Here is a 54,887-nt window from a genome sequence, read left to right on the forward strand (position 1 = left end):
TCACCGAGCTGAACGCGGGGAAGCTCGGGCCCGCCGAGGCGTCGATGGCCAAGTACTGGGCCTCGGAGACCGCCAAGGAGGTCATCGACCGGTGCCTGCAGCTGCACGGCGGCTACGGCTACATGCGTGAGTACCCCGTGGCCAGGGCGTTCCTGGACAACCGGGTCCAGACCATCTACGGCGGCACCACCGAGATCATGAAGGAGATCATCGGGCGGATCACGCTCGCCTGATCAGTCACGCCTGACCGCTCCGAGACGCCCCGGGAGGGCCGCAGTGAAGATCGGGATGAGCCTCGCCTACAGCGGCGAGGGCTTCCGCGAGACCGTCGACCAGCTCGTCGAGCTGGAGAAGGCGGGACTGGACGCCGTCGCCGTCCGGGAGGCGTACACGTTCGACGCGATCAGTCAGCTCGGCTACATCGCGGCGCGCACCGACTGCCTGGAGCTGGCGAGCGGCATCATCCAGATCTACACGCGCACCCCCTCCCTGACGGCGATGACGGCGGCCGGGCTGGACTACGTCTCGGACGGCCGGTTCACCCTGGGCATCGGCGCGTCCGGGCCGCAGGTGATCGAGGGCTTCCACGGCATCAAGTACGACGCCCCGCTCGGACGCACCCGCGAGATCGTCGACATCTGCCGGCAGGTGTGGCGCCGCGAGAAGGTCCAGTACTCCGGGAAGTACTACGAGGTGCCGCTGGCCCCCGAGAAGGGCACCGGCCTGGGCAAGCCGCTCAAGCTGATCAACCACCCGGTGCGCGAGGACGTCCCGATCCTGCTCGCCGCGCTCGGGCCGAAGAACGTCCAGCTCGCCGCCGAGCTCGTGCAGGTGTGGGAGCCGCTGTTCTTCCACCCCGGCAAGGCGCACGAGATCTGGGGGGAGTCCCTGGAGGCCGGCAAGGCGAAGCGTGCCCCCGAGCTCGGGCCGCTCGGCATCTCCACGGCGGTCGGCCTGGCGATCGGGCCGGGTGCCGGGGAGATGCTGCAGTACGTCAAGCCGACCATGGCGCTCTACATCGGCGGCATGGGGGCGAAGGACAAGAACTTCTACAACCAGCTCATGCAGCGCTACGGCTACGTCGACGAGGCGGAGGAGATCCAGAACCTCTACCTCGCCGGCCGCAAGGACGAGGCGGCGGCGGTGGTGCCCGACGAGCTCGCCCACGCGGTCTCCCTGGTGGGCAGCGAGGACGAGGTCCGCGCGCAGGTGAAGCAGTTCGCCGAGGCCGGGGTCACGCAGCTCAACATCATGCCGCTGAACCCCGACCACGAGACCACGAAGGCGCAGCTGGAGACGCTGAAGTCGCTGGTCTGACGAGCTACGACCAGCGGGGGTCGCGGCCGGAGACCGCCACGAGCCGGTCCATCGCCGACGCGTCGTCGGCGACCGGGACGCGCGGCGCGAACGGCTTGCCCTCGCCCTGGTAGTCGTCGGTGAGCATCATCGGCGCGAACGCGAGGGACTCCTCCAGGCCCGCCTCGTCCGGGGACCACGGCCGGCCGAGCGCGGTCGCGAGGTCCCAGCCGTGCACCTGGTACTCCCAGAGGATCATCGACAGCGCCATCTCGCCCGGCATCGCGGCGCCGCCGAGGGACAGCGGGCGCTGGGCGGCCCCGGCCGCGAGGGCCTCGTCCATGCGGTCCGCCGCGTCCCGGATCGCGTCCGCGCGGTCGCCCCCGACCTCGGTCGGACCGCCGGGCGCGCGGCCCTCGGGGTCGGCGTAGCCGGCCGCGAAGGTAGTCGACCAGCCGACGACGTGATCGGCCAGCGCCGCGACGTCGAACTCCGAGCAGGGGGTGCGCGCCCGCCACTGGTCGTCGCGGATGCCCCCGACGACGTCGGCGAGGTCGGTCAGGACGGCGTGCAGCCGGGTCCGGGTGTCGGTCATGGCGAGCAGCCTGGCGCAGGGACCCGTCGTCGGGATTGAACTTCCGCGACACTCTCCCGGGGCGAGCGGAGCGACGGGAGGATGCGGCGGTGGCGAGCGGAGCGACGTAAGGATGCGGCGGTGCCCGAACCCGTGGAGCGCGACAGCCGCGGCATCCTCGATCCGTGGCTGCTGCAGCAGCGAGTCTCGTTCACCCGCCACGCCGCGGGCCCGGCCCTCGCCGGCCTGGTGGACTTCGTCTGGGCCGTGCGCTGGGACCTGCCGCCCGGCGGCGACCACCGCCAGGAGGTCCTCCCCCACCCCTCGATGAACGTCTCCGTGGGGACGCCCGACGCGCGATCCGGACGGACGGCGTCGGAGGCGGTGCTCAACGGCGTGTACCTCGACCTCGTCGACCGGGAGATGGCGGGCACCGGGTGGACCGTCGCCGCGAAGTCGACCGTCGGCGGGTTCGGGGCGTTCCTCGACGACGTCTCCGTGTACAACGGGTCCGTCGTCGACGTCGGGGTGGTCCCCGGGCTCGACGCGTCGGCGCTGCTCTCCGCCATGGGCCCGGACGCCGCGGACGCGCGGGCGGCCGAACCGGCGCGGGTCGGGGTGCTCGTGTCGGCCCTCGAGGACGCACTGGCGGTGGCCGACGCGGCGCGGGTGGAGCAGGCCCGCACGGTGGCGGCCGTCGCAAGGATCGCGGAGACCGACCGCGAGGTGCGCCGCCTGGACGACCTGGCCGCGCGCGCCGGCGTCGGCGCCCGGGCCCTGCAGCGTGCCTTCGCACGGTGCGCGGGGGTGTCGCCGACGTGGGTGCTGCGTCGCTACCGGCTGCTCGAGGCCGCCGAGGCCGTGCGGGACGGCACCCGGGTCAGCTGGTCGGAGGTGGCGGGCGCGCTCGGCTACGCCGACCAGGCCCACCTCGTGCGCGACTTCCGCGCGGCCCTCGGCCGCACCCCGGAGGCGTATGCCCGGGCCGTGCGGGCACGCGGGAGGTGAGCACTCAGTCGAGCAGCACCCGGGTCATCCGTTTCCACTGCGCGACGTGCGGGTCCGTGGCGGCGTCGCGGGGGTCGAACCCGTAGGTGAGCGCGACGCCGCGCATCCCGGTCAGGAGCGTCTCGCGCACCATCGGGTAGAGCTCGTGGGAGGTCAGCGGCTCGAACACCGCGTCGAGCGTCTGGCGGATCGCCGCCCCCAGCCGCCGCTCGGCGGGCAGCAGCGCCGCCGCGAGCGCGGGGTCGGTCCGGGCGGCCGTCCAGAGCTCGATCGAGGCCCAGAAGTAGGGCTGCTGGTAGGTGGTCCACATCTCCTCGACGATGCGGTCGAGCCGCCCGCCGGGGTCGGAGGCGGCGTCCGGCAGGTCCGCGCTGGCCAGCCCGTCGGAGGCGAACCGGGTGGCCGCGAGGTGCTGGGCTGCCGCGACCAGCAGGGTCTCCTTCGAGGGGAAGTGGTGCAGCAGCCGCCCGCGGGAGACCCCGGCCCGCGCCTGGATCGTCAACGTCGTCGTGCCGGCGTAACCGGACTCCACCAGGCACGCGACCGCGGCGTCGAGGATGCGGACGCGGCTGTCGGACGTGCGCTGCTCGCGCGATCGACGGACGGGCACACCGCGACGGGCGCCGACCTCGGCGCCGACCCGCTCGGCGGGCCCGGCGGGGTCCACGGGGGCGTTCGCCCCGCTCTCTGCGGTCATGCGGCCCTCCCCTCCCGGTCCCGGCGGCGCCTGATCGTCGCCGACCGTACGCCTGACGGTCAACGTTGACCGTCACTGCGGCGCCCGCGGGGAGCCGCCCTGCCGACAAGGACCTACCCGTCGGTAAGTTCACCGCCGACCCCGTTGACAGCCGCCACAAACAGTCCATCATGACTGTCAGGAGCACGAGTACGCCCGGTGCTCGACGTGTCGTACCGAAGGGACACCACCCGTGACCGAGGCATTCATCTACGACGCCATCCGCACCCCGCGCGGGCGGGGCAAGGCGACCGGGTCCCTGCACTCGGTCAAGCCGGTCTCCCTCGTCGTCGGCCTGCTCGACGAGCTGCGCGCGCGCAACCCGGAGATGAAGGTGGACCAGATCGAGGACGTCGTCCTCGGCTGCGTCTCCCCCGTCGGCGACCAGGGCGGCGACATCGCGCGGACCGCCACGATCGCCGCCGGCTACCCCGACACCACCGGCGGCGTCCAGCTCAACCGGTTCTGCGCCTCCGGCCTCGAGGCCGTCAACCAGGTCGCGCAGCGGGTCGCCTCCGGCTGGGAGGACCTGCTCGTCGGCGGCGGCGTCGAGTCGATGTCCCGCGTCCCGATGGCCTCCGACGGCGGCCCCTGGGCCATGGACCCGGAGACCAACTTCAAGACCGGCTTCGCCCCGCAGGGCATCGGCGCCGACCTGATCGCGACCCTCGAGGGCTTCTCCCGCGAGGACGTGGACGCGTACGCCGTGGAGTCGCAGACCCGCGCCGCGAAGGCGTGGGCCGACGGCGCCTTCGACAAGTCGATCGTCCCGGTCAAGGACCGCAACGGCCTGACGATCCTCGACCACGACGAGCACATGCGGGAGACGACGCTGGAGGGCCTCGCGGGCCTGAAGCCGTCGTTCGCCGGCATCGGCGAGATGGGCGGCTTCGACGCCGTCGCGCTGCAGAAGTACCACTGGGTCGAGGCCATCGACCACGTGCACCACGGCGGCAACTCCTCGGGCATCGTCGACGGCGCCGCGCTGGTGCTGGTCGGCAGCGAGGAGGCGGGGAAGAAGAACGGCCTCACCCCGCGCGCCCGCATCGTCGCGACCGCCGTCTCCGGCGCCGACCCGACGATCATGCTCACCGGCCCGACGCCGGCCTGCCGCAAGGTGCTCGCGAAGGCCGGCCTGACGATCGACGACATCGACCTGCTGGAGATCAACGAGGCGTTCGCCGCGGTGCCGATGAAGCTGATGCGCGACCTGGGCTTCCCGCACGAGCGCACCAACGTCATGGGCGGCGCCATCGCCATGGGCCACCCGCTCGGCGCCACCGGCGCGATGATCATGGGCACGATGGTCGACGAGCTCGAGCGCCGCGACCTGCGCCGCGCGATCGTCACGCTCTGCATCGGCGGCGGCATGGGTGTCGCCACCATCATCGAGCGCGTCTGAATCCCCCCGGAACGATCAGCAGGAAGGACGAGCAGTTGAGCGACAACATGTTCCGGTGGGAGTCCGACGGTGACGGCATCGTCACGCTGACGATGGACGACCCGGACTCGTCGGCGAACACCATGAACGCCCGGTTCGGCACGGACCTGGAGGCGACGCTGGACCGCCTCGAGGCGGAGAAGGACTCGATCTCCGGCGTCGTGCTGACGAGCGCGAAGAAGACGTTCTTCGCCGGCGGCAACCTCGAGGACCTGCGCAGCTATGGACCGTCGGAGGCGCAGAAGGCCTACGACCAGTCCCAGGCCATCAAGACCGCGCTGCGCCGCCTCGAGACCTTCGGCAGGCCCGTCGTCTCCGCGATCAACGGCGCCGCGCTCGGCGGCGGCCTGGAGATCGCCCTGGCGACCCACCACCGCATCGCCCTGGACGCGAAGGGCTCGAAGATCGGGCTCCCCGAGGTCACCCTCGGCCTGCTGCCCGGCGGCGGCGGCGTGGTGCGCACCGTGCGCCTGCTCGGCATCGCGGACGCCCTGCTGCAGGTCCTGCTGCAGGGCCAGCAGCGCAACCCGCGGGCGGCGCAGGAGACCGGGCTCGTCGACGAGGTCGTGGACTCCCCCGAGGAGCTGATCTCGACGGCCAAGGAGTGGCTGAAGGCCAACCCCGAGGCCGTGCAGCCCTGGGACGTCAAGGGCTACAAGATCCCCGGCGGCACCCCGTCGGTGCCGAAGTTCGCGGCGAACCTGCCCGCGTTCCCGGCGAACCTGCGCAAGCAGCTCAAGAACGCCCCGATGCCGGCGCCGTACAACATCATGTGCGCCGCGGTGGAGGGCTCGCAGGTCGACATCGACAACGCCGCCAAGATCGAGTCGCGCTACTTCGCCGACCTCGTCGTCGGGCAGGTCTCGACGAACATGATCAACGCGTTCTTCTTCGACCTGCAGTCGATCAACAAGGGCGGGTCGCGCCCGGACGGCTACGAGAAGTACACCGCGCAGAAGGTGGTCGTGCTCGGGGCCGGGATGATGGGTGCGGGCATCGCCTACTCCTGCGCCGTGGCCGGCATCGAGGTCGTCCTCAAGGACGTCTCGCTCGCCAACGCCGAGAAGGGCAAGGACTACTCGAAGAAGATCCTCGACAAGGCGGTCTCCCGGGGGAAGCAGACCCAGGAGAAGGCGGACGCGATCCTCGCCCGGATCACGCCGTCGGAGAAGCCCGAGGACGCGCAGGGCGCCGACCTCGTCATCGAGGCCGTCTTCGAGAGCCCCGACCTGAAGAAGCAGGTCTTCGCCGAGATCTACCCGTACCTGTCGGCGGACGCGGTGCTGGGCTCGAACACCTCGACGCTGCCGATCACCGACCTCGCGACGGGGGTCGAGCGGCCCGAGGACTTCGTCGGCCTGCACTTCTTCTCGCCGGTCGACAAGATGCCGCTGCTGGAGATCATCGCCGGGGAGCGGACCTCCGACGCCACGCTGGCGAAGGCCGTCGACATCGCCCTGCAGATCCGCAAGACCCCGATCGTCGTATCGGACTCCCGCGGGTTCTTCACCAGCCGGGTGATCGGCACGTTCATCAACGAGGCCGTCGCCATGCTCGGCGAGGGCGCGGCGCCGGCGGCCATCGAACAGGCCGGCTCGCAGGCGGGTTACCCCGCGCCGCCGCTGCAGCTGATGGACGAGCTCACGCTCACGCTGCCGCAACACATCCGCGAGGAGACCCGCAAGGGCGTCGAGGCGGCCGGCGGGACGTGGGTGGGTCACCCGTCCGACGCGATCGTCGACCGGATGGTCGAGCTCGGCCGCAAGGGCCGGTCTTCGGGCGCCGGGTTCTACGAGTACGACGCCGAGGGCAAGCGGACCCACCTCTGGTCGGGCCTGCAGGAGCAGTTCCACGGCGCGACGGACTCCGACGGCCCGGTGCCGTTCGAGGACATGAAGGAGCGGATGCTCTTCGCCGAGGCCCTCGAGACCGTGAAGTGCTTCGACGAGGGTGTGCTGCACACCATCGCCGACGCCAACATCGGCTCGATCATGGGGATCGGCTTCCCGGCGTGGACCGGTGGCGTGGCCCAGTACATCGACGGCTACCCGGGCGGCCTGCCCGGCTTCGTCGAGCGCTCGCGCATCCTCGCCAAGGCCTACGGCGACCGGTTCGACCCGCCGGCGTCGCTGGTCGAGAAGGCGGAGAAGGGGCAGAACCTCCGCGACTCGCTCTGAGTCCACCCACCCCGAACGGCCCGTTCGTCACCTCCCGTGACGAGCGGGCCGTTCGTCGTTCCGTGGGTGCAGCACTACCGGTCAGGTCTGACTGTCAATTAGGGTGCGGGGCATGGGTGTCCTCTCCGGCGTGAAGGTGATCGAGGTGGCCGGCATCGGGCCCGGCCCGTTCGCGGCGATGGTGCTCGCCGACCTCGGCGCCGACGTCCTGCGCATCGACCGCACGAGGTCCGGGGGTCTGCAGCTCGGCGACCCGGCCAAGGACGTGCTGAACCGCAGCCGGCGCTCCGTCGCGCTGGACCTCAAGTCGCCCGAGGCCGTCGAGGTGCTCCTCGACCTCGTCGCCGACGCCGACGTGCTGCTCGAGGGCTTCCGCCCCGGCGTCGCGGAGCGGCTCGGGATCGGGCCCGACGTGTGCCGCGAGCGGAACCCGCGCCTGGTGTACGGGCGGATGACCGGGTGGGGCCAGGACGGCCCCCAGGCGTCGCGCGCGGGCCACGACCTCACCTACCTCGCGACGGCGGGCGTCGTCGGCCACGTCGAGGGCCCGGACGGGTCGCCCGGCATCCCGATGAACCTCGTCGGGGACTTCGGCGGTGGCGGGATGCTGCTCGCCGTCGGGGTCCTCGGCGCCCTCGTGGAGCGGGCGACGAGCGGGCAGGGCCAGGTCGTCGACGCAGCCATCGTCGACGGAGGCGCCCTGCAGATGGCGATGATCTACGGGATGCGCGCCCAGGGTCTCTGGCCCGGCGGCCGCGGGCGGAACCTGCTCGACGGCGGCGCCCCGTTCTACGAGACCTACCGCTGCTCCGACGGGAAGTACGTGGCCGTCGGCGCGATCGAGCCGCAGTTCTACGCCGCGCTGATGACCGGGCTCGGGCTTGAGGGCTCCGACATCGCGACGAACCAGTGGGACATCTCCCGCTGGCCGGAGTTCACCACGCAGCTGACCGAGGTGTTCGCGACCCGCACCCGCGACGAGTGGGCCGCCGACCTCGAGCCCACCGAGGCCTGCGTGGCCGCCGTCCTCGAGATGGAGGAGGCCGCCGAGCACCCGCACATCGCCGCGCGCGGCACCATCACCGAGGCCTTCGGGGTCCGCCAGCCCGCCCCCGCGCCGCGCTTCGACCGCACGCCCAGCGCCGCCCCGACGGCGCCGCCCGTCCCGGGGCAGCACACCGTGGAGGCCCTCACCGCGTGGGGCCTCGACGCGGACCGGGTGGAGAAGCTGCGGGCGGCGGGCGTCGTCGCGCAGGCCTGAGCACCCCGGCGGGCGTGACCGTCCGCGGTGATGCACGATCTCCGCGGACGCCGGGGAGGGGGTTCGGTGTGATCACTCCGAGGACGGTCGCGCGGGCGCTCACCAACGTGCGCGACCGCGTGATCGAGGGACCCCTGGCCGACCTGCGGCGGATGCCCCGGGTCGCGATCGACACCGGGCCCGCCGACCCGGAGGCCTGGGCGGTCGGCCGTGCGCACGGTCTCGCCCGTGCCGGGCAGGTCAGCACCTACCGCTACGCCGTGCACCCCACGGCCCGCCTGCGTGGGGCCCCGGTCCTGCTGGTGTCCCCGCTCGGGGCGTGCGGGGTGGCGTTCGACCTGCGCCGGGGGTGCAGCCTCGTCGAGCACCTCGTCGGGGAGGGCCGTCACGTCCACCAGGTCGACGACGAGGACGTCGTCGGCCACGACGCCCCGATCCCGGCCTCGCCGGCGGACCTCGCGCGCTGGGTGTCCGACATCCTCCCGCACGTCGTGCGCACGGTCTCGGCCCATCACGACGGTGCCCCGGTGCACGTCGTCGGCTGGTCGATCGGCGGGCTCGCGGCCCTGCTCGCCGCGGCCGACGAGCCCGGGCTGCCGATCGCGTCGGTGACCGCGATCGCCACCCCGTTCGCGCTCGACGTCGTCCCCGAGCGCGTCCCGGTCCGGCCCCTCGCGCTCGCCGCGGGCGGCCCGGTCCTCGCGACCACGCAGGCGCTCCTGGGACTGCTGCCGACCCCGCCGGGCGTCCCGGAGCTCCTGTCCGCGGGGTCGGTCGGGTCCTTGCTGACCACGCCCCTGACCGTGCTCGCGCACCTCGCCGACCGCGACTTCCTGGCCCAGCTCGAGGCGGTCGACGACCTGCGGGCCGTCGTGGGTGCCCAGGCGGGCCTGGTCGGAGCGTCCTTCCACGCCATGGTCGACGGGCGGGAGCTGGCCACCGGCCGCGTGCAGGTCGCGGGCCACGAGATCGACCTGGGCGGGCTCGAGCGGCCGGTCCTGCTCGTCGCAGGCGAGGACGACACCGTCGTGCCGCCGCGTGCGGTGCGCGCCGGCACCACGGTGCTGACCTCCGCCGACGCCTCCCTGATGACGGCGCCCGGCGGGCATCTCGGGGTGCTGTGCGGACGGGCCTCCCGCAGTCGCCTGTGGCCCGCCCTGTGTGCGTTCCTCGACCGGCACGACCCGCCCGCCCCCATCGACTCCGGCCTCCCGTCGCGGAGGCCGCGCCGGGCCGCCCGACGTCCGCTACCCGCCGTCGAGAAGGCGCCGGCGGAGCAGCCGAGCACGCCGGACGAGGGGCCGGCCGCGACCCGTGGCCGCCGTCCCCGGCCCGCGCCGAAGCGGGCCACGCGCACCCGCGGACGGGACTGAGGCCTCCTCGACTACCCTCGCCGAGGTGGCTTCCCTGCGCGAGGCGCGCCTCGACCGGGGGTGGTCACAGTCGGCGGCGGTGTCCCGCCTCCGCGAGCTCGCGGACGCCGGCCGGGTGGCGGTCGCGTCGGCGGCCAGCCTGAAGACCCAGCTCTCGCGCTGGGAGAACGGCACCGTCCCGGAGGAGCCCTACCGGACGCTGCTCGCCGAGCTCTACGGGCGCGACCTGGCCGACCTCGGGATCGACGTCACCCCGCACTGGGAGCGCGGGCACGAGATCCCGGCCCTACTGGTCGAGATCCGCGACGAGCTCCGGGCCATCCGGGAGCTCCTCCAGGAGCGTCCGGACGACCGCGCGCCCGCCCGGAACGGGTCCGGGCGGGCGCGGTGAGGGTGCGCGCGACTCAGGAGCGGGGACGCTCGACGGAGTGCAGCGGGGGGTAGTCGTCCGCCTCGGACGTGAGCAGCAGGCTCAAGGCGCCGACCGAGAGGGTGCCCAGGGCGACGACGGCCTCCGAGGTGAGGTCCAGGACGTCGGCGAGCGGTCGCAGTGGAGCGGTCAACAAGGTCACGCCTCGAGGCCTCCGGGACTGTGCTGGCGATCGGCGGACGGACGTCGTCCGCCGCTGGCTCCGCCATCCTGTCGGATCGGGCAGGTGTGAGACAAACCCGCCGGTAACAGTTCACACGCACTTCTTCGCACGCTGCGATGAACGGTGGAACCACTGCGACGATCGGCGGGTACACGGTGGTCACCGAGGCATACGGCGCCAGACGACGGCCGGGAGCACCCGCATCACCGCGGCGAGGAGACGCAGCCGACCGGGCACCCACACCACGTCCCGACGGCGCGCCAGCCCGTCCGCGACCGCGTCGGCCACCTGGTCCGACGTGGAGGACAGCGGCGCGGGCGACAGCCCGCTGTCGGCCGTCATCCGGCCGATGACGAAGCCCGGGCGGACGAGCGTCAGGTGCACCCCCGTCCCCCGCAGCGCGTCCGCCAGGCCCGTCGCGAAGCCGTCCAGCCCGGCCTTCGCGGAGCCGTAGACGTAGTTGGCCCGCCGCACGCGCCACCCCGCGATGGAGGAGAACACGACGATCTCCCCGCGGCCCCGCTCGCGCATCCGCGCCGCGACCCGCGTGAGGACCCCGACCTGCGCCACGAAGTCGGTGTGCACGACGGCGACGGCGTGCTCGGCGTCGACCTCGGCCCGGGCCTGCTCGCCGAGGATCCCGAAGGCCACCACCACGACGTCGGGCGGGCCGTACTCGCGCTCGACCCGGTCCAGCACCTCGGCGTGGCCCGCGACGTCGTCGGCGTCGAACGCGACCGTGCCCACGCGGGCCGGTACGAGGGCGGCCGTCTCGGCGGCGAGGTCGTCGGGGCGGCGGGCGGCCAGGACGACGGTGGACGCGCGGCCGTCGGCGACGAGGCGCCGCGCGAGCGCGACCCCGATCTCGCTGCGGCCGCCGAGGACGAGGACGGAACCGGACACGGCGCCAGAGCGTCGCAGGAGCGGGACCGCAGGGCCTAGCGTGGGTCCCCGCCGACCCCGAGGAGGACCGCGGTGAAGCTGGTGACGGCGCTGGTGCGGCCGCACGCCCTGGACGGGGTGCGCCGCGCCTGCGAGCGGCTCGCGGTGCTCGGGATGACGATCAGCGAGGTCCGCGTCCACGAGCCCGGCCACGTCGAGCTGCGCAAGGGGACGCGGATCGCGGTCGATCTCGTCCCGCGGTTGCGGGTGGAGACCGTGGTGGACGACGAGATCGTCGAGCGCCTGCTCGAGCAGATCCGGGCGAACCTCGGGGACGCGGACGGCCTGCTCTCGGTCCGCCCGGTCGACCTGGTGCTGCGGGTGCGCACGGGCGAGCGGGGCCACGACGCGATCTAGGTGGCCCCGGGACCGACAGGGGGGATGTGGTCCCGGGGCCGGGGCCGGCCGCGGGGGGCACGACCGACATGAGGGACGTTACGCCACGGCGTGCGACCTGGGCGGCACCGGATGCCACGTGTTCCCGACACGCTTGGCGACACGCCGGTCGGCTCCCGGGACGACGACGGCACCGTTCGGCGGCTCACGGATCGCCGACTTCACGGGAGACTCCTCCCCCACCGCCCCGTCGGGAGAAGGTTCGCGATGACATCGGCCGGCAGCTCGGACTCGACCGCCTACACGTCACCCTTCACGCCGCAGGAGGACGCCGAGGACCTCGGCCGCCTCGTGCGGGAGACCCGGGCGATGCAGGACGTCTCCGTGGCGGAACTGGCCAGGCGCGCGGGCACGACCCCGAGCGACGTCCTGGCGTTCGAGGCCGGAGGGGTCGTCCCGGCCAGGCCGGCGTTCGCGACCTACATGGCGGCCCTGGGGTTCGACATCTGACCGCCGACCTGAGAGATGACAGAGCCCCCGACCGTTCGTGCTGGTCAGGGGCCTCTGAGTGGCGGGTGAAGGATTCGAACCTTCGAAGCTTTCGCGACGGATTTACAGTCCGTGGCCGTCGGCGGTCTCTGGCCTACCCGTTAGACACCCTTCGCGACGACTTCGCGGGCCGCGTTGTTGCTGGTCAGCGCAACAGCCGGGTGCCCGCCGTCGCCCGGGGCCCGACCGGCGCCGCCCGCTGCGAACCGCGAGTTGTAGGGGGCGCGGATCTTGTTGGCCGGCGGGCTCGTGCGATAGGTGCAAATCGGGGCCCTCCCCAACATTGATTGAGGTTCCTACCGTCGCCCCGGTGATCAACTTCCTGCGGCGTGTCGGCCGGGCTCTCCTCGGCCGCCGATCGCCCACCGGGCGCCACCGCTCGACGGGTGCCGCGCGGGAGTGGTCGATGCGGCCCGGTCGTCGGCGCCGCTGAGGGAGGGGTGGGGTCATGCTGCGCGCATTGTTCGAAGGGATCGAGGCGGGGATGCGCTTCCTCGCGGTCCTGTACTCGCGGCTCCAGCTGACGGGCGCGGTCCTCGCCGTGCTCGTCCTCGTCGTGCTCGTCGTCCTCGTCCGCCGCTGGCGCCGGGCGCGTCGCTAGCGTCCCGCCCCGAACCGCACTGCTAGCGTGCGGAACGCGAGACCACAACTCCATCGCTCTACCGGACGCCAGACCCGGAGTCGCCACCTCCGACTGTCGTTCTTCCACCCTGCCGCCCGACGCCCGGACCCCGATGGGACTGGGCCTGCAGTGAAGAAGAACGACGACGAGATTGGTGGCGAGAAGTGAGCGAGGGCGTGTGCACCTGCGGGCGCCGTGTGACGAACCAAGGGCCCGGGGACAACTTCGCAGGTCGCAACTTGCGTTTGTGCTGCCATCCCGTCGTGGCGCGACACAGGCGGAATGACGAAGACCGGGACGACCGCAGCGAGCGGCGCCAACGGTGGTGGCGGACGGGCGCGAGCGTCGGCGCACTCCTCGTCGGGGTCGCGCGGTGGGTGGCCGTTCCTGTGGTCGTAGTGGACGCTCGCCAGGCGGAAGGACCGGGCCCGGGGTCGAGGTACCCCCACCCCTCCCCCGGCCGCGAGCGCCCACGAGAGGTCGCCCACCGCTGGTACTGTCGCCGCTGGAGGCATAGGGCCCTGATCGGCGAGGCAGCGCGACACCCCCGCGCTCGTCGTCGTACACCCACCCGATGCGCGACGAATCCGCATTCGTCGTGTTGTTCGGCTTGGCTGTACGAACTAGGGGCGGGCCTTGTCTGACATCGACGAGCAGCAGAACGAGCGCGACGAGAACGACCGTGAACCGCGCGATTGGAAGAAGTTGCGGAAGCGTCTGCGCACTGGCGCGGCGTTCTTCGTGATGGCGGCACCAGGCTGGTGGCCGATCGTCGAGCACTTCTTGCCGTGATCGGCAACGCGCGACAGGACCCGGGCTCCGCGGCATCGAGTTGTCGGACCCCTGGTCCACACTTCTCGACATGAAGCAGGCGTGCGGCAGGTGCGGGAAGTGGTTCGTGATGGAGCACGACGGCGAGGGGGACGGGGCGCCGGACGACATCGCCAGTCCTTGGGTGTTCCCGGCTCACCAGAGCCGGGGCACGGTGCGCGCGATCGGGCAAGACGTGACGACGTCGTCGGAGTGCGGCGGGAGCGGCCGGAACGAGTGGGAGACCCACAACGCCGTCTGACCCGCCGCTCCCCGCGAGGCTTGGACCGTCGGACCCCGTGCGTACGCTCCTCGCCATGCCTAGCGCGGTCTGCGGTTGGTGCGGTGTGCACTCGAACATGTCAGTGAAGATGGTCGAGGCCGGACCGTTCGACGAGGATGAAGTTGGTCAGCTATTTGGCCTCTATAAGTGCGACCACTGCACGGCATCTTCGCTTGGGTACGCGAGAGTCTCAATGAGGGATGTACGCGACCTTCTCGGCTACGGCGCGTCAGTCACCTTCGAGATCGCCCTAGAGATCGAGGACAACACTGCCGGACTAATGTGGCTTCCTCATAGCGGCGCCAATCTAGAGCTGAACCACACGCCGGAAGAGATCGCGGACGCCGCGAAGGAAGCCCGCGCGTGCCTCAATGCTGGCTACCGGCGGGCCTCCGTGCAGCTAGCGCGCTCCGTTGTGGAGGCGACGGCGAAGGACAAGGGGATCACGGTCCACAACATCGCACCGAAGATCAACGAGATGTTCAATCAGCGGCTGATCCGCGAGCACATCCGCGACGGTGCGCACGAAGTCCGGCACCTAGGAAACGACATGGCGCATGGCGACTTCACGGAGCCGGTCACGGACGAGGACGCGCAGATGGTGCTCACGCTGATGCATGAGGTGCTCGTCGAGGTGTACGAGAGTCCCGGGCGCGTACGAGAGGCGCAGAGCCGACGCGCAGCCCGAAGCGCCGGCCAACAGCCCTAGAGACGCACGACACCCCCGATCCCCGCAAGAAGGTGACGGGGAGTCGGGGGTGTCAGTAGGTCCGGCGCGCGGCCTGGCCAGCGGGCGCCGAACGAGAACTACAGCCGGGCGCGGGACCTCCGGGCCAGGACGGCCCGCGCCTCGATCGCGGCCGGGGTGTCGGTCCGCGCCACGACCGGGTCGAGGTCGAGCACCGTGGTGTCCTCGCCGTCCACCTCGATCGTCTTGGTGCGCACGGTGTGCGGCTCGAACTCCGCGAGCCGGTGCATCGGCGTCGGCGCACCCTTCAGCGAAACTGCGGGAATCGTCGCCATTGTCTTCCTCCTATTCCAAACCCTAGCGGTTCTTCGCCGACGATTCTATCGAGCCGCGAGAAGCGGAATGACATTGTCGTGATCGGACCGATTAGCAGCATTGCCACGCGCTAGCTGAGCGCTTGCTACGGAGGGGGTGGGGGCGCCGATGTCTAGCGTCGACTCCTCCTCGTCGTCCTCGATCCAGTGCGCGTAGACCGTCAGCGTCACGACGAACGACGCGTGCCCTAACCACTTCGAGACCTTCTGGTACGGCTCGCCGGCCATCAGCTGGAGCGTCGCGTACGTGTGCCGGAGGTCGTGGAGCCGCGTCCCTTCCGGCACCCCGGCGGCTCGGTACGCGGGCAGCACGATCGACCGGTAGAGCGACGAGGGGTTGACCGGCCGGGACCAGTCGAGGACGACCGGGGCGTGCGTCCCGCGCGGGCCCTTGCGCTTCGCTCCGCCCCGCGACTCCACGCGGCCGGGGAACAGCGGCGCGTCGGGGTCGGTCCCGGCGGGGTGTGCGTTCTCGAGGTACGCAACGAGGTCCCGCACGAGCCCGGCGGGGAGCGGGACCGTGCGCCGGGACTTCTTGCTCTTCGGGGTCCCCTCGATGCATTCGCCCGCCTTCCAGGTCCGCGTGCGGACGACTCGGACCGACCCGCGAACCCCACCCCCCGCTCGGGCCACCATCCGCACGTCCCCGACGTTGAGCCCTGCGAACTCCGCGGCACGCAGCCCCGTCGAGGCGAGGAACCGCACCGCGAGCGCGTAGACCTCCGACCGCTCCCCCACTGCGGCGACGACGGCTGCGACCTGCATCGACGACAGCGGCGTCCCTTCGAACGTGTAGCCGCTCGCCGCGTGCCCGCTCGTGTCGATCCCCTCTGCGACGTTCTCCCCGAGGGCGTTGCGGCGGGCCGCGTACTTCAACACCCACCGGAACACGTCGTAACCGTGCTTCACGGTCGAGGGCCGCAGTCCTCGGCGGACGAGGGCGGCGTGGAACTTCTCGGCGTCGTGCGCGGTGATCGAGCCGACCGGCCGGGCCGCGAACTCCGGCAGCACGTACCGCCGCAACAGGTCCGCGTAGTCGTCAGCCGTGCGCTCCTTCATCCGCCCGTTCGCGACGGCGCTGCGCTTCGCCTCGATCCAGTCCGCAGCGAACGTCCCGAACGTCTCGCGCCCGGCGGCTTGGTCGAGGGTGCGCCCCGTCGTGATCAACTCGCCGTCGACCTTCTTGCGGTGCTTCTCGGCCGCTGCCTTCTGGTCGGGCTTGAACGTCCCGTACAACACGTCCCGCATCTCGACGCGCCCCCTCGCGTCGCGCACCGGGTCGCCAGCGCGGTACGAACCGTCGTCCGCATCCTTCGCGTGGACCTTGGGGACCTTCCCGCGCACCTTGTAGGCGACGACACGGCCGTCCTTCTTCCGCTCCTGGACGTAGGCCACTACATCGCCCCTTCTCGCACGAGGACCGTCCGCACGGTCGCCGGGCTCCAGTTCCCGCCGTTCGGCGGCGGGGTCCGTCCCTTGTCGAGGGCGGCTGCGATCCGGGCGACCGACAGCCCCTCCCCCCGCAGCCGCTTCATCCGGGCGACGGTCTTGGGGTCGATCTGTCGTGGCCGGCCAAGCTGCGCACCCTTCGCCCGCGCCGCCTCCAGGCCCTCGCGAGTGCGGCGGGCGATCTTGCGGCGTTCCTCCTGGGCGACAGCGAGCCGGATGTTGATAAACATCTCCTGCTCCTCGTCGGCGCTGTCGAGCCCGTCCGTTCCGACCACGCGCCACCCGGCCGCCTTCGCCCGGCTCAGCAGCTCCGCCCCGTCGAGCGTCGAGCGGGAAGCACGGTCGAGGTCCCGCACGGCCATCGCGTCGGCGACCCCCGCCCGCAGCAGCGCTTCGACCGCGAGCCGCCCGTACATGCGCGCCGGGTCCCGCGTGCTGGCGACCTCCGGGACGACCGTCACGAGGGAGTGGCCGTTGAGCTCGCACCACTTCCGGAGGGCGTCCGTCTGCGCGTCGAGCCCGTGGCTGTTGTCGCCCGCCTGCTGCGCGGTCGAGACCCTGACGTAGCCGATCAGCCGGAGGGAGGTCCGGGGCGCGGGCGAGACGGCCCCGCGCTGTGGGCCCGTTCCACCGCTCCCGCGATGGCGGGCCTTCGGGGTCGCCCCGGAGGGGGTCACCCGGTCCATCGCCTCTCCGCCCACGCGCGCTGTGCGGCGGCGGGGGTTGGCCGGCGCGGTCACAGCGCCACCGCCCGCAGAATCGACTGCTCCGGGTAGCCAACAGCGCGCGACCCGTCCTCGAAGTGCACGACGACCCGGCACGACACGACCCGCCGCTCGACGCGCTCGACCCGGGACCACTCGTCGGTCGAGGCGTTCTCCTCGATCGACAGGGCCGGGTCGTGCTCGGCGACGATGTCGCCCGCGTCGAGCCACGCAACGGGCACGACCTCGATCCGGGATGGGCTGGTCGGGGCCGTCGACTCCGGGGAGGGGTGGGGGGCCACAGGGTTCTCCTCGCGGTTGCGATCTCCGGGAGGTGACGTGGTAACTGGACGTCAACTCCCATTTGCAACCGCGACGGTCCGCCAGCTCCTGTGCGCTGAACTCGTCCAGATGGGTCGTGTTGATCATCGAACGGCGCCCGGCGACCCGCGCGGCCCGTTCCACGCCCCCAACACGGCGAGGGCCGCCTTGCTCGGTCCCCCCACCCCCTCCCGGAGCCGGTCCTCCTCCCGGCACCCGCGACACCGCTCCGGGTACGCGAGCAGCCCGGCCGCCCGCAGTTCGTCGAAGCCCGGGAACACGAGCCCGCACCCCCGGCACCGCACGTCGCCGTCCTCGTCTGGCCCGTTGTCGCGGTAGGGGTCCACCGCCGTCACGAACCCGCGCCCGTAGCTACGCAACGGACACCCACCTTCGAGCAAGAACTGTGCTACAATTGTCAGAGCATCGTTCGTGCGCGAGCCTGCACAGCCGCGAAGGCATTAAGCCCTTCGCGGCTTTTTGTTGCCGTAAAGAAGTTGGCACTAGAAGGAAGTCCTTAAACTGAAAGTATTGGAGAGCAGTCCTATGGGAATCTTTGAAGCATTGCTAGTTAGCGTAGGTGTAATGACCTTCCTACTAACACCTGTTCTAATCTTCGCAGCCTGGCTGGTCAGAGAGACCGGCTCGGTCGAGGCCCTCCAGCAAGTATGGAGCGTCTTCAAGGTCGTGCCTATGCTGGTACGAACTCTTGGAGCTTTAGTAGCGATCATCCTCTTCCTGTAGTTCCTGAATAGCTGGATCGAGCAGGTTAGGGGCGGGGGCTTCGCGATCAACGCGCGTGGCCTCCGCCAGCACCCGCTCCCACGGCTTCATCGAGTGCTCCAGCTCGACCTTGTCCGACGACTTGGCCCCGGCGCGGTCGAGCAAGTCGCGCACAGCCGCGAGACGGACCGGCGAGGGCTGTTCGGGATCGAGCGCAATATCGATCTCCGCTTGCATCAACCGCACGGACGCGTTCCGTGCACGAGTCAGTGCGGCCTGCACGGTCTGTTCTGCCGCGCCGCCGTGGACGTAGCAAACCTCTGCGCCGGTCATCGGCAACCGCTGACAGGGCCTCCCGTCCTTCCGACGGCGACGACCGCAACGCCTCTCCTGGGGCACGTTGGCGTGCTTCGGGTTCCCCTCACCCGTCCCGCCATAGGGTCGACGCTTCCCGCTCTTTGGGTCTGGCTTCGTGTAGTCAACCCTCTTCACCGCCGCATTGACGACGGCTTCGCTTGACGACTTGTCCGTCTCGTTCTCGAACACGAGAGCCTTGTTCTTCTCTGCCTTGTTCCTAGCCATCTTTCCTCCTCGGTATCGGCCGGGTAGGGGCTACCGGTAGCGCCGCTGCAGGCTTCTGACCTGAGCGGTAACGGGGTAGCGGGGGCTTAGGGGTATCCGGCCGACTCGCCTCGAATCGCGACGACAACTCTCCCCTATATCTCTAGAAGTATACTTTTTTACGGTAGGACGTAGAGCGACGGAACTGTCGTTCTTCGAGGGAGCCACACAGATACCCCCGGAGGCCGCTACCCCGTTACCGCCCTGGTCGGGGGCGGTTTTCGGGGGCTACGGGTAGCGGCAGGGCGTCCGCTACCCCCGCGGAATAGCGACGCCATACCGGCTCAAACCACTCGCGCCGGTAACCGCGTCGGTTCACGCCGCCCATCTTGATCTGCCTGGGCTTGATCTCGTACGGCTGGAGAAGAGATGCGATCTCGTTCACCGTGATCGGTCTGCCGTAGGCGTACGTGTCCCAACCGGTATCCCGCATACCCGTCAGGAGTGCCTGCAACTTCTCGGAGTGCACTCCACTCTTACCCGCCGGCCAGACCTCCGCGATGTCCCGCAGCAGCTCAACGCCCTTCCCCTCGACCACCCGGGTCGCTTCCGTCTCGGTCATGTCCTTTGCGGCGATACGCGCCCGTTCCGGCCACTCGCCGCCCGCGACGTCCGCAATCCGCAGCAACGACTCCCACACGTCCGCTTCTCGATCGCTGAGCGTGTCGTCCTCGCGCGGCTCCGACAGCTCGTGCTGGACGGACTCAGTCCACTCGCCGATGCGCTTACCAAGGCTGCGGAGCCGCTTCGCGTCGCGCTGGCGGAAAGGCGACACCGACTCGTGAGGTTCTCTCCGCCGCATCCGCAGGACGACGCTGCGATCCATGATCGTGTCGGGGAGGTCTCCGATTGCTCCGAACATCGCCATAGAGAAGGTGCTGTATTGCTTCACGTCCCCGTTGGGCGCGACGCGATACGTGAACTGGTCGCGCTCGAATCCAGCGTTGTAGAAGCTGCGCAGGTCCTCCGCTCCAGCGTCGTTCTTCTTGCTGAAGATCGTGTCCATCTCGTCGTGAAGAATCGTGATGGGCGCGATGGCCGCGACGCGGTACAGCACAGCCGCAGTCGCATTAGCCGTCTGGAACGGGCGGGCGACGAGAGGGTGCGTCACCTCCAACACCCGACTTTTCCCACAGCGCTTTTCCGGAGACGTGACGACGATGCGGCTCGCGAACGTCCAAGCCTCGATCGCATGTGTCGCCGCAACCCAGAGTGCTACAGCCGTATATGCCCACTCGGAGGGCAGGACGACGTGCCGCCGGTACACCGCCTCCACCTCATCCAGCAGTGCTGCTCCGTCCGTCGGATCGGTAGACGTTCCCTCCTCCCGCAGGATCGCCGCTTCGTCCGACACACGCTCGTACTCCTCGGCCTCCCGACGCTCGTATTCGGCCAGCACCTGACGCCAATGCGGATAGACCTGTTCGGCGGGTCGGGTACGCTTCTTGCTAGGCACTAAGTCTCCTTTCCGATTCTGGTGCCGCCGCCCAGGACCGACATGGGGTGTCTTGCTTGGGTATCGGGGAACTGCCCTCTCCCTGGCTCCGACACCGGGGAGAGGGCGCCTCACTTCTCCGCGTCTCGCTGGTTCCGCTCGTTGTATTCGGCGATATGCCTCTGGAACTCGCCCCACAGCTTTTCGCCGGACATGCGAGCCAGCCGTCGCGCCGTGAACTCGTCCAGCTCCGGGCGCTCGCCCTCGTCGTCCGGCCGCCGCATCGCGATCACTTCTTGCTCCGCTTCTTCTTGGAGGGGGAGGGGGTGGCCTGCTCGTCCAGGTACTCGAAGAGGTCCGACACCGCGACCCGCACCACTCGGGACATCGAGACGCCGTGCTCCTCGGCGAGAAGGCGCAACCGCTCTGCATCCGCCTCAGTGAAGCGGATCAGCATTGGCTTGGAATGCTTCTTGCGCTTCTCTTCCTTCATGGCGGTAGGCATAGGTGTCCCCTTCGCGGAACTCTCGGTGAATCTCTATCGGACGCGGATAACGCTACCCGATAGCGATTCCTGCGATTACGCGCTCAACTTGCCGCGGCGCAATGCGGAGTTCTCGTACTGCTCCCATTCCTCGTCCGACAGGCTGAGCTGCCCGCCGTGATAGAACGCGCCGACCGGCCCCGCGAGACCGCTCGTTCCTGACCCGGAGGTGGACGCTCGCGCCCTGAACCGGTCGATCGCCTCCCGGAGGTCCCCCGCGCGCAGTACGGCCATCTCGTCCCACCCGTAGCCCGCTGCGAAGTGGTCTCGGAGGTCTGCGCCCCGCTTCTCGATCGAGGGGTGTGCGGCGATGATCTCGATGCGAGCCCGGCGGATGCCCGCCTCCTGGAGCTGGACGACACGGCGCGCGGCGCACGAGTACCCGGCGTCGTCCCGGTCCGCCGCGACGTACACCCGCCCCTTGTAGCGGCGGAGATGGCCGGCTTGCTCATAGGTGGAGCTCCCGGCCGCATTCGGGTGCGTGAACGCCCAGCAGTCCTCGTCGTTCGCGGTCCGCTTGTCCGTCTCGCCCTCGGTCCACACCAGCTCACCCCCCTTCCCCTCAGCGACCGCTTCTCGGATGTCGTCGAGCCCGTGGACACACCGGTCCCGGAGCGACTGCGGGATGTAGGTCCGGCCCTCGTCCTTGATCGAGCGCCGGGGGTCGGTGGGGTGGTCGGGGTGCGGAGCCGCGTACCAAATCACCCGGTCGCCGTTGTTCCGCGTCGCCCGCCGCTGCCAGAAGGCAATCCGCCGAGGGACGCACTCGTAGGCGAAGTTGAACCATGGGCCCTTCACCGCGCGACCACCGAACCGATTTGCACGTCTCGCCCGCGAGGGAATGTCGCGAAAGGGCCGTCTCCCACGCTTCGCACTCGGCGCCGGTCCTCCTCGCGCTCGATCGCCGACCGCATCGCCCGCAGCGACACCCGACGGAGGTCCGCGAGCCCGTAGCCCTCGGCGAAGTGGTCGGCGACGGTCGCCCCTTCCCACAGGTCCGACGACGGCGCCCGGAACTGGACCTGCCGCGCCGACAGGACCCCGTCGGTCAGCACGCGCCACCGATGTCGAGCCTCGAACGCACCGGCGTCGTCCACCGTCACCCCGACGAGCAACAGCCCCGAGAACCCGCGCAGCCGGTCGGCGTGTCGGGTCGAGAACTCGCCCCACGCCATGAACGCGTTCTGTCCCTCGGCCCGGAGGGCTCGCACGTCCTCCTCGTTCGGCACGAGCCACGCGACCGCGCCCGGCCCGGCGAGGACGGCGGCCTGGGTCGCGCCATTCGGCGTGATTCGCCAGTTCTTCATTCGCTTAACTGCCATAGGATATACTCAATTCTGGCTCTCTTCGCGAGAGCCCGTCGGGCGCCGGACCGGGGAAACAGAGTCGGCCAAAACTTGTTAGGCCCCGGTCCGGCGTCGTTCACGTAGGATTCCCGTTGCCCGCGCGGATGACGTGGGGCGACCGGGTCCCGAAGGGATCCAGCTGGGGTTGAAGTACCGAGAGGCCCGCACTGCTCACGTGGTGCGGGCCTTTCGCATGTCTACGTTCCAGCAGGGCGGAACGGCGGGGGCGCGGCCACGTCGAGCGGGTGGACGAGGAAGGTGTACTTGTCGTACAGCGCCTCTCCGACACCGATCGGGTCGGCCGCCCGGTTCTCGTTCCAGGCGTGCTGTTCCTCGATCCGGCTGATCATCGCCCGATCCGCGCGGCACTGCCTCTCCAGCTCATCGAGCTCATCGGCGACCTTGTCCACGTCCACGATCCGCGAGCCGCAGGCCTTCGTGATCTCCCGTGCGGCCTTCTGGACGTTGGCGGACGACGTGCTGACCCGATCGGCCATCCCGAAGATGCGCTCCCGCTCGCCCTCGATGTGCGCGGTGCCCTCGCTGCGGAGCTGGTTCTCCGCGCGCTGCACCGCCATCTCGCGCTGGTACTCCTCGGACTGCGGTCCGGGGTTCTGCGCGGCCCACTGCTTCCTGTAGTCAGCGAGTCGAGGCATCAGCCGTTCCCCCTCATCGGCCCGATCGGCGTGGTCTGCTGGACGCGCCGCTCGCGCCTCGCTTGTTTGCGGTCCGATCGGGCACGAGCGCGGTCCGCGCTGTCCTCCTGCTCGGCGAGCGCGCGTCGCGCCTCCAGAACCGCCTGCTCTGCGGCGTCGGCCCCCTTCGCTAGTGTGATCATCTTGCGCCGATTAGGCATCGCTGTTCTCCTCCTTCTGCATCGTGCTGTTCAGGCCCACTTCGATGTTCATTCGGACTGCTTCCGCGATCGGAACACGCATGATGATCGCTTCGAGGTCGAGCCTTTCCCACTGCTCTTCCGTCATTGCGATCTTGAGCGTGCGCTCGAACTTCTTGGGGCGACCCACTACCGACCTCCGTCCCGGATTACGGGGTACTTCTCTTCCAGGGCCCGCCGGTTCGGCGACATTCCGCTCATGACGCCTGGACCGGCGACCTGTTCGAGCATCGCCCGGTCGAATGCGGTCCGCCGCTGCATCGCGCCGCGCCCGGTTGGACCAACGCCCGACGAACCGTGCGGTCGTCGGTCCTCCGCGTCCTCCTCCGCGTCGTCCATCTCCGGACGGGCGCCTTCCTTCGCAGGCTCAACTCCATACGCGGCGAGAATGTCGCTGACCCCACCCCCACCCTCGACGGGCGGCGCACTCGTCGTTCCCGGTGGGGGCCCGTCACCGCTTCTCTGTCTCCACTCCACGATTCCTCCTCGATCCGTTTCCGGGGTCGATAAGAACCGTAACCGACTCGAATACGGAGCCGACGATTCCTCAAAGCCGAATGCAATAGAGCGGCGCGTTTCCGCTGGTTACTGCTCCCCGCACAGCGCGAACTCGATTCGTTCCCACATGGCAATTAGCGCCCGTGTTGCTTCGGGGTCCCGGTCCTCGGTCGCCCGCCGGATGAGCGCGTCGAGGCTGTCGCCTTGGCCAGCCAGGGGGCCGCTCGTGGCTTCCTCGCGTGTCGCCTTCACAAGCCGTCGGACCTCGAACAGGTCCACGAGGCACGGCCCCGTCGGGCCGGACGGGCGGATGCGGGAGAGGCGCCCTTCACTCTGTGCTCGACGGACGGAGCGGGCGCTGTAGCCGTAGCGCTCCAATATCGGGTCGTGACGGCGGACGTACCGGGGAGGGGTGGGTTCGTGCTGCATGGAGAACTCCTCGTCTGCGAAAGGGAGGGCCGCCCGCAGCACGACGCCACGGGCGGCCCGGTACGTCACTCGGGCAGGCCGTACCGCACGCGCTCGCCGCAGTACTCGCCCATCAACGTCCCGCGCTCCACGAGCCAGTCCAGGACGGTTCGCAGCGCTGCCGCGGAGCACTCCTCGTCGTGCAACGCCTCGAACTCCGACCAGTCGTGCCAGCCGTCGTCGAGCGTGAGCATCAGCTCCAAGATGCGAACGGCCGCGTCCATGTGTTCATCGAGCCGGGGGCTCGCGAACGGGAGCTTGTTGCTCTGCGCGTGCTCCTCCGCCTCAGCCAGGAGGGTTTCCCGTAGTGAAGTGGTCGCCATCGTCGGTCCTCTCGGGATGCGTCACCGAGAGGTCCGCGCGCGAGGCGACACCCCCGGCGACGCGTGGTCGTCGGTGAGTGCTGCTCGGCTGCGCATGATGGACATGGCGGGCATCTAGTCCACGCCTAGGACGCCGAAGCGTCCCTCCTCCACCAACAGCGCCGGTTACCTCTCCGGAGGTGGATCACCCACTGCCCGGAGAAGCAGCGACGGGGAGACCTTGGCCGACCGGCGTAGACCGGCGCAAGGCCCTCGGTCAGCGGCGGGCAAGTGGCCCCCGTCACGCCGTTCTCGCCCGCCGTCGACCGGCCCCGACCGGGGGCTGTAGGGGGCGCGTAGGGGGCAACGATCTTGGTGTCGACCCCGTGAACGACAAAGCCCCCGGCCAGACATGCTGGTCAGGGGCTCTGTGGCGGGTGAAGGATTCGAACCTTCGAAGCTTTCGCGACGGATTTACAGTCCGCTCCCATTGGCCGCTCGGGCAACCCGCCGGGATTCCGCCTCGGTGGACGGCGGAGGAAAGCCTACAAGCCACCGTCCCGCTGGGACGCACCCGGGGGGTGGGTGTAGACCGGTGCCACCCGCCGTCACCGCAGCCCGAGGAGGAGCCCCGGCATGGCGAACCCGTCGTTCGACGTCGTGAGCAAGGTGGACCGCCAGGAGGTGGACAACGCGCTCAACCAGGCCGCCAAGGAGCTCTCGCAGCGCTACGACTTCCGGGGCACCGGGGCGTCGATCGCGTGGGCCGGCGAAGAGGCCGTCACGATCGGCGCGGAGACCGAGGAGCGCTGCCAGGCCGCGATCGAGGTGTTCAAGGAGAAGCTGATCCGCCGGGACATCTCGCTCAAGGCCTTCGACGTGGGCGACCCGGCGGTCTCGGGTAAGACCTGGAAGGTCACCGGGACCCTGGTGCAGGGCATCTCCAAGGAGAAGGGCAAGGAGATCTCCAAGGTGATCCGCGACGAGGGCCCCAAGGGTGTCCAGGCCCAGATCCAGGACGACCAGCTCCGGGTCACCGGCAAGAAGAAGGACGACCTCCAGGCGGTCATCTCGCTGCTCAAGGGGCAGGACTTCGGCATCGCGCTGCAGTTCACGAACTACCGCTGACGCCGAGGTGGCCCGTCGACGTTGTGGCGATCGTGACGTCCAGTGTCAGCATGGCCGCACTGCTGACACCGGGCGGAGCTGCCACCCGCGGTCGTAGGGTCCCCCGCCGTGGCCTGGTGGGAGATCGCGCTCATCGCCGTCGCCGGGGTGTGGGCGGGGACGATCAACACCGTCGTGGGGTCGGGGACCCTGGTGACATTCCCGGTGCTGGTGGCGCTGGGCTTCCCCCCGGTGACGGCGACGACGTCGAACGCGATCGGGCTGATCACCGGCACGATCACCGGGGCCTACGGCTACCGGTCGGAGCTGCGGGGTCACGGGCCCCGGCTCGTGCGCTACGGCGTCGCGTCGCTGTTCGGCGCGATCGGCGGCACCGTCCTGCTGCTGTCGTTGCCCGCCGACGCGTTCGAGACGATCGTCCCGGTGCTGGTCGGGGCGGCCGTCGTGCTCGTCGCGGTGCAGCCCCTGCTCACGAGACGACTGCGGGACCGGGACACCGGCTCGACCGGCCGGCCGTGGCTGCTCTACCCGCTGATCTTCCTGGTCGGGGTCTACGGCGGCTACTTCACCGCGGCGCAGGGCATCATGCTGGTCGGAATCATGGGGCTCCTCCTCGACGACCCGCTGCAGCGGCTGAACGCCTTCAAGAACGCGCTGGCCGCCGTCGTGAACCTCGTCGCGGGCGCGATCTACGCGTTCGTCGCCCCGATCGACTGGACCGTGGTGCTGATCCTCGCGATCTCCTCGACCGTCGGTGGTCTGCTCGGCGCGCGCATCGGCCGGCGCCTCTCCCCGGTGGTGCTGCGGGTGGTGATCGTGGTGATCGGCGTCGCCGCGATCGTCGACCTGGTGCTCAGCGCCTGACCAGCAGCGGCGTCGGCGCCGCGACGTCCGCGCCCGCCCGGACCCACAGGTGCCCGGCGTCGAGCCCGAGGCGCTCGAGCACCCCGACCGCCGACGACGACGGGTAGCCCAGCACCGCCGCGAGCAGGTGGGCGACGTCGACCGCCCCGCCGCGCGCGCGACGGGCCGCCGCCGCGAGCGACGCGGCGGCGCACGGACTCAGGGGCGGGGCGCCCGCTCGGCGCCGCAGCGGGAGGAGCCCCCGGACCCGGTCCGGGTCGACGTCGGCGAGCAGCGGGTCCCCGGACTCCCGCCCCTCCTCCGCGAGGCCGAGCAGCAGGTGGGCGGTGCCGATCTCGGCCGCGCCCAGCCCGAGGGCCTCCCGTCGGGCGAGATCGAGAGACCGCGAGGAGCGAGGTGTCAGGCGCATGGGGACCACCCTCGCCGTCGGGAACCACCCCGGGCCTCCGGTGGAACCCTGATTCCCACCAGGGTGAACGGCATGTACCTCTTACCGGGGGTAGCCCTTACATGGTGTTTGCTGTTACCTTCGGTCGCACTAACCAGCGATGGAGGTGGGGACGCGGTGGGTGTGCGGCGCCAGCAGGACTACGGCTTCTTCGGACCGGACTCGGTGACCTGGCGGGTCTGGAGCTATCCGACCTCGCTCGTGCTCGGCTTCCTGCGTGCCGTGGTCATCGAGGAGCTGGATCCGCACCTGGTGGCCTCCGTGGACCAGTCCGGCCAGGTCAAGCAACGCCCCCGGCTGCGCTACGACCGCACGATGCAGTACTTCGCCACCGTGAAGTTCGGCGACGCGGAGTCGGTGCTGCGCGCCTCGGACACGTTGATGAAGATTCACGCCCGGGCGGTCGGCCACGACCCGGTCACCGGCGGGACCTACGACGCGAACGACCCGGCGTCCCAGCTGTGGATCCACCTCACCGCCTGGCACTCGATCCTCTACACCTACGAGGTCTTCGGCCCCGGGAAGCTGACCCCCGCCGAGGAGGACCGGTACTGGGAGGAGTGCGCCCTCGCGGCCGAGTTCCAGACGATCGACCCGGCCGACGTGCCCCGCACCCGCGACGGCATCCGCGCCTACTTCGCGGCGTACCGGCCGAAGCTGGTCGGCTCCGAGGTCGCGCAGGACATGATGGACTTCCTGCTGGACGCGAACACGATCGTGCTGCCCGAGCGGATGCCGGGGCCGCTGAGGTTCGTCTTCAACGCGGTCGTCCGCCGGGCGGTCATCGCGACGATGCCGCGGTGGATGCGCAAGCTCGGGGCCACGAGGCAGTCCGGGCCCACCGACCGGGTCGCGATCGCCCTGACCCGCCCGGTGGTCCGTCTGGTCGCCGCGAGCAAGCACGTGCAGCTGTGGGCGCTCAAGCTGGCGAGCCCGCGCACGGTCCCGCTGATCGAGCCGCTGGTGCGCGGTCTCGCCCCGGTGAACCCGGTAGTCCGCGAGCCCGCGGAGGCCCGGGCGCAGTACGGCGTCGTGGACCCGCGCACGCAGTACGCCGAGCTCCAGGCGGCGCGTGCCGCGCAGGCGGGGCCCGCGCCCTACCCCTTCCACCACCGCGAGGACCTGGTCGCCTTCCCGGCGTGAGCCCGCGGCGGGCGGTTCCCCGGGCCCGCGCCGCCCGGGGAACCGCCCGGCATCAGGCGCGGCGCGGCCGGCCGACGAGCTGGTGCGCGCCGGCCGCGCCCGCGAGCGCGGCGGCCGAGAGCAGGCCGTACCAGAGGACGTCGTCCTGGCCGGGCGCCGCGGCGAACGGGGCGGGCGCGGCGGCGGGTGCCGCCGCCACGTCCAGGGGTGCCGACACCGCGACCGTGCCGGGAGCGGCCGACAGACCGGCGAGCGCGACACCCGCGAGGGCGATGCGCCCGACGACGGGGCGGGCGTGGCGGGTGCGACGGTGGCTGGGCACAGGTGTCCCCCCGGGAGGTGCGGCGGGTGATGGAGGAGAGCGATGCGCTCGTGCCCGGGATGTCGCCGGCGGCGACCGGATCGTTATCGCTCCTTGACCCGGGGCACTCGAAGGAGTGACGCGCACTGCGCCATCTAGAGTCCCCCGGCGTGAAGGGAATCGTGCTCGCCGGGGGAAGCGGGACCCGACTGCACCCGGTCACCCGGGCGGTCTCGAAACAGCTCCTGCCGGTCTACGACAAGCCGATGATCTACTACCCGATCTCGGTGCTCATGATCGCCGGCGTCCGGGACATCCTGATCATCTCCACCCCGGTCGACCTGCCCGCCTTCCAGCGGCTGCTCGGCGACGGCTCCGACCTGGGCGTCCGCTTCTCCTACGCCGAGCAGGCCGAGCCCAACGGCCTGGCCGAGGCCTTCCTCATCGGCGCCGACCACATCGGCGACGACTCCGCCGCCCTCGTGCTCGGCGACAACATCTTCCACGGCCAGGGCTTCTCGACGATCCTGCAGCGCGCGGTCGCCCAGGTGGAGTCCGACAAGGGCGCCACCCTGTTCGGCTACCCCGTCGGCGACCCCGAGCGCTACGGCGTCGGCGAGGCCGACGAGGCGGGCCGGCTGATCTCCATCGAGGAGAAACCGGCGAAGCCCCGGTCCAACCGCGCCATCACCGGGCTCTACCTCTACGACAACGACGTCGTCTCCCTGGCCCGCACCCTGACCCCCTCCCCGCGCGGCGAGCTGGAGATCACCGACCTCAACCTCGCCTACATGCACCGCGGCGACGCCCGCCTGATCGACCTCGGCCGCGGCTTCGCCTGGCTCGACACCGGCACCCACGACTCCCTGGTCGAGGCCGGCCAGTACATCTCCGTGCTCGAGCACCGCCAGGGCGTGCGCATCGCCTGCCTCGAGGAACTCGCCCTGCGCGAAGGATGGATCACCCCGCAGGCCTGCCTCGACCTCGGCCGGGCCCAGGGCAAGTCCGGCTACGGCGAGTACGTCATGGACGTGGCCCGCCGGGCGGGGGCGGCGTCGTAGCCGGGCCGGAGCGCGACTTCGTCGGCCACGGGCCGACGGCGCCGCTGCCGCGCTGGCCGGACGGCTCGCTCGTCGCGGTCAACGTCGTCGTCAACGTCGAGGAGGGCGCGGAGGCGTCCTGGCCCGACGGCGAGGGCAACGACGGCTGGGGCGAGTACGCGCTGCCGATCGATCCGGCGGTGCGCGACCTCGGCACCGAGGGGCACTACGAGTTCGGCTCCCGCGTCGGCATCTGGCGCCTCGTGCGGCTGTTCGAGCGGTACGACGCACCGGTCACCTTCGGGGTCTGCGCGCGGGCCCTCGAACGCAACCCGCCGTTCGCGGCGTGGCTGCGCGCGAGCGGGCACGACGTGCTCGGGCACGGCTACCGGTGGGCCGAGGTCACCCAGATGACCGAGGACGAGGAGCGCGCCGACCTCGAGCACGCGATGCGGGTGCTGCCGGAGCTCGTGGGCCGTCCGGTGCGCGGCTGGTACGTGCGGTCATTCCCGTCGGAGCGCACCCGGCGGCTGGCGGCGGCGCACCCGGAGCTGCGCTACGACAGCGACGCCGTCAACGACGAGCTGCCCTACCGGACCGAGGTCGACGGACGCCCGTGGCTCGTGGTGCCGTACTCCAAGGTGCACAACGACACCCGGTACTTCCTCCCGCCGACCTACGCGACGCCCCGCCACTTCGCGGAGTCGCTGATCGGTGCGGTCGACCTCCTGCTCGAGGAGGCGCGGCACGGCGCCGGCGCACGGCTCCTGACCGTCGGGCTGCACCCGCGCTGGAGCGGCCAGGCTGCCCGCGCCGTCGCCGTGCGGGACTTCCTGGCCTGGGCGACACAGCAGCCGGAGGTCTCCCTGGTGCACCGGCAGCAGGTCGCCGACTGGTGGGACGAGCAGGTCCCGGCTCAGTCCTGACGGCGGGTGAGCAACCCCGGCGGCACCTCGTCGGCGAGCCACGTGTCGTCGTTGCCGTGCCGGAAGACCACCCCGCTCGCGGCGGCGCCGGCGGCGTCGACCTCGAACACGACGGGCCGCCCGCCGTGGCGCGCCCCGACCGACCGCGCCGTCTCCTCGTCGCCGGACAGGTGCACGAACTGCCGGCCCATTGCCCGCAGACCCTCGGCCGCGACGGCGTCCGCGGTGCGGGGGCCCGTGCCGTGGAAGAGCACCGCGGGCGGGACGGCGGCCGGCAGCTCGACCCGGCCCGCGACCGAGTGCCCGTACCGGGCGCGGATGCGGTCGCCGTCGAGCTCGTAGCGCTGCTTCGAGCCGTTCCGGACGACGTCCTCGACGTCGGCTCTCGTCACGCCGAGGGCCGTGATCAGGACGTCGACCGAGGTCCAGCCCTCGCCGTCGAGCTCGATCCCGATCCGGGCCGGGTCGTGGCGCAGCGCCCGCGACATGCGCTTGGACAGCCGCACCCGATCGGTCACGGGGCCATCTCCATGAGCCGTGCCCACACGTCCTCGGGGACCGGGGCGCCGGTCCGCACGAACGACGCCCGCAGTGCCGGCCACGTCGCCGTCACGGGGTCGGCCCGCAGGTCGGCGAGCGGGATCGGCGGATCGAGTCGCCGGACGACCTCGGCCGCGCAGTTCCAGGGCCGCGCCCCGGCCTCGTACGCCGGTTCCGAGGTGGCCCGCAGCAGGTAGGCGAGGTCCTTGGCGCGCTGCGAGCGGTAGAGGACGGCGAGGTCGCCGGGCCGGGTGTCGCGGTGGCAGGCCCAGCGCATCGCCGGGGCGCCGGGGGCGAGCTTCGGGTGCTCGCGCCCGTCGTCGTCGAGATAGCAGTCCGGGCCGACGACCCACACCCAGTGCCCGGTCACGGCAGCCGCTCCGCGAGCGGCGGGAGCTCGAACGGCACGTGCGGCTCGGCCTGGTACCAGTAGGCCACCGAGGACCAGTCGTCGCTGCGCCGGTTCGCGTGCCCGTGCTCGATCGTCACGCGGATGCTGCGCTCGAAGACGACGGGGTCCTCGACGTGGAAACGGTACAGCGAGACCGGCCCGCGCCAGTTGCGTCCGCCGGGGAGCGTGAGCCCGTGGTACGGCGCGGAGTAGGCCTGCGTCGGGCACCAGGCGGTGTTCACGTAGTCCTCGGTCCCGGTGCCGTGCAGGGTCGGGGGCCAGTCGCCGGGCTCCTGGTCGACGAAGATCATGTCGTCGCCCTCGCCGTACCAGTTCCAGCGCCGACGCCGCCGGGGCCGGACGTTCAGCACGCAGCCCACGTAGTGCCCGTGGCCGCGCGCCTCGAGGATCGTGTAGTTGCCGTCTCCTGTCAGGTTCTTCCCGCCGAACTGGTACCGGCCGTTGGAGAGGCCGGGCCGGATCCCCGTCGTGCGTTCGCGGCGGAACTGCGCATGGAACCGCCCGACCTCGGCATCGAGGGTGTCGAGCTCCTCGTGGTCGACGTAGGCGTAGAGCCAGACCTCGCCGGGGGCCTCGTTGCTCACCTCGATGCGGGCGCCGTCGGCGAACGGCATCGCGAACCAGCAGTTCAGCGCCCGTCCGTCCTGCGGGCTCATCTGCAGCGGCGCGGAGACGAAGTTCGTGGTGCGCCCGTGGCCGACGCCGAAGAAGTCCCCGAGGGGCGCCGCCACGCTCGGGGACTCCTCGCCGTCCCACCACATGCGGATCGTGAGCCGCCGGAGGAGCTCCGCGCGCCGCCGTCGGGGGCCGTTCACCGTGATCCAGAGGTGGGTCACCACGCCGGCCCCGTCGACATCGAGCAGGGTCACCGACTCCCCGGGCCGCACGTGCGCGCGGTCGTCGTTGCCGCCGGTGCGGTCCCAGGTCGATTCCCGACGACGGCGGGTGCGGCGCAGGCGGGGCAGGTCCCGCAGGCTCGAGCCGTGGGGGCCGTAGGCGGCGGTCACGGGCGGAGTCTTCCCGGCTCGCGGCACCACGAGACCTCGGGGCGCCTGTCGCGGGCTACTTCCGCGCGACGCTCACCCTGTCGTTGGGAGTCACCGCGACAAGGTGGCCGGAGCGAGGATGTTCGCCGCGACAAGGTGCAGGCAGACCGGGGCGAGCGGGCGCTCACCGCGCCCGGACCGTCTCGCCGGAGCGCTGAGCACTCGTTGGTCACCGGCAGCCCGCCGCCGAGAATCCCCCACGACGACTCGGCTCCAGAAAGTCGGAACCGATCGGCATGCGCCGCAGTCCAAGCCCGTGAGACGACGACACGGGAGGCGCGATGGGTACGCGACGCAGGACGAGACGCACCGTCCGGAGCACGGTCGTCCGGCCACGCACGCCCGGGGCGACGGCGGTGCAGCTGCTGCCGCACCTGCTGGCGGCCGGAGAGCTCGGCCGGCCGTCGGTCGGGGACACCCTGGACGTGGTGCCGGCGATCTACGCGGGGACGGTGCACCACGACGCCGTGCACCACGGCGTCAGCGGGCCGGACCACTGGGTCGTGGACGAGTTCGGGTGCGTCGACGCCCGCGGGGAGCTGACCACGATCCGGCTCGATCCCGACGGCGGGTGCACCTGCCGCATCGAGGTCCTGGGCGCCGGCGGCTGGCTCGCGCCGGTGAACTGGGCGGCGACGCAGCCGCCGGAGGGCGACGGCCCGGTCCACCTCGACGGGTCGCTCTACCTCGACCCGGTGCTCGAGCCGGGCACCGAGCACGGGGACGCGGTCGCGCTCTGCCGCCGCCCCTTCCGGCTCGCCGCCGTCCGGCGCTACCGGCGCACCCTCGACGTGCCGGTCGCCCCGGTACCCCTGTCCCGCTTCCCCGCGCCGGTCGAGGTCACCGAGGACGCGGTGTACATCGCCGACCTGGTCGCGGACCGGTCGTTCGACGCGCCCGAGGCCGCGAGCGGTGCGGCGACGACCAGCGGGGCGGAGGCATGACGACCGCCCGGCACCGGCGCGGGGGCTGGACCTCGCGCGCCGAGGCCCGCCGCAGCGAGGTGACCACCGCGCAGCTCCTGCCCCGCCACCTGCGGGAGGGCCTGCTGCCCGCGGCCGCCGTCGGGGACCTCCTGACGGCGACCCCGGTGATCTACGCGAGCGAGGTGGACCGCATCCGGTGCCGCCCGGAACGACTGTGGGATCTCGACGAGTACGGGACGGTGGTCGCCTGCGGCGTCCCGGGGGTCCTCACGACGGACGCGGGTGACCTCGACGCCCTCGAGATCGGCGACCGCGTGGTCCCGGTCAACCGCGCCGGGCTGGAGTCGGTGCCCGACCTCGACCCCGACCGACCGGTCTACGTCGAGGGCTCGGTGTACCTCGACACGGACCTCCCGCCGACGACGGGCCGCGTCCACCGCCTGGTCGCGGTGCGCCGCTACCGGCTCCGGGCGGGCGGCCGCCCGCCCCGCACCGAGCCCCTGCGTCGCATCCCCGGGCCGGTCGGGATCGACGACGACGTGTTCCTGCACGTCGCCGATCTCGTCGCGCCGGACGTGGGGCCCTGACGGCGCTCAAGACCGCGCGGCGCGGATCTGCTCCGCCGACACCCCGAGCGCCTCGAGATCCTCCGGGCGGCTGTTGCGCAGGAAGTGCTCCATGCCGACCTTGAGGAACAGCGCCTTCGCGGTCCCGACGACGGGCCCGTCCTCGGCGTCGAGACGCGCGGTACCCGTGACGTAGAGCTTGCGCCCGACGCGACCGTCGACCCGGGCGTGCAGCCACAGGGTGGACCCGATCGGCATCGGGCGCCGGAAGTCGGTCTCCAGGCGGGCGGTGACGCACGGCCGGGTCACCAGCGCGACGACCGAGCCGAGCACCTCGTCGAAGGCGGCGGTGAGCAGGCCGCCGTGCAGCAGGCCGGGTGCACCCTGCTGGTCGGGGCGCAGCACCATGCGCGCGGCGACCGCCGCCCCGCCCGCGGGGTCCTCGGCGACCCGGAACTCGAGGCGCAGCCCGTGCGGGACGTCCGCGCACCCGAAGCACACCGCCGAGTGCGGCGGGATCGGCTCGCCGGGCGCGGGTGCCTCCGGGTGCCGCTCGGGCAGCGTCGCGTCGGCGGGGAGCTCCAGGCTCGGGGAGGTGGTGGGGGACGCGGCCATGAGCGCACGCTAACCGTCTTCGGCAGGATGGCGGCCGTGTCAGACACCACGCCGGAGGTCCTGCTCGAGCGCATCACGCCGGACGACGCCCGGGAGGGCGGCGGCGTCATCGCCCTGCTGACCCTGCGCGACCCGAAGCGGCGCAACGCGATGAGCCGTGCCCTGTCCGATTCCCTGGTGGCCGTCCTGGACGAGGTGGAGGCCGACGACCGGATCCACGCGGTCGTCGTCACCGGCGCCGCCGACCGCGGCCCCGCATTCTGCGCGGGCGGTGACCTCGACGAGCTGGCCGCCGTGGGCGCGACGACCGGGCAGGAGGGCGAGGAGGCCATCCGCGGGGTGTACGCCGGCTTCCTGCGGCTCGCCGCGTGCCCGCTGCCCACGATCGCCGCCGTCGACGGGCCCGCCGTGGGCGCGGGCATCAACATGGCGCTCGCGGCCGACATCCGGCTCGCCGGTGACACCGCCCACTTCGAGCCCGGCTTCCTGCGCCTGGGCATCCACCCGGGCGGGGGCATGACGTGGATGACCCAGCGCCTGGTCGGGCCGCAGACCACCCTGGCCATGCTGCTCGGCGGCGAGGCGATGGACGCCGCCGCCGCGGAGCGGGCCGGGCTCGTCCTGCGCCGGGTGCCCGGGGAGGTGCCCGAGCAGGGGCACTCGCCCGTCGTCACGGAGGCGCTGCGGATGGCCGGGTTCTCGGCCCGCGCGCCCCGCGACCTGGTGCGTGCGACCAAGGCCTCGATCCGCACCACGGCGACCCTCACCGAGCACGCCGACGCCGTGTCGGTGGAGGTCGGCCCGCAGCTGACCTCGCTGCGCTCGTCCGCGTTCCGAGCGGGCCTCGAGCGTCTCCGCCGACGCTCCTGAGGCCGGCTTGCTCGGTCCAGCGCTGTGACCCGTGACGAACCCGACCACAGGGGCGATCACCACAGGGTTAGCGTGGACGTTCGACGTAGTGGTATCGCGCGTCGCGACGATCGATGAAGGGACTGGACCGCTCGATGAGCACTGACACCGAGGTCGGGGCCGGGCTTCCCGACCACCTGGTGGCCCACGGCGAGATCCGGCAGACCGAGGTGCGGCAGACCCACCGCGTCGTCATCCGCTTCGCCGGCGACTCCGGCGACGGCATGCAGCTGACCGGGGACCGGTTCACCTCGGAGGCCGCGGCGTTCGGCAACGACCTCGCGACGCTGCCGAACTTCCCCGCCGAGATCCGGGCTCCTGCCGGGACGCTGCCGGGGGTGTCGAGCTTCCAGCTCCACTTCGCCGACTACGACATCCTGACGCCGGGCGACCGTCCCGACGTCCTGGTCGCGATGAACCCGGCCGCGCTGAAGTCGAACCTGTCCGACCTGCCGCACGGCGGGGTCCTGATCGTCAACACCGACGAGTTCACCAAGCGGAACCTGACGAAGGTCGGCTACGAGGCGAACCCGCTCGAGGACGACTCGCTCGCGCCGTACCAGGTGCACCGGGTCGCGATGGCGACGATCACGCGCACCACGCTCGAGCCGACCGGCATGTCCAAGAAGGACGCCGAGCGGGCGAAGAACATGTTCGCGCTCGGGCTGCTGTCCTGGATGTACCACCGCGGCACCGAGGGCACCGAGCAGTTCCTGCGCGAGAAGTTCGCGAAGAAGCCGGAGCTCGCCGAGGCGAACATCCTGGCGTTCCGCACCGGCTGGAACTACGGCGAGACGACCGAGTCGTTCGCGGTCACCTACGAGGTCGCCCCGGCGGCGCTGCCGACGGGCACCTACCGCCAGATCACCGGCAACCTCGCGCTGGCCTACGGCGTCGTCGCCGCCGGGCAGCTCTCGAAGCTCCCGGTGTTCCTGGGCACCTACCCGATCACCCCGGCCTCGGACGTGCTGCACGAGCTGTCCAAGCACAAGGGCATGGGCGTGACGACGTTCCAGGCCGAGGACGAGATCGCGGGCATCGGCGCGGCGCTGGGCGCCTCGTTCGGCGGCGCGCTGGGCGTCACGTCCACCTCGGGGCCGGGGGTGGCGCTGAAGTCGGAGACGATCGGTCTGGCGGTGGCCCTCGAGCTGCCGCTGCTGATCCTCGATGTGCAGCGCGGCGGCCCGTCCACGGGCCTGCCGACCAAGACCGAGCAGGCCGACCTGCTGCAGGCGATGTACGGCCGCAACGGCGAGGCCCCGGTGCCGATCGTCGCCCCGGCCTCGCCCAGTGAGTGCTTCGCGGCGGCGATCGAAGCCGCGAACATCGCGATCAAGTACCGGACGCCGGTGTTCCTGCTCTCCGACGGCGCGATCGCCAACGGCTCCGAGCCGTGGAACGTGCCGGACGTGAACGACCTGCCCGACCTGTCGGTCGAGTTCGCCACCGCGCCGAACTCCCCCGACGGCACCGAGTTCTGGCCCTACCTGCGCGACGACGACACCCTCGCCCGCCCGTGGGCGGTCCCGGGCACCGCGGGTCTCGAGCACCGCATCGGCGGGCTGGAGAAGGCCGACGGCCGCGGGTCGATCTCCTACGACCCGGACAACCACGACCGCATGGTCCGGCTGCGCCAGGCCAAGATCGACGGGATCACCGTCGCCGACGTCGAGGTCGACGACCCCGACGGTGACGCCGAGGTGCTCGTGCTCGGCTGGGGCTCCACGTTCGGCCCGATCGGCGCGGCGTGCCGCCGCGTGCGGGCGGCCGGGATGTCGGTCGCCCAGGCGCACGTGCGCTCGATGAACCCGCTGCCCGGCAACCTCGGCGACGTCCTGCACCGCTACCGCCGCGTCGTCGTGCCGGAGATGAACCTCGGGCAGTTCGCGATGATGCTGCGCGCGCGCTACCTGGTCGACGTGCGCTCCTACACCAAGGTCGCCGGACTCCCGTTCGGCGCCGAAGAGCTCGCCGGCGTCCTGACCGACGCCGTGAAGGGGGAACTTCCCGCATGACCGCCGTGGATCTGCCCACCCCGCAGCTGGGCGGGCTGGACCTCGTCCCGACCACGGACGAGACCCAGAAGGCCAAGGACTTCACCTCCGACCAGGAGGTGCGCTGGTGCCCGGGCTGCGGTGACTACGCCGTGCTCGCCTCGGTGCGCTCGTTCCTGCCCGAGCTCGGCCTCAAGCGCGAGAACATCGTGTTCGTCTCCGGGATCGGCTGCTCGAGCCGCTTCCCGTACTACCTCGACACCTACGGGATGCACTCGATCCACGGCCGCGCGCCGGCGATCGCGACCGGGCTCGCCGTCACGCGGCCGGACCTGTCGGTGTGGGTCGTCACCGGCGACGGCGACGCGCTCTCGATCGGCGGCAACCACCTGATCCACGCGCTGCGCCGCAACATGAACATCACGATCCTGCTGTTCAACAACCGGATCTACGGCCTGACCAAGGGGCAGTACTCGCCGACCTCCGAGGTCGGCAAGGTCACCAAGTCCACCCCGATGGGCTCGGTGGACGCGCCGTTCAACCCGGTCTCGCTGGCCCTGGGCGCCGAGGCCACGTTCGTCGGCCGCGCCCTGGACTCCGACCGCAAGGGCCTCACCGAGGTGCTGCGCCAGGCCGCCGCCCACCGCGGCGCCTCGCTGGTCGAGATCTTCCAGGACTGCCCGATCTTCAACGACGGCTCCTTCGACGTCCTGCGCAAGGGCGACGACGTCGCGCAGCGGCTCATCCCGCTCGTCGACGGCGAGCCGATCCGGTTCGGCAACGACGGCGAGTACGGCGTCGTCCGCTCGGACTCCGGCGGCCTCGAGGTGCGCCCGGTGGCCGAGGTCGGCGAGGACGCCCTCGTCACCCACCGCGCCGGCGAGCAGGACCCCACCCAGGCGTTCGCGCTCTCGCGCCTGTCCGACCAGGACCTGACCCACACCGTCACGGGCATCTTCCGCAAGGTCGACCGCCCCACCTACGACGACGGCGCCCGCGCCCAGGTCACCGCCGCCACCGAGCAGGCCCAGCAGCGCGGCGACAACCTGCAGGCCCTGCTCACCGGCAAGGACACCTGGGCCGTCATGCCCACGCCCACCCAGGAGGCCTGAGCCGCCGTCGGTCGTCAGCAATGGTCCGTGGCTGACATCTGACGTCAGGATGGCGCCACTCGCACATCGGCCCGAACGCCCGGCCGGTGCGTGAGTGGCGCCGTTCGCACACCTGACGTCAGCGATGGGCCATCGCTGACGAACCCTGGCCCCGAGCGACCGCACCCTGCCACTTGTCGCGGAAAGACAGGTGCGTGGCGCACACACCCGTGATGGGGTCGGACGCGTGACCACGATGCCGTCGACGACCGACCCGACGGCCCGCCCGCCCCGCTCCGGGCTCGCCGCGGCCCTCGGGGCCTACGTGCTCTGGGGCGCCTTCCCCGCGTTCTGGCCGCTCCTCGCGCCGGCCGGGTCCGTGGAGATCCTCGCCCACCGCATCGGCTGGACGCTGGTCGGGATGCTGGTGGTGCTCACCGCCGTCCGCGGCTGGTCCCAGCTGCGGGGGCAGTCGGCACGGACGTGGCTGACCATCACCGTCGCCAGCGTGCTGATCACGATCAACTGGGGCGTCTACATCTGGGGCGTCACCCACGGGCGCGTCGTGGAGAGCGCCCTGGGCTACTACGTGAACCCGCTGGTGTCCGTGGTCCTCGCCGTGCTCGTGCTCGGCGAGCAGCTGCGGCGGGTGCAGTGGGTCGCCGTCGGGATCGCGACGGTGGCCGTCGCGGTGCTGTGGGCGGGCACCGGGGCCCTGCCGTGGGTGGCCCTCGTCCTGGCGTGCAGCTTCGGCTTCTACGGCCTGCTCAAGAAGCGGGTCCCGCTGGCCCCGGTGGCGGGGCTGACGGCCGAGGGCTTCCTGCTCGGCCCGATCGCGATCGGCTACCTGGTGTGGCTGCAGGCGACCGGGGTCGGGACGTTCGGGCAGGGCACCGGCCACACGCTGCTGCTGATCGCGGCCGGGCCGGTCACCGCGCTCCCGCTGCTGCTGTTCGCGTTCGGCGCGAAGCGGCTCCCGCTGGCCACGCTGGGCCTGCTGCAGTACGTCAACCCGACGATGCAGTTCGCGTGGGGCGTGCTCGTCGACCACGAGCCGATGCCACCCGCGCGCTGGATCGGCTTCGTGCTGGTGTGGGTCGCGCTGCTGGTGTTCGCGGCCGACGGCTGGACCGCGTCCCGACGGCGGGCCGGGCGGCCCGCGGGGTCAGGTGCCGGAGAGGCTCAGCCCACCCGCTCCACGGTGTAGTCCAGCAGCGCGGCCAGGGCGTCGCGGGCGGGGCCACCCGGCAGCCCGGCCAGCTCGGTGCGGGCCGCGTCGGCCTGGGCGTCGAGCGCGACCCGGGCCCGGTGGAGGCCGTCGGAGCCCCGCAGGATGCCCAGCGCCTCGTCGACGACCGCGTCGTCCGCGATCTCCTTCTCGCCCACGCCGAGCTCCCGCAGCCGCGCCGCGTCCGGTCCGTCGTCGGCCAGTGCGTAGAGCACCGGCAAGGTGGCCACGCCCTCACGCAGGTCCGTGCCCGGCGTCTTGCCGGAGTCCCCGGACGGCGAGGCGATGTCGATGATGTCGTCGGAGACCTGGAACGCCGTCCCGATGATCTCGCCGAACCGCCGCAGCGCCTCGACGTGCTCCGGGGCCGCGCCCGCGAACATCGCCCCGAACCGACCCGCCGTCGCGATGAGGGAGCCGGTCTTCTCGGCGACCACGGCCATGTAGTGCTCGACCGGGTCGTCGCCGCGGGCGCCGCGCGTCTCGCGCATCTGCCCGGTCACCAGTTCCGCGAACGTCTCCGCGATGATCCGCACCGCGTCCGGACCGAGCTGCGAGACCAGCCGTGAGGCGTGCGCGAACAGGTAGTCGCCGGTGAGGATCGCGACCGTGTTGTCCCAGCGGGCGTTCGCGCTCTGCGCCCCGCGGCGCATCACGGCCTCGTCCATGACGTCGTCGTGGTACAGCGTCGCGAGGTGCACCAGCTCGACCGAGGTGGCCGCGACGACCACGTCCTCGCTGGTGCCGTCCGCGAGCTGCGCCGCGAGCAGCGTCAGCAGCGGCCGGAACCGTTTGCCGCCGGCCTCGATCAGGTGCAGCGACGTGTCCGCGACGAAGCGGTAGTCGCTGTGCACCTCCCGGCGCAGGAGGTCCTCCACCCGCTCCAGGCCCGAGGACACCTCCGCGGCCAGGGCCTCGTCGCCGATGGGCAGACCGGCGACCTGGGTCAGGCTCACCGGCGTCGGCCGCTGCGTACTCACGCCATCAGCCTAGGAAAGGTCCGGCCCCGGCCCACTGCAGGGCGGCCGTCGGGAGCACTCCGAGGAGCAAGGTCACAGCGACGCCGAGCGTGATGGCGATGGTCGTCATCGGTCCGGGCAGGCTGACCGTCGGCCCGTCGGGCGCCGGGTCGGAGAAGTACATCATCACGATCACCCGCAGGTAGAAGAACGCGGCGATCGCGCTGCACACCAGGCCGACGATCACCAGCGGCGCCATGCCGTCGGCCAGGCCGGCCGAGAACACCGCGAACTTGGCGGTGAACCCGCTGGTCAGCGGCACCCCGGCCAGGGCGAGCAGGCAGAACGACAGCGCGGCGGCCACCACCGGGGAGCGCGTGGCCAGGCCCGCGTACCCGGAGAGGTGGCCGGCCTCGCCGTCGCCGGAGCGCACCAGCGAGACCAGGCCGAGGATCGCGATCGTCGTGAACCCGTAGGCGAGCAGGTAGAACAGCGTCCCGGAGAGGCCGGCCGGCGTGATGGCCAGGCAGCCGATCAGGATGAAGCCCGCGTGGGCCACCGAGGAGTAGGCGACCATCCGCTTGAGGTCGGTCTGGGTGAGCCCGAGCACGGTGCCGATCACCATGGAGGCGATCGCGACCGCCCAGAGCACCCCGCGCCACTCCAGCGCCGTCGTCCCGAACGCCACCGTGAAGACCCGCAGGATCGCGCCGAACGCCGCGACCTTCGTGCAGGCCGCCATGAACGCGGTCACCGGGGTCGGGGCGCCCTGGTAGACGTCCGGGGTCCAGGTGTGGAAGGGCCCGACCGAGGCCTTGAACATGAGCCCGACGACGAGCAGGGCCAGCCCGGCGAAGAGCAGCGTGTCCGAGCGCAGCGGTCCGGCCGCGGCCGCCGCGATGTCGGAGAGCCGGACCGAGCCGGCGTAGCCGTAGAGCAGCGCGACGCCGTAGAGGAAGAACGCCGACGCGAATGCGCCGAGCAGGAAGTACTTCACGGCCGCCTCCTGGGACAGGAGACGACGCCGGCGGGCGAGCCCGCACAGCAGGTACAGCGGCAGGCTCAGCACCTCGAGGGCCACGAACATCGTCAGCAGGTCGTTGGCCGCGCAGAACGCGAGCATCCCGCCGAGCGCGAACAGCACGAACGGGAAGACCTCGGTGTGCATCTGCGGCGGGTCCGCGTCCGCACCGGAGCCGGACCCGCCGCGGCGGGCCACCACGCCGTGCGAGTCCGAGCCCGTGCCCGACGGCGAGCGGGACCCCGCCAGGACCTTGTCCTTCTCCTGGGCCTCGGCGAGTGCCTCGGGGTCCGCGACGAACGCGCCGCCGGGCTCGATGGAGCGGTCGGCGAGCATCAGCAGCGACGGGATCCCGAGGGCCAGCAGGGTGCCCCAGAGGAACAGGCCCGGCGCGTCCACGGTGAGCGACCCGGCCAGGACCACGACGTCCGGCGCGCCGCCCGTGGCGCGCACGACCACCGCGACCAGCGCGACGGCGACGACCGCGAGGCTGAACACCAGCTGCACCCGGCCGCGGCGCTCCAGCGGCAGGATCGCCTCGATCAGCACGGACACGCAGGCCCCGCCGAGGACGATCAGCAGCGGCGCCAGGGCGCCGTAGTCGACGCCGAGCGCGTCGGAGAAAGACTGACCGGTCATCGCGCCACTCCGTTCGGACCGACCGGGTCGGGGACGCCGACCTCGCTCATCGTGGCGGAGACCGCCGGGTTGAGGACGTCGAGCAGCGGCTGCGGGTAGAAGCCGAGCAGGAAGACCAGCAGCACCAGGGGCGCCAGCACGCCGATCTCGCGCCCGGTCAGGTCACCGAAGCGGGCCTTCGTCGTGGAGGTCCCGTCCGGCGGGTCGAGGGTCTCCGAGAAGCCGGGTCCGCCCGCGAGCGCCCGCGCCGAGGCCGCGCCGGGCCCGCCGCCGACCACCGCCTCGCCGCGCAGCGGCCCCGTCATCGTCCGCTGGTAGACCCACAGCACGTAGAGCGCCGCGAAGATGATCCCGACGGTCGCGATGACGGTGTAGACGGGCTCGCGCGGCCACGAGCCGATCAGCACCAGGAACTCCGAGACGAACGAGTTCGTGCCGGGCAGTGACAGCGTCGTCAGGCCGGCCAGCAGGAAGAGCCCGGCGAGCACGGGCGCGATCCTCCCGACACCGCCGTAGTCCGCGATCTGCGTCGAGCCGCCGCGCGCGGTCAGCATCCCGACGACGAGGAAGAGCATCGCGGTCGAGATGCCGTGGTTGACCATGTAGAGCGCGGAGCCGGCGACGGCCTGCTGGGAGAACGCGAAGATGCCCAGCCCGATGAACCCGAAGTGGGCGATCGAGGTGTAGGACACGAAGCGCTTCATGTCGGTCTGCATCGCGGCGAGCAGGGCTCCGTAGAGCACGCCGATCACCGAGAGCACCAGCACCAGCGGCGCGAGGGTCTGCGAGGCCAGCGGGAACAGCGGCAGGCAGTAGCGCAGGAACCCGAAGACGCCGACCTTGTCCAGGACGCCCACGAGGATCACGCCGCCGCCGATCGGCGCCTGCGCGCCGGCGTCCGGCAGCCAGGTGTGCAGCGGCACCAGCGGCGCCTTGATCGCGAAGGCCGCGAAGAAGCCCAGGAACAGCAGGATCTGGGTGAACTCCGGCAGCGAGGCCGCGAGGCGCTGCAGCTCGGCCCAGTCGAAGGTGGCCTGCCCGAGCCGCGTCCCGCTCGCGACGTAGATCCCGATCACCGAGCCGAGCATGATCAGCCCGCCGAGGAACGAGTACAGGAAGAACTTCACCGCGGCGTACTGCCGCCGCGGCCCGCCGAAGCGCCCGATGATGAAGTACATCGGGACGAGCATGACCTCGAACATCACGTAGAAGACGAAGACGTCGGTCGCGGCGAACAGCGCCACCAGCACGCCCTGCAGGGCGAGCATCAGCGCGGTGAAGCCGCCCGCGCCGCGGGGCTCGCCGTCGGGACCGTCCGGGAACCGTTCCGCGGCCCGCGTGAACGAGGTGTACGCGACGACGATCGGCACCAGCACCGCCAGCAGCGCGATCATCGCGAGCGCGATGCCGTCGACGCCGAGGGAGAACGACACCCCGAACGCCGGGATCCACTCCACCGACGACTCGCCCTGGAAGCGGGTCGGGGCGGCCGGGTCGAACAGCACGAAGGCGACCGCGGTCAGCACGAGCTCGACGAGCGAGACCGCGAACCCGAGCGACTTCGCGGCACCGTCGCGGCCGGCCTTCACCAGGCCGCCGACGACGGCCGCCCCCACCAGGGGCAGCAGGACGAGGACGATCAGCAGGGCGCTCACGGCAGCGCCACCGCCAGCAGCGCCGCGACCAGCACGATCGAGCCTCCCAGCATCGTCAGCGCGTACGAGCGCACGAATCCGGTCTGCGTGCGGCGGGCCCGGCCCGACGCGCCGCCGAGCAGGGCCGCGGTGCCGTTGACGGCGCCGTCGACCCCGCGGTTGTCGAGGTAGACCAGCGCGCGGGAGAACCACAGGCCCGGCCGCGCGATCAGCCCCTCGTTGATCGCGTTCGCGTAGAGGTCGGCGCGCGCGGCGCGCACCGGCAGCGACACCCGCTGCGGGCGCTCCACCGGCACCGCCCTGCGGCCCACCGTCAGGTAGGCGATCCCGGCGCCGAGCAGCATGAGCACGGTCGCGATGCCGGGGACGAGGCCCGTCGGGATGACGGCCTCCTCGACCTCGCGGACGGGGCCGATCGCGGGCTCCAGCCAGCCGCCGAGCCGCTCCCCGATGACGAGGAAGGCGCCGGCGCCGACGGAGCCGACCGCGAGCACGATCATCGGCACCGTCATCGAGGCCGGCGACTCGTGCGGGTGGTAGTGCTCGCCGTGCCCCGGCTCCGGGTGCTGCGGGGCCGCCTCGCTCTCCAGCGACGGGTCCCACGGCGCGGCGCGCGGGGTGAGCGAGCGCCACCGTTCGGGCCCGAAGAAGGTCATCAGCATCAGCCGCGTCATGTAGAAGGCGGTCAGCCCGGCCGCGAGCAGCGCGGCGCCGCCGAGCAGCCAGCCACGGACCGGCGGCCCTCCGAGGGCGGCCTCGATGATGAGGTCCTTGGAGTAGAAGCCGGACAGGAACGGGAAGCCGATGAGGGCGAGGTAGCCGAGGGTGAACGTGGCGAACGTGACCGGCATGTGCCGCCACAGCCCGCCGAACCGGCGCATGTCGGTCTCGTCGGCCATCCCGTGCATCACCGACCCGGCCCCGAGGAAGAGCCCGGCCTTGAAGAAGCCGTGGGTGAGCAGGTGGGCCAGGCCCGCCGCGTAGCCGATCGGGCCGAGCCCGACGGCGAGCATCATGTAGCCGATCTGGCTGACGGTGGAGTAGGCCAGCACCTTCTTGATGTCGTCGTAGGCGCAGCCGACGATCGCGCCGATCAGCAGCGTGACGGCCCCGACGATCGTGACGACGAGCTGGCCGGTGGGGGTCAGGTCGTAGATCGGGTGCGTGCGCGCCACCAGGTAGACCCCGGCCGTGACCATCGTGGCCGCGTGGATGAGCGCCGACACCGGGGTCGGGCCCTCCATGGCGTCCGGGAGCCAGGCCTGCAGCGGGAACTGGCCGGACTTGCCGCAGGCGCCCAGCAGGAGCAGCAGCGCGACCGCGGTGATCGCCCCGGGGGAGAGCTCGCCGATCCGCGCGAAGACCTCGGTGTACTGCGTCGTGCCCAGCTGGGCGAACAGGATGAAGATCGCCAGCGCGAGCCCGACGTCGCCGACGCGGTTCATCAGGAACGCCTTCTTCGCCGCGGAGGCCGCGAGCGGGCGCTGCACGTAGAAGCCGATCAGCAGGTAGGACGCCAGGCCGACGCCCTCCCACCCGAGGTAGAGGGTGAGGAAGCCGTTGCCCAGGACCAGCACGAGCATCGACGCGACGAAGAGGTTGAGCATCGCGAAGAACTTGCGCCGGTTCTCGTCGTGGGCCATGTAGCCCACCGAGTAGATGTGGATCAGCGATCCGACACCGGTGATCAGCAGGACGAAGGTCAACGACAGCGGGTCGAGGCGCAGCCCGAACTCCACCGAGAGCGACCCGGACGCGAACCACTCGTAGAGCCCCAGCTCGCGGACGCGCTCCTCGCCGGGCAGCGCGAGCGTGCCGACGAACAGCACGACGCCGTAGACGAACGACAGCAGGACCGTCGCGGTGCCGAGGAGGTGGCCCCAGCGGTCGGTGCGGCGTCCGCCCAGGAACAGGACGGCGGCGCCGAGGGCGGGCAGCGCGACCAGGAGCCAGGCCGCGGCCCCGGCTCCCTCGGCGGGACCCACGGGGGGCAACTCGGTGAGCATCGAGGCGTTCCCGTCAGTACTTGAGGAGGTTCGCGTCGTCGACCGAGGCGGTCCGGCGCGTGCGGAAGATGGCCATGATGATCGAGAGGCCGACGACGACCTCCGCGGCGGCCACGACCATGACGAAGAACGCCATGACCTGGCCGTCGAGCGAGCCGTTGATGCGCGCGAAGGTCACCAGCGAGAGGTTGACCGCGTTGAGCATGAGCTCCACGCACATGAACACGACGATCGCGTTGCGCCGCACCAGCACGCCGACGGTGCCGACCGCGAACAGCAGGGCCGAGAGCAGCAGGTAGTTCGTGGGGCTCACGTCTGGCTCCCCTGGACCCGGTCCTGCTCGGAGTGGTGCTCGTGCGCCGACGTGTCGTGGGTGTCCCCGGGCCGGGAGAGCTCGGTGGAGTGGCCGAGCCGCTCGCGCGCGGTCGCCTCGATGATCTCGGACAGCGACTCCGGCGCCACGGAGCCGTCCGGCAGCAGGGCCGGGGTGGCGACCGAGTCCGCCGTCGCGAACACCCCGGGCCCGGAGCGGGAGCCGAACTTCTCGAGCGGGCCGCGCAGTCGCTCGGTGACCCGCTCGCGCTGGGTGACCGCCTTCGAGCGGGCCCGGCCGGCGAAGGTGTAGACCATCGCGCCGACCGCACCGGTGATGATCAGCGCCGAGGTCAGCTCGAACGCCAGCAGGTAGCGCTGGAAGATCAGCAGGCCCAGGCCGCCGATGTTCGACCCGGGCGGGGCCCCGGTGGCCAGCGGCACCGTGATCGACTGCGCGACCGCGCCGATCATCAGCCCGGCGAGCCCGATGCCCAGGACCGCGGCCGCCACGCGCTGCCCCCGCAGCACCTCGACCACGGAGTCCGACGCGTCCCGGCCGACCATCATCAGCACGAAGACGAACAGCATCATGATCGCGCCGGTGTAGACGATGATCTGGGTGAAGCCCAGGAACGGCGCCGACTGCACCATGTAGAGCAGGCCCAGCGACAGCATGGTCAGCACGAGCCACAGCGCGGAGTGCACGGCGTTGCGGGAGAACACCATCCCGAGCCCGCCGGCCAGCGCGACCGGCCCGAGGATCCAGAAGCCGACGGCCTCGCCGATGGAGGTGGTCATCGCTTCTCCTCCGAGGCCTTCCCCACCAGCGCCGCCCCCGGCAGCGCGTTCGCGCCCGCCCGGTTGTCGGTGTCCAGGTCATGCTCCCCGGCCTGCTCGCGGCCGCGGCGCGCCATCTCCGGGCCCTGCACGTAGTAGTCCTGCTCGTCCTCGCCGAGGCGCATCGGGTGCGGCGGCTGCTCCATGCCCGGCAGCAGCGGCGCCAGCAGCATGTCCTTGGTGTAGATCAGGTCCTGGCGGTCGTCGTCGGCGAGCTCGTACTCGTTGGTCATCGTCAGCGAGCGCGTCGGGCACGCCTCAATGCAGAGCCCGCAGCCGATGCAGCGCAGGTAGTTGATCTGGTAGATCGCGCCGTAGCGCTCCCCCGGCGAGAACCGGGCCTCCTCGGTGTTGTCACCGCCCTCGACGTAGATGGCGTCGGCGGGGCACGCCCAGGCGCAGAGCTCGCAGCCGACGCACTTCTCCAGGCCGTCCGGGTGCCGGTTGAGCTGGTGGCGGCCGTGGTAGCGCGGCGCGGTCACCTTCTTGACCAGCGGGTACTCCTCGGTGACGACCTTCTTGAACATCGTCGAGAAGGTCACGCCGAAGCCGGCGATGCCGTCGAACATGCCCATCAGGCGTCCTCCTTCGCTCCGGTGCCGACGGCGGCCGTCTCCTTCGCGGAGGCGGACACCGACCGGCGTCGCTTCGGCGGGGCCGCCGGGACGGTCAGGTCCAGCGGCGGGACCGGGTAGCTCCCGACGACGGGTGGCTCGCCGCCGCTCCCGTCGTCGTCGTCGGCCCGGTCGGGCAGCATCAGCGCGACCACGATCGCCACCACCAGCACGACCGCGCCGATCATCAGCACCACCGGCGCCGAGATCGTGCCGTACTCGGAGCGCAGCACCCGCAGGGTGGCGACCGCGACGATCCAGACCAGGCTGACCGGGATCAGGATCTTCCAGCCGAGCCGCATGAACTGGTCGTAGCGCTGGCGGGGCAGCGTCCCGCGCAGCCAGATGTAGACGAACAGGAAGACGAACATCTTCGAGATGAACCAGACGACGGGCAGCCAGCCCTCGTTGACCCCGGGGATCAGCGAGAGCGGCCACGGCGCCATCCAGCCGCCGAGGAACAGCGTGGTCGCCACCGCGGACAGGGTGACCATGTTGACGTACTCGGCGAGGAAGAAGAGCGCGAACTTCAGCGACGAGTACTCGGTGTGGAACCCGCCGACCAGCTCGGACTCGGCCTCGGGCAGGTCGAACGGTGCACGGTTGGTCTCGCCGACCATCGAGATCGCGAAGACGATGAAGCTGACCGGCAGCAGCCAGAAGTACCAGCCGGTCTGCTGGGCGGTGACGATGTCGGCGGTGGACAGCGAGCCCGCGTAGAGCACCACGCCGATGATCGAGAGCCCGAGGGCGAGCTCGTAGGAGATCACCTGCGCGGCACTGCGGAGGCTGCCGAGCAGCGGGTACGGCGACCCGGAGGCCCAGCCCGCGAGCACGATGCCGTACACGCCGACCGACGAGCAGGCCAGCACCACGAGGATGCCGACCGGGAGGTCGGCGACCTGCAGGGCGGTCTGGTACCCGAAGATCGAGACCTCCGGGCCCAGCGGGATCACCGCGAACGCGACGAACGCGGGGATCGTCGAGATCACCGGGGCGATGAAGAAGACCGCCTTGTCGGCGAGGACCGGGCGGATGTCCTCCTTGAACGCCAGCTTCAGCCCGTCGGCCAGCGACTGCAGCAGGCCGAACGGCCCGTTCCAGTTCGGGCCGGGCCGCTGCTGCATGCGGCCCACGACCCGGCGCTCCAGCCAGATCATGAACAGCGTCATGAACACCAGCAGGCCGAAGACCGCGACGACCTTGACGATGGTCAGCCAGATCGGGTCGTCCGCGATGAGGGCCTGGGTGTACCCGGGGGTCCCGGGCGGCGGCAGGGGGTTCACTGCGACGCTCCCGTGCTCAGCTCGACCGGGTCGCCGTGGTGCAGCCCGAGCCCGGCGAGGGTGACCACGCCGCCGGCGACGGGCACGTGCGCGGGCGCCCACACGACGTCCTCGGGCAGGTCGGCGATCTCGACGACGAGCTCCAGTGCATCCCCGAGCCGGGCCGGCTCGCCGGGCACGAGGCCGAGCCGCTCGGCGGTGCCGACCGCGACGCGCAGGCGGGGCGGGCGGGCGGTGCCGGGCAGGTCGTGCTCCTCGGCCAGCAGGGCGCCGCCGTCGATCAGCTGGCGCCACGTGGCGAGGCGCACCGGACGTGCGAGTGGCGCATCTGAGACGTCAGGTGTCAGAGATGGACCATCGCTGCCACCGGAGGTGGCCGACGGACGCGTGGCCGGCGTCGACGGCGTGACGGCGACCGTGCCCAGCTCCGCGAGCTCGGCCGCGGCCGACTGCGGGGTCTGGGTGAACAGGTCGACGTCCATCTCGACGGCGAGCGAGTCCAGCACGCGGCAGTCCGGCAGCGTCACCGCGGCCGTACCGCCCACGCGCCCGGACCCGCCCTGGCCGGGGTCGATCGTCGTCCCGAACGGGCGGTCGCGGCCCTCCCAGTTGCGGTAGGTCCCGCTGCGGTTCACCGCGGGCGCCACGGGGAGCACGACGTCCGCGCGCTCGCCGACCTCGGTGAGCACCTGCTCCAGCGAGATGACGACGTCCGCCTCGGCCAGCGCGGCCCGCGCCAGCTCCGGGTCGGGGAGGTCCGCGAGCTCCACGCCGCCGACCACGAGGCCGGCGAGCTCGCCGTCGCGGGCGGCGGTCAGCATGGCCGTGAGGTCGCGACCCGGCGTGTCGGGCAGCGTGGGCACGCCCCACACCTCGGCGACCTCCTCGCGGGCGGCCGCGTCGTCGACCCGGCGGGCCCCGGGCAGCAGGGTCGGCAGCGTGCCGGCGTCGACGCCGCCGCGCTCACCCGCACGCCGTGGCACCCAGGCGACGCGCGCCCCGGTCCGGCCGGCGAGGGCGCTCACCGCGCCGAGCAGGCCCGGCACCTCGGCGGCCCGCTCGCCCACCAGCACGACGGCACCGGGCTCGCCCAGCGCGGTCGCGAGGTCGGCGGGGAGGTCCTCGAGGACCGCGGCCTCCTCGCCCGGCACCGCGCCGAGCAGGTGCCCCCCGGTCTTCACGACGGCGGGTGTGGTCCAGCTGCCGACGTGCACCACGCGGGTGCCGTGCCGGGCAGCCTTGCGCAGCCGCAGGAAGACGATCGGGGACTCCTCCTCGGGGTCGAACGCGACGCACAGCACCGTGCGGGCGGCCTCGAGGTGGGCGTACGAGACGTGGCTGGGCGCGACCCCGGCGGCGTACCCGGCGAGGAAGTCGAGCTCCTCGGCGGAGTGCGCGCGGGCGCGGTGGTCGACGTCGTTGGTGCGCAGCGCGACGCGGGCGAACTTGGCGTAGGCGTAGGCGTCCTCGACGGTCGCGCGGCCGCCGGGCAGCACCCCGACGCCGCGCTTGGGCGCCAGCTCCTCGCCGTCCTCCCCGGTCCGCGGGGCGCCGGCGCCGTCGCGCGCCGTGGCGAGCAGCGTGGCCGCGCGCTCCAGCGCCTCGACCCAGGAGACCGGCGTGAGGACGCCGTCCTCGCGGACCATCGGCTGCAGCACCCGCTGCGCCGAGGTGGGGTAGCGGAACGCGAAGCGGCCCTTGTCGCAGAGCCACTCCTCGTTGACGTTCGGGTCCTCGCCGGCCAGGACGCGGGTGACCCCGCCGCGGCGCCAGTCGCGCCGGGTGGAGCAGCCCGAGGCGCAGTGCTCGCACGTGCCGGGCGTCGAGACCAGGTCGAACGGACGGCTGCGGAACCGGTACGAGGCCGACGTCAGCGCGCCCACCGGGCAGATCTGGATGGTGTTGCCGGAGAAGTAGGACTGGAAGTCCTCGCCGTCGCCCCAGGCGGTCTCCTCGGTCCCGATCTGCTGGTGCGCACCGCGCTCGAGCAGCTCGATGAACGGGTCGCCGGCGATCTGCTCGGAGAAGCGCGTGCAGCGCTGGCACAGCACGCAGCGCTCGCGGTCGAGCAGGACCTCGTCGGAGATCGGCAGCGGCTTGGCGAACGTCCGCTTGTGCTCGTGGAACCGTGACTCGGCGCGCCCGGAGGACATCGCCTGGTTCTGCAGCGGGCACTCACCGCCCTTGTCGCAGATCGGGCAGTCCAGCGGGTGGTTGATCAGCAGCAGCTCCATGACGCCCTGCTGCGCCTTGTCGGCGACGGCGCTGGTCCGCTGGGTCTTCACCACCATCCCGTCCGCGACGGTCATGGTGCAGCTGGCCTGCGGCTTGGGCATGGGCCGCCCGCCCATCTCCACCTCGACCAGGCACTGGCGGCAGGCGCCGGCCGGCTCGAGGAGGGGGTGGTCGCAGAAGCGGGGGACGACGATGCCGAGGCGCTCGCAGGTCCGGATGAGGATTTCGCCCTTCGGCGCGTCGACGGTCTCGCCGTCGATCGTCAACCGGACGTGGCCCTCGGGGACCGGCGGCGCTTCCTGTTCGGGTGCCTGGGTCATGGCTAGTGGGCTCCGGCGAGAACGCGTTCGGTGGCGGCGGGCTGGGCCTGGCACAGGTCCAGGAACTCCTGGCGGAAGTACTTGATCCCGCTGGTGATCGGCGAGACGGCGCCGTCACCGAGGGCGCAGAACGAGCGGCCGAGGACGTTGGAGCAGACGTCGAGCAGGGTGTCGATGTCCTCCTCGGTCCCCTGCCCGGCGTTCATCCGCTGCAGGATCCCGGCGAGCCAGTAGTTGCCCTCGCGGCACGGCGTGCACTTGCCGCAGGACTCGTGCTCGTAGAACTCGGTCCACTTCATCACCGCCCACGGCACGCTGACGGTCTCGTTGAAGATCATCAGGGCGGTGGTGCCGAGCATGGACCCGGCCTCGGCGGCGCCCTCGAAGTCCAGCGGGACGTCCAGGTGCTCCGCGGTGAACAGCGGCGTGGACGAGCCACCCGGCGTCCAGAACTTCAGGGGGACGCCGTCCTTCATGCCGCCCGCCATCTCGAGCAGCTCGCGCAGCGTGGTGCCCAGCGGCGCCTCGTACTGGCCGGGCCGCTCGACGTGGCCGGACAGCGAGTAGATCTTCGGGCCCGGAGAGCGCTCGCGGCCCATCGTCCGGAACCACTCCTTGCCGCCGGCGACGATCGACGGGACGGTCGCGATCGTCTCGACGTTGTTGACCACGGTCGGGGCGGCGTACAGGCCCGCCGTCGCCGGGAACGGCGGCTTGAGCCGCGGCTGGCCGCGCCGGCCCTCGAGCGAGTCGAGCAGCGCGGTCTCCTCGCCGCAGATGTACGCGCCCGCGCCGGCGTGGACCACGATGTCCAGGTCGAACCCGGTGCCGTGGATGTCCTGGCCGAGGTGGCCGGCCTCGTAGGCCTCCTTGACCGCGTAGTGCAACCGGCGGATGGCGTGGACGATCTCGCCGCGGATGTAGATCGCGCAGAAGTTCGCCCGGATCGCCCAGCTCGTGATGATGCAGCCCTCGATGAGCGAGTGCGGGTCGGCCATCATCAGCGGGGTGTCCTTGCAGGTCCCCGGCTCGCCCTCGTCGGCGTTGACCACGAGGTACTTGGGCTTGAACTGCGGGGCGTCCTTCGTGGCCTCGGTGGGCTCCTCGCCCGGCTTGGGCTGCGGGATGAAGCTCCACTTCATGCCCGTCGGGAAGCCCGCGCCGCCGCGGCCGCGCAGCCCGGAGTCCTTGACCAGGGCCACCAGGTCGGCCGGGTCGGTCGCCAGGGCGGTGTCGAGCGCGGAGTAGCCGCCGAGCTCGGTGTAGTGGCGCAGCGTCCACGACTCCGGCAGCAGCCAGCGCCGCGTGAGCACCGGCGTCAGCGGGTCCGGGCGGTACTCCTCCGGCTGACTCATGACGCCCCTCCGGGCAGTTCGGTGGCTTCGGTGGGCCGGTCGGGGCCCGCGTCGGGCATGGGGGGCGCGGTCCAGCCGCGCTCCTCGGCGAGCCGGGCCCCGGCGAGCGTGGCCTCGTCGGCGCTGGGGCCGGCGTTCGCGGCCGCGCCGCCGACCTCCGGGTCGTCGAAGAACCCGGCCAGCAGCAGCTCGATGCGGCGGAAGTCGGTCAGCGGGGCGCCGCGGGTGGGGTGCGGCTTCTCGCCGGCCTGCAGCTTCCCGATGATCTCGAGCGCGGAGTCGACCGTCTGCCGGTCGAAGAACTCGTAGTTCACGGTCAGCACCGGCGCGAGGTCGCAGGCCGCGAGGCACTCGGCGTGCTCGATCGTCAGGCTGCCCGGGGTGCCGGCCTCACCGGAGGTCTCCTCGTGGCCGATCCCGCCCAGGCGCTCGCGCACCGCCGCGTAGATGTCGTCGCCGCCCAGCGCCGCGCACAGCGTGTTCGTGCAGACGCTGACCAGGTGCTCGCCGACCGGCTCGCGCTTGTACATCGTGTAGAACGTCGCGACCGCCGAGACCTCGGCCGGCGTGATGTCCAGGACGTCCGCGCAGAACGCGACGCCCGCGCGGCTCACGTGCCCCTCGACGTACTGCACGAGGTGCAGCAGCGGCAGCAGGGCCGAGCGCGGCTCCGGGTAGCGGGCCACGATCGCGCCGGCACGCTCGCGCTGGCCGTCGAAGACCGACAGGTCCAGCTCGGTGTCGGTCCGCACCCGCGGGCGCTCGGCGTCGGCCGGGCTCAGGTAGCGGGTCATCGGTCGCACCCACCCATCACGGGGTCGAGGCTCGCCAGCGCGGCGATGACGTCGGAGACCATCCCGCCCTCGCACATCGCCGGTGCGGCCTGCAGGTTGACGAAGCTGGGCTCGCGCAGGTGCACGCGCAGCGGGCGGGTGCCGCCGTCGGAGACCAGGTGCGCCCCGAGCTCGCCGCGCGGCGACTCGATCGGCACGTAGGCCTGCCCCGGCGGGACCTTGAAGCCCTCGGTGACCAGCTTGAAGTGGTGGATCAGGGACTCCATCGACTGGCCCATGATCTGCCGCACGTGCTCGAGCGAGTTGCCCATGCCGTCGGCGCCGATCGACAGCTTCGCCGGCCAGGCGATCTTGGCGTCCTGCACCATCACCGGGCCCGGCTCGAGCGCCTCGACGCACTGCCGGATGATCCGCAGCGACTGGTGCATCTCCTCGACCCGCAGCTTGTAGCGGGCGAAGGAGTCCGCGGCGTTGTCGGTCGGGACCTCGAAGTCGTACTGGTCGTAGCCCAGGTACGGGTCGACCTTGCGCAGGTCCCACGCCAGGCCCGCCGAGCGCAGGATCGGCCCGGTGACGCCGAGCGAGAGGCACCCGTCGAGGGGCAGGTAGCCGATCCCGACGAGGCGCTGCTGCCAGATCGCGTTGCCGGTGAGCAGCTGGTGGAAGCCCGGCAGGCGGGAGTCCATCACGTCGCAGAACTCGAGGATCCGCTTCTCCGCGCCGTCCGGGAGGTCCTGCACGACGCCGCCGGGGCGGATGAACGCGTGGTTCATGCGCAGGCCGGTGAGGAACTCGAGCAGGTGCAGGACCTCCTCGCGCTCCCGGAAGCCGTTCGTCATGCCGGTCAGCGCGCCGAGCTCCATGCCGCCGGTGGCCAGCGCGACGAGGTGCGAGCCGATCCGGTTGATCTCCATGAGGAGCACCCGGATGACCTGCGCGCGCGTCGGCACCTCGATGCCGAGCAGGCGCTCGGTGGACATGCAGTACGCGGTCTCGGTGAACAGCGGCGCGAGGTAGTCCGCGCGCGTCACGAACGTGACGCCCTGGGTCCAGGTGCGGTACTCGCAGTTCTTCTCGATCCCGGTGTGCAGGTAGCCGATGACCAGCCGCACGTCGGTGACGGTCTCGCCGGAGATCTCGAGGACGAGTCGCAGCACGCCGTGCGTGGACGGGTGCTGCGGGCCCATGTTGATGACGATGCGCTCGTCGCCGGTCGAGGAGTCGACCAGCTCGTCCCAGTCGCCGCCGGTGACCGTGTACACGGTCCCCTCGGTGGTCTGGCGGGAGCTGGCCGCGTACGGGTCG

The 54,887-nt window shown here is 71.7% G+C and carries 61 protein-coding genes and 2 tRNA genes (2 of these 63 running past the window's edge); 25 read left to right on the top strand and 38 right to left on the bottom strand.

Translation table 11 applies throughout. From position 1 onward, the window contains the following. On the top strand, positions 1 to 233 hold the 3' end of the coding sequence (locus tag WCD74_RS11520; RefSeq protein WP_337694982.1) for an acyl-CoA dehydrogenase family protein. It extends 910 nt beyond the left edge of the window; the window shows 233 of its 1,143 coding nt (coding positions 911-1,143); its start codon lies beyond the left edge, outside the window; it ends in the stop codon at positions 231 to 233. 43 nt (positions 234 to 276) lie between these two features. Next, positions 277 to 1,317, top strand: coding sequence for an LLM class F420-dependent oxidoreductase (locus WCD74_RS11525; protein WP_337694983.1), 1,041 nt, complete (start codon positions 277 to 279; stop codon positions 1,315 to 1,317). A gap of 4 nt (positions 1,318 to 1,321) precedes the next feature. Here WCD74_RS11525 and WCD74_RS11530 read toward each other — a convergent pair whose 3' ends face one another. Further along, a complete protein-coding gene (locus WCD74_RS11530; RefSeq protein WP_337694984.1) occupies positions 1,322 to 1,891 on the bottom strand; it encodes a TIGR03086 family metal-binding protein in 570 nt (189 codons plus the stop codon). Positions 1,892 to 2,011: 120 nt separating this feature from the next. On the opposite strand from WCD74_RS11530, the gene WCD74_RS11535 reads away from it, so the two are divergent. After that, a complete protein-coding gene (locus WCD74_RS11535) occupies positions 2,012 to 2,878 on the top strand; it encodes a helix-turn-helix domain-containing protein (RefSeq protein ID WP_337694985.1) in 867 nt (288 codons plus the stop codon). A 4-nt stretch (positions 2,879 to 2,882) separates the two neighbouring features. Here WCD74_RS11535 and WCD74_RS11540 read toward each other — a convergent pair whose 3' ends face one another. Further along, positions 2,883 to 3,575: a TetR/AcrR family transcriptional regulator gene (locus WCD74_RS11540; protein WP_337694986.1), complete on the bottom strand. Its 693-nt coding sequence runs from the start codon at positions 3,573 to 3,575 to the stop codon at positions 2,883 to 2,885. 232 nt (positions 3,576 to 3,807) lie between these two features. On the opposite strand from WCD74_RS11540, the gene WCD74_RS11545 reads away from it, so the two are divergent. The 5 genes from WCD74_RS11545 (at position 3,808) to WCD74_RS11565 (ending at position 10,257) form a co-directional block, all read left to right on the top strand. Then, the gene (locus WCD74_RS11545; RefSeq protein ID WP_337694987.1) at positions 3,808 to 5,016 is read left to right on the top strand and encodes an acetyl-CoA C-acetyltransferase; all 1,209 of its coding nucleotides are present in this window, start codon (positions 3,808 to 3,810) and stop codon (positions 5,014 to 5,016) included. Between the two features lie 47 nt (positions 5,017 to 5,063). Beyond that, entirely contained in the window at positions 5,064 to 7,232 is a 2,169-nt protein-coding gene (locus WCD74_RS11550) for a 3-hydroxyacyl-CoA dehydrogenase NAD-binding domain-containing protein (protein ID WP_337695107.1), read from the top strand. A gap of 112 nt (positions 7,233 to 7,344) precedes the next feature. After that, a complete protein-coding gene (locus WCD74_RS11555; RefSeq protein ID WP_337694988.1) occupies positions 7,345 to 8,493 on the top strand; it encodes a CaiB/BaiF CoA transferase family protein in 1,149 nt (382 codons plus the stop codon). 68 nt (positions 8,494 to 8,561) lie between these two features. Beyond that, positions 8,562 to 9,866 carry an alpha/beta fold hydrolase gene (locus WCD74_RS11560; RefSeq protein ID WP_337694989.1) on the top strand — a complete coding sequence of 435 codons (1,305 nt, stop codon included), beginning with the start codon at positions 8,562 to 8,564 and terminating at the stop codon, positions 9,864 to 9,866. A gap of 25 nt (positions 9,867 to 9,891) precedes the next feature. Beyond that, positions 9,892 to 10,257: a hypothetical protein gene (locus WCD74_RS11565; RefSeq protein ID WP_337694990.1), complete on the top strand. Its 366-nt coding sequence runs from the start codon at positions 9,892 to 9,894 to the stop codon at positions 10,255 to 10,257. Between the two features lie 13 nt (positions 10,258 to 10,270). Here WCD74_RS11565 and WCD74_RS11570 read toward each other — a convergent pair whose 3' ends face one another. After that, entirely contained in the window at positions 10,271 to 10,438 is a 168-nt protein-coding gene (locus tag WCD74_RS11570; RefSeq protein ID WP_337694991.1) for a hypothetical protein, read from the bottom strand. Between the two features lie 180 nt (positions 10,439 to 10,618). Further along, positions 10,619 to 11,362, bottom strand: coding sequence for a decaprenylphospho-beta-D-erythro-pentofuranosid-2-ulose 2-reductase (gene dprE2 / locus WCD74_RS11575; RefSeq protein ID WP_337694992.1), 744 nt, complete (start codon positions 11,360 to 11,362; stop codon positions 10,619 to 10,621). Positions 11,363 to 11,434: 72 nt separating this feature from the next. On the opposite strand from dprE2, the gene WCD74_RS11580 reads away from it, so the two are divergent. Together WCD74_RS11580 and WCD74_RS11585 are read left to right on the top strand one after the other, a co-directional pair. Further along, positions 11,435 to 11,758: a P-II family nitrogen regulator gene (locus WCD74_RS11580; protein ID WP_337694993.1), complete on the top strand. Its 324-nt coding sequence runs from the start codon at positions 11,435 to 11,437 to the stop codon at positions 11,756 to 11,758. A gap of 246 nt (positions 11,759 to 12,004) precedes the next feature. Next, entirely contained in the window at positions 12,005 to 12,247 is a 243-nt protein-coding gene (locus WCD74_RS11585; protein WP_337694994.1) for a helix-turn-helix domain-containing protein, read from the top strand. A 59-nt stretch (positions 12,248 to 12,306) separates the two neighbouring features. Here the strand turns inward: WCD74_RS11585 and WCD74_RS11590 are convergent. Continuing rightward, positions 12,307 to 12,386: transfer RNA gene (locus WCD74_RS11590), tRNA-Tyr, on the bottom strand. A gap of 348 nt (positions 12,387 to 12,734) precedes the next feature. On the opposite strand from WCD74_RS11590, the gene WCD74_RS11595 reads away from it, so the two are divergent. From WCD74_RS11595 to WCD74_RS11610, 4 genes are all read left to right on the top strand, one after another. After that, entirely contained in the window at positions 12,735 to 12,887 is a 153-nt protein-coding gene (locus WCD74_RS11595) for a hypothetical protein (RefSeq protein WP_337694995.1), read from the top strand. A gap of 657 nt (positions 12,888 to 13,544) precedes the next feature. Continuing rightward, complete coding sequence (locus WCD74_RS11600) at positions 13,545 to 13,700, top strand: hypothetical protein (RefSeq protein WP_337694996.1); 156 nt, start codon at positions 13,545 to 13,547, stop codon at positions 13,698 to 13,700. A 70-nt stretch (positions 13,701 to 13,770) separates the two neighbouring features. Further along, complete coding sequence (locus WCD74_RS11605; RefSeq protein WP_337694997.1) at positions 13,771 to 13,980, top strand: hypothetical protein; 210 nt, start codon at positions 13,771 to 13,773, stop codon at positions 13,978 to 13,980. A 55-nt stretch (positions 13,981 to 14,035) separates the two neighbouring features. Continuing rightward, positions 14,036 to 14,710 carry a DUF4145 domain-containing protein gene (locus WCD74_RS11610; RefSeq protein WP_337694998.1) on the top strand — a complete coding sequence of 225 codons (675 nt, stop codon included), beginning with the start codon at positions 14,036 to 14,038 and terminating at the stop codon, positions 14,708 to 14,710. Between the two features lie 98 nt (positions 14,711 to 14,808). Here WCD74_RS11610 and WCD74_RS11615 read toward each other — a convergent pair whose 3' ends face one another. The 15 genes from WCD74_RS11615 to WCD74_RS11685 all read right to left on the bottom strand — a co-directional run bounded on the left by WCD74_RS11615 (position 14,809) and on the right by WCD74_RS11685 (position 24,881). Next, positions 14,809 to 15,024, bottom strand: coding sequence for a hypothetical protein (locus WCD74_RS11615; protein ID WP_337694999.1), 216 nt, complete (start codon positions 15,022 to 15,024; stop codon positions 14,809 to 14,811). Positions 15,025 to 15,069: 45 nt separating this feature from the next. Further along, positions 15,070 to 16,458, bottom strand: coding sequence for a tyrosine-type recombinase/integrase (locus WCD74_RS11620; RefSeq protein ID WP_337695000.1), 1,389 nt, complete (start codon positions 16,456 to 16,458; stop codon positions 15,070 to 15,072). Then, complete coding sequence (locus WCD74_RS11625; RefSeq protein WP_337695001.1) at positions 16,458 to 17,198, bottom strand: recombinase family protein; 741 nt, start codon at positions 17,196 to 17,198, stop codon at positions 16,458 to 16,460. The genes WCD74_RS11620 and WCD74_RS11625 overlap by 1 nt, the downstream gene beginning before the upstream one ends. A 50-nt stretch (positions 17,199 to 17,248) precedes the next feature. Further along, positions 17,249 to 17,518 carry a hypothetical protein gene (locus WCD74_RS11630; protein WP_337695002.1) on the bottom strand — a complete coding sequence of 90 codons (270 nt, stop codon included), beginning with the start codon at positions 17,516 to 17,518 and terminating at the stop codon, positions 17,249 to 17,251. A 123-nt stretch (positions 17,519 to 17,641) separates the two neighbouring features. After that, positions 17,642 to 17,917 carry a hypothetical protein gene (locus WCD74_RS11635; RefSeq protein ID WP_337695003.1) on the bottom strand — a complete coding sequence of 92 codons (276 nt, stop codon included), beginning with the start codon at positions 17,915 to 17,917 and terminating at the stop codon, positions 17,642 to 17,644. A 337-nt stretch (positions 17,918 to 18,254) separates the two neighbouring features. Next, the gene (locus tag WCD74_RS11640) at positions 18,255 to 18,842 is read right to left on the bottom strand and encodes a hypothetical protein (protein ID WP_337695004.1); all 588 of its coding nucleotides are present in this window, start codon (positions 18,840 to 18,842) and stop codon (positions 18,255 to 18,257) included. Between the two features lie 235 nt (positions 18,843 to 19,077). Continuing rightward, positions 19,078 to 20,337, bottom strand: a complete 1,260-nt coding sequence (locus tag WCD74_RS11645) for a DUF3631 domain-containing protein (protein WP_337695005.1) — start codon at positions 20,335 to 20,337, stop codon at positions 19,078 to 19,080. Positions 20,338 to 20,447: 110 nt separating this feature from the next. Continuing rightward, entirely contained in the window at positions 20,448 to 20,609 is a 162-nt protein-coding gene (locus WCD74_RS11650) for a hypothetical protein (protein WP_337695006.1), read from the bottom strand. Then, positions 20,606 to 20,809, bottom strand: coding sequence for a hypothetical protein (locus tag WCD74_RS11655; protein WP_337695007.1), 204 nt, complete (start codon positions 20,807 to 20,809; stop codon positions 20,606 to 20,608). Before WCD74_RS11655 ends, WCD74_RS11650 begins: the two co-directional genes overlap by 4 nt. A gap of 87 nt (positions 20,810 to 20,896) precedes the next feature. Continuing rightward, the gene (locus tag WCD74_RS11660; protein ID WP_337695008.1) at positions 20,897 to 21,658 is read right to left on the bottom strand and encodes a toprim domain-containing protein; all 762 of its coding nucleotides are present in this window, start codon (positions 21,656 to 21,658) and stop codon (positions 20,897 to 20,899) included. Then, positions 21,655 to 22,167, bottom strand: coding sequence for a hypothetical protein (locus WCD74_RS11665; RefSeq protein ID WP_337695009.1), 513 nt, complete (start codon positions 22,165 to 22,167; stop codon positions 21,655 to 21,657). Before WCD74_RS11665 ends, WCD74_RS11660 begins: the two co-directional genes overlap by 4 nt. Positions 22,168 to 22,403: 236 nt before the next feature. Beyond that, on the bottom strand, positions 22,404 to 22,862 hold the full coding sequence (locus WCD74_RS11670) for a hypothetical protein (protein ID WP_337695010.1): 459 nt from the start codon (positions 22,860 to 22,862) through the stop codon (positions 22,404 to 22,406). Positions 22,863 to 23,054: 192 nt separating this feature from the next. Continuing rightward, positions 23,055 to 23,231, bottom strand: coding sequence for a hypothetical protein (locus WCD74_RS11675; protein WP_337695011.1), 177 nt, complete (start codon positions 23,229 to 23,231; stop codon positions 23,055 to 23,057). Between the two features lie 862 nt (positions 23,232 to 24,093). Next, complete coding sequence (locus WCD74_RS11680) at positions 24,094 to 24,261, bottom strand: hypothetical protein (protein ID WP_337695012.1); 168 nt, start codon at positions 24,259 to 24,261, stop codon at positions 24,094 to 24,096. Between the two features lie 539 nt (positions 24,262 to 24,800). Continuing rightward, positions 24,801 to 24,881: transfer RNA gene (locus tag WCD74_RS11685), tRNA-Tyr, on the bottom strand. A gap of 124 nt (positions 24,882 to 25,005) precedes the next feature. Here WCD74_RS11685 and WCD74_RS11690 point away from each other — a divergent pair. Beyond that, positions 25,006 to 25,497: a YajQ family cyclic di-GMP-binding protein gene (locus tag WCD74_RS11690; protein WP_337695013.1), complete on the top strand. Its 492-nt coding sequence runs from the start codon at positions 25,006 to 25,008 to the stop codon at positions 25,495 to 25,497. A gap of 108 nt (positions 25,498 to 25,605) precedes the next feature. Further along, positions 25,606 to 26,361, top strand: a complete 756-nt coding sequence (locus tag WCD74_RS11695) for a sulfite exporter TauE/SafE family protein (RefSeq protein WP_337695014.1) — start codon at positions 25,606 to 25,608, stop codon at positions 26,359 to 26,361. Here the strand turns inward: WCD74_RS11695 and WCD74_RS11700 are convergent. Continuing rightward, the gene (locus WCD74_RS11700; protein WP_337695015.1) at positions 26,351 to 26,770 is read right to left on the bottom strand and encodes a Clp protease N-terminal domain-containing protein; all 420 of its coding nucleotides are present in this window, start codon (positions 26,768 to 26,770) and stop codon (positions 26,351 to 26,353) included. The genes WCD74_RS11695 and WCD74_RS11700 overlap by 11 nt on opposite strands. Positions 26,771 to 26,926: 156 nt before the next feature. On the opposite strand from WCD74_RS11700, the gene WCD74_RS11705 reads away from it, so the two are divergent. Next, entirely contained in the window at positions 26,927 to 27,952 is a 1,026-nt protein-coding gene (locus tag WCD74_RS11705; protein ID WP_337695016.1) for an oxygenase MpaB family protein, read from the top strand. Between the two features lie 52 nt (positions 27,953 to 28,004). Here WCD74_RS11705 and WCD74_RS11710 read toward each other — a convergent pair whose 3' ends face one another. Beyond that, on the bottom strand, positions 28,005 to 28,274 hold the full coding sequence (locus WCD74_RS11710; protein WP_337695017.1) for a hypothetical protein: 270 nt from the start codon (positions 28,272 to 28,274) through the stop codon (positions 28,005 to 28,007). 149 nt (positions 28,275 to 28,423) lie between these two features. Between WCD74_RS11710 and rfbA the strand changes: the two genes are divergently transcribed. Continuing rightward, a complete protein-coding gene (gene rfbA, locus WCD74_RS11715) occupies positions 28,424 to 29,314 on the top strand; it encodes a glucose-1-phosphate thymidylyltransferase RfbA (RefSeq protein WP_337695018.1) in 891 nt (296 codons plus the stop codon). Continuing rightward, positions 29,209 to 30,219 (top strand): polysaccharide deacetylase family protein, encoded by a 1,011-nt coding sequence (locus WCD74_RS11720; protein ID WP_337695019.1) that lies wholly within the window; start codon positions 29,209 to 29,211, stop codon positions 30,217 to 30,219. The genes rfbA and WCD74_RS11720 overlap by 106 nt, the downstream gene beginning before the upstream one ends. On the opposite strand, the gene WCD74_RS11725 is transcribed toward WCD74_RS11720, so the two are convergent. From WCD74_RS11725 to WCD74_RS11735, 3 genes are read right to left on the bottom strand one after another with little or no spacing between them, the layout of a single operon-like run. Further along, positions 30,210 to 30,737, bottom strand: a complete 528-nt coding sequence (locus tag WCD74_RS11725; protein ID WP_337695020.1) for an RNA 2'-phosphotransferase — start codon at positions 30,735 to 30,737, stop codon at positions 30,210 to 30,212. The genes WCD74_RS11720 and WCD74_RS11725 overlap by 10 nt on opposite strands. Then, on the bottom strand, positions 30,734 to 31,129 hold the full coding sequence (locus tag WCD74_RS11730; protein ID WP_337695021.1) for an EVE domain-containing protein: 396 nt from the start codon (positions 31,127 to 31,129) through the stop codon (positions 30,734 to 30,736). Before WCD74_RS11730 ends, WCD74_RS11725 begins: the two co-directional genes overlap by 4 nt. After that, positions 31,126 to 32,178 (bottom strand): glycoside hydrolase family 172 protein, encoded by a 1,053-nt coding sequence (locus WCD74_RS11735; protein WP_337695022.1) that lies wholly within the window; start codon positions 32,176 to 32,178, stop codon positions 31,126 to 31,128. Before WCD74_RS11735 ends, WCD74_RS11730 begins: the two co-directional genes overlap by 4 nt. A 395-nt stretch (positions 32,179 to 32,573) precedes the next feature. On the opposite strand from WCD74_RS11735, the gene WCD74_RS11740 reads away from it, so the two are divergent. Both WCD74_RS11740 and WCD74_RS11745 read left to right on the top strand, forming a co-directional pair. Beyond that, complete coding sequence (locus tag WCD74_RS11740) at positions 32,574 to 33,161, top strand: hypothetical protein (RefSeq protein ID WP_337695023.1); 588 nt, start codon at positions 32,574 to 32,576, stop codon at positions 33,159 to 33,161. After that, on the top strand, positions 33,158 to 33,730 hold the full coding sequence (locus tag WCD74_RS11745) for a hypothetical protein (RefSeq protein WP_337695024.1): 573 nt from the start codon (positions 33,158 to 33,160) through the stop codon (positions 33,728 to 33,730). The genes WCD74_RS11740 and WCD74_RS11745 overlap by 4 nt, the downstream gene beginning before the upstream one ends. A 6-nt stretch (positions 33,731 to 33,736) precedes the next feature. On the opposite strand, the gene WCD74_RS11750 is transcribed toward WCD74_RS11745, so the two are convergent. After that, complete coding sequence (locus WCD74_RS11750) at positions 33,737 to 34,324, bottom strand: PaaI family thioesterase (RefSeq protein WP_337695025.1); 588 nt, start codon at positions 34,322 to 34,324, stop codon at positions 33,737 to 33,739. Positions 34,325 to 34,351: 27 nt separating this feature from the next. On the opposite strand from WCD74_RS11750, the gene WCD74_RS11755 reads away from it, so the two are divergent. The 4 genes from WCD74_RS11755 (at position 34,352) to rarD (ending at position 39,525) form a co-directional block, all read left to right on the top strand. Next, the gene (locus WCD74_RS11755; RefSeq protein ID WP_337695026.1) at positions 34,352 to 35,194 is read left to right on the top strand and encodes an enoyl-CoA hydratase-related protein; all 843 of its coding nucleotides are present in this window, start codon (positions 34,352 to 34,354) and stop codon (positions 35,192 to 35,194) included. Between the two features lie 134 nt (positions 35,195 to 35,328). Then, positions 35,329 to 37,248, top strand: coding sequence for a 2-oxoacid:acceptor oxidoreductase subunit alpha (locus tag WCD74_RS11760; protein WP_337695027.1), 1,920 nt, complete (start codon positions 35,329 to 35,331; stop codon positions 37,246 to 37,248). Next, positions 37,245 to 38,339 carry a 2-oxoacid:ferredoxin oxidoreductase subunit beta gene (locus WCD74_RS11765; RefSeq protein WP_337695028.1) on the top strand — a complete coding sequence of 365 codons (1,095 nt, stop codon included), beginning with the start codon at positions 37,245 to 37,247 and terminating at the stop codon, positions 38,337 to 38,339. Before WCD74_RS11760 ends, WCD74_RS11765 begins: the two co-directional genes overlap by 4 nt. A gap of 235 nt (positions 38,340 to 38,574) precedes the next feature. Next, on the top strand, positions 38,575 to 39,525 hold the full coding sequence (gene rarD, locus WCD74_RS11770; RefSeq protein ID WP_337695108.1) for an EamA family transporter RarD: 951 nt from the start codon (positions 38,575 to 38,577) through the stop codon (positions 39,523 to 39,525). Here the strand turns inward: rarD and WCD74_RS11775 are convergent. The 12 genes in view from WCD74_RS11775 to WCD74_RS11830 are tightly spaced (at most 13 nt apart) and all read right to left on the bottom strand, a layout consistent with a single transcriptional unit that may run on beyond the window. After that, entirely contained in the window at positions 39,501 to 40,526 is a 1,026-nt protein-coding gene (locus tag WCD74_RS11775; RefSeq protein WP_337695029.1) for a polyprenyl synthetase family protein, read from the bottom strand. The two genes, rarD and WCD74_RS11775, sit on opposite strands and share 25 nt — an antisense overlap. 4 nt (positions 40,527 to 40,530) lie before the next feature. Next, complete coding sequence (gene nuoN, locus WCD74_RS11780; protein WP_337695030.1) at positions 40,531 to 42,165, bottom strand: NADH-quinone oxidoreductase subunit NuoN; 1,635 nt, start codon at positions 42,163 to 42,165, stop codon at positions 40,531 to 40,533. After that, complete coding sequence (locus tag WCD74_RS11785) at positions 42,162 to 43,820, bottom strand: NADH-quinone oxidoreductase subunit M (RefSeq protein ID WP_337695031.1); 1,659 nt, start codon at positions 43,818 to 43,820, stop codon at positions 42,162 to 42,164. The genes nuoN and WCD74_RS11785 overlap by 4 nt, the downstream gene beginning before the upstream one ends. Further along, positions 43,817 to 45,826, bottom strand: a complete 2,010-nt coding sequence (gene nuoL / locus WCD74_RS11790; protein ID WP_337695032.1) for an NADH-quinone oxidoreductase subunit L — start codon at positions 45,824 to 45,826, stop codon at positions 43,817 to 43,819. Before nuoL ends, WCD74_RS11785 begins: the two co-directional genes overlap by 4 nt. A 13-nt stretch (positions 45,827 to 45,839) precedes the next feature. Then, positions 45,840 to 46,139 carry an NADH-quinone oxidoreductase subunit NuoK gene (gene nuoK / locus WCD74_RS11795; protein WP_337695033.1) on the bottom strand — a complete coding sequence of 100 codons (300 nt, stop codon included), beginning with the start codon at positions 46,137 to 46,139 and terminating at the stop codon, positions 45,840 to 45,842. Then, positions 46,136 to 46,939 carry an NADH-quinone oxidoreductase subunit J gene (locus tag WCD74_RS11800; protein ID WP_337695034.1) on the bottom strand — a complete coding sequence of 268 codons (804 nt, stop codon included), beginning with the start codon at positions 46,937 to 46,939 and terminating at the stop codon, positions 46,136 to 46,138. Before WCD74_RS11800 ends, nuoK begins: the two co-directional genes overlap by 4 nt. Continuing rightward, a complete protein-coding gene (nuoI, locus tag WCD74_RS11805; protein WP_337695035.1) occupies positions 46,936 to 47,553 on the bottom strand; it encodes an NADH-quinone oxidoreductase subunit NuoI in 618 nt (205 codons plus the stop codon). The genes WCD74_RS11800 and nuoI overlap by 4 nt, the downstream gene beginning before the upstream one ends. Further along, a complete protein-coding gene (gene nuoH / locus WCD74_RS11810) occupies positions 47,553 to 48,878 on the bottom strand; it encodes an NADH-quinone oxidoreductase subunit NuoH (protein ID WP_337695036.1) in 1,326 nt (441 codons plus the stop codon). The genes nuoI and nuoH overlap by 1 nt, the downstream gene beginning before the upstream one ends. Further along, positions 48,875 to 51,433: an NADH-quinone oxidoreductase subunit G gene (locus WCD74_RS11815; RefSeq protein WP_337695037.1), complete on the bottom strand. Its 2,559-nt coding sequence runs from the start codon at positions 51,431 to 51,433 to the stop codon at positions 48,875 to 48,877. The genes nuoH and WCD74_RS11815 overlap by 4 nt, the downstream gene beginning before the upstream one ends. 2 nt (positions 51,434 to 51,435) lie before the next feature. After that, entirely contained in the window at positions 51,436 to 52,788 is a 1,353-nt protein-coding gene (gene nuoF / locus WCD74_RS11820) for an NADH-quinone oxidoreductase subunit NuoF (RefSeq protein ID WP_337695038.1), read from the bottom strand. Next, positions 52,785 to 53,582, bottom strand: coding sequence for an NADH-quinone oxidoreductase subunit NuoE (nuoE, locus tag WCD74_RS11825; RefSeq protein ID WP_337695039.1), 798 nt, complete (start codon positions 53,580 to 53,582; stop codon positions 52,785 to 52,787). Before nuoE ends, nuoF begins: the two co-directional genes overlap by 4 nt. Continuing rightward, positions 53,579 to 54,887, bottom strand: partial view of an NADH-quinone oxidoreductase subunit D gene (locus tag WCD74_RS11830; RefSeq protein WP_337695040.1) — the 3' portion only. 41 nt of this gene lie beyond the right edge of the window; the window shows 1,309 of its 1,350 coding nt (coding positions 42-1,350); the start codon falls outside the window, past its right edge; it ends in the stop codon at positions 53,579 to 53,581. Before WCD74_RS11830 ends, nuoE begins: the two co-directional genes overlap by 4 nt.

It is taken from the genome of Actinomycetospora aurantiaca (genome assembly GCF_037401875.1).
Taxonomy (GTDB): domain Bacteria; phylum Actinomycetota; class Actinomycetes; order Mycobacteriales; family Pseudonocardiaceae; genus Actinomycetospora; species Actinomycetospora aurantiaca.

Excerpts from the sequence above, each read along its gene's own strand:
- WCD74_RS11530 (WP_337694984.1), bottom strand. The coding sequence starts at position 1,891 with ATGACCGACACCCGGACCCGGCTGCACGCCGTCCTGACCGACCTCGCC.
- WCD74_RS11540 (WP_337694986.1), bottom strand. The coding sequence starts at position 3,575 with ATGACCGCAGAGAGCGGGGCGAACGCCCCCGTGGACCCCGCCGGGCCC.
- WCD74_RS11550 (WP_337695107.1), top strand. The coding sequence starts at position 5,064 with ATGTTCCGGTGGGAGTCCGACGGTGACGGCATCGTCACGCTGACGATG.
- WCD74_RS11555 (WP_337694988.1), top strand. The coding sequence starts at position 7,345 with ATGGGTGTCCTCTCCGGCGTGAAGGTGATCGAGGTGGCCGGCATCGGG.
- WCD74_RS11585 (WP_337694994.1), top strand. The coding sequence starts at position 12,005 with ATGACATCGGCCGGCAGCTCGGACTCGACCGCCTACACGTCACCCTTC.
- WCD74_RS11595 (WP_337694995.1), top strand. The coding sequence starts at position 12,735 with ATGCTGCGCGCATTGTTCGAAGGGATCGAGGCGGGGATGCGCTTCCTC.
- WCD74_RS11605 (WP_337694997.1), top strand. The coding sequence starts at position 13,771 with ATGAAGCAGGCGTGCGGCAGGTGCGGGAAGTGGTTCGTGATGGAGCAC.
- WCD74_RS11610 (WP_337694998.1), top strand. The coding sequence starts at position 14,036 with ATGCCTAGCGCGGTCTGCGGTTGGTGCGGTGTGCACTCGAACATGTCA.
- WCD74_RS11615 (WP_337694999.1), bottom strand. The coding sequence starts at position 15,024 with ATGGCGACGATTCCCGCAGTTTCGCTGAAGGGTGCGCCGACGCCGATG.
- WCD74_RS11625 (WP_337695001.1), bottom strand. The coding sequence starts at position 17,198 with ATGGACCGGGTGACCCCCTCCGGGGCGACCCCGAAGGCCCGCCATCGC.
- WCD74_RS11640 (WP_337695004.1), bottom strand. The coding sequence starts at position 18,842 with ATGGCTAGGAACAAGGCAGAGAAGAACAAGGCTCTCGTGTTCGAGAAC.
- WCD74_RS11655 (WP_337695007.1), bottom strand. The coding sequence starts at position 20,809 with ATGAAGGAAGAGAAGCGCAAGAAGCATTCCAAGCCAATGCTGATCCGC.
- WCD74_RS11665 (WP_337695009.1), bottom strand. The coding sequence starts at position 22,167 with ATGAAGAACTGGCGAATCACGCCGAATGGCGCGACCCAGGCCGCCGTC.
- WCD74_RS11670 (WP_337695010.1), bottom strand. The coding sequence starts at position 22,862 with ATGCCTCGACTCGCTGACTACAGGAAGCAGTGGGCCGCGCAGAACCCC.
- WCD74_RS11680 (WP_337695012.1), bottom strand. The coding sequence starts at position 24,261 with ATGCTCACGCTCGACGACGGCTGGCACGACTGGTCGGAGTTCGAGGCG.
- WCD74_RS11690 (WP_337695013.1), top strand. The coding sequence starts at position 25,006 with ATGGCGAACCCGTCGTTCGACGTCGTGAGCAAGGTGGACCGCCAGGAG.
- WCD74_RS11700 (WP_337695015.1), bottom strand. The coding sequence starts at position 26,770 with ATGCGCCTGACACCTCGCTCCTCGCGGTCTCTCGATCTCGCCCGACGG.
- WCD74_RS11720 (WP_337695019.1), top strand. The coding sequence starts at position 29,209 with ATGGATCACCCCGCAGGCCTGCCTCGACCTCGGCCGGGCCCAGGGCAA.
- WCD74_RS11745 (WP_337695024.1), top strand. The coding sequence starts at position 33,158 with ATGACGACCGCCCGGCACCGGCGCGGGGGCTGGACCTCGCGCGCCGAG.
- WCD74_RS11750 (WP_337695025.1), bottom strand. The coding sequence starts at position 34,324 with ATGGCCGCGTCCCCCACCACCTCCCCGAGCCTGGAGCTCCCCGCCGAC.
- WCD74_RS11755 (WP_337695026.1), top strand. The coding sequence starts at position 34,352 with ATGGCGGCCGTGTCAGACACCACGCCGGAGGTCCTGCTCGAGCGCATC.
- WCD74_RS11760 (WP_337695027.1), top strand. The coding sequence starts at position 35,329 with ATGAGCACTGACACCGAGGTCGGGGCCGGGCTTCCCGACCACCTGGTG.
- WCD74_RS11765 (WP_337695028.1), top strand. The coding sequence starts at position 37,245 with ATGACCGCCGTGGATCTGCCCACCCCGCAGCTGGGCGGGCTGGACCTC.
- rarD (WP_337695108.1), top strand. The coding sequence starts at position 38,575 with ATGCCGTCGACGACCGACCCGACGGCCCGCCCGCCCCGCTCCGGGCTC.
- nuoN (WP_337695030.1), bottom strand. The coding sequence starts at position 42,165 with ATGACCGGTCAGTCTTTCTCCGACGCGCTCGGCGTCGACTACGGCGCC.
- nuoL (WP_337695032.1), bottom strand. The coding sequence starts at position 45,826 with ATGCTCACCGAGTTGCCCCCCGTGGGTCCCGCCGAGGGAGCCGGGGCC.
- WCD74_RS11800 (WP_337695034.1), bottom strand. The coding sequence starts at position 46,939 with ATGACCACCTCCATCGGCGAGGCCGTCGGCTTCTGGATCCTCGGGCCG.
- nuoI (WP_337695035.1), bottom strand. The coding sequence starts at position 47,553 with ATGGGCATGTTCGACGGCATCGCCGGCTTCGGCGTGACCTTCTCGACG.
- WCD74_RS11815 (WP_337695037.1), bottom strand. The coding sequence starts at position 51,433 with ATGACCCAGGCACCCGAACAGGAAGCGCCGCCGGTCCCCGAGGGCCAC.
- nuoF (WP_337695038.1), bottom strand. The coding sequence starts at position 52,788 with ATGAGTCAGCCGGAGGAGTACCGCCCGGACCCGCTGACGCCGGTGCTC.
- nuoE (WP_337695039.1), bottom strand. The coding sequence starts at position 53,582 with ATGACCCGCTACCTGAGCCCGGCCGACGCCGAGCGCCCGCGGGTGCGG.